This is a genomic window from Ureaplasma urealyticum serovar 8 str. ATCC 27618 (assembly GCF_000169535.1).
In the GTDB taxonomy this organism is placed as follows: domain Bacteria; phylum Bacillota_I; class Bacilli_A; order Mycoplasmatales; family Mycoplasmoidaceae; genus Ureaplasma; species Ureaplasma urealyticum.
Genome location: NZ_AAYN02000002.1, coordinates 692,054 through 749,724, shown reverse-complemented (window position 1 = coordinate 749,724; position 57,671 = coordinate 692,054). Strand labels below are relative to the sequence as shown.

At 26.7% G+C, this 57,671-nt stretch carries 45 protein-coding genes, 19 tRNA genes and 1 pseudogene (2 of these 65 running past the window's edge); 50 read left to right on the top strand and 15 right to left on the bottom strand.

Features of this window, described 5'->3' with window-relative positions; translation table 4 throughout:
* The 4 genes from UUR8_RS03115 to truA all read left to right on the top strand — a co-directional run.
* Positions 1–122, top strand: partial view of an energy-coupling factor transporter ATPase gene (locus UUR8_RS03115; RefSeq protein WP_004026062.1) — the end only. 763 nt of this gene lie to the left of the window's left edge; only the last 122 of its 885 coding nucleotides appear in the window; its start codon lies beyond the left edge, outside the window; it ends in the stop codon at positions 120–122.
* A complete protein-coding gene (locus tag UUR8_RS03110) occupies positions 110–1,411 on the top strand; it encodes an ATP-binding cassette domain-containing protein (RefSeq protein ID WP_004026176.1) in 1,302 nt (433 codons plus the stop codon). The genes UUR8_RS03115 and UUR8_RS03110 overlap by 13 nt, the downstream gene beginning before the upstream one ends.
* The gene (locus tag UUR8_RS03105; protein WP_004026080.1) at positions 1,412–2,728 is read left to right on the top strand and encodes an energy-coupling factor transporter transmembrane component T; all 1,317 of its coding nucleotides are present in this window, start codon (positions 1,412–1,414) and stop codon (positions 2,726–2,728) included.
* 61 nt (positions 2,729–2,789) lie between these two features.
* Positions 2,790–3,515, top strand: coding sequence for a tRNA pseudouridine(38-40) synthase TruA (gene truA, locus UUR8_RS03100; protein WP_004025904.1), 726 nt, complete (start codon positions 2,790–2,792; stop codon positions 3,513–3,515).
* Here the strand turns inward: truA and UUR8_RS03095 are convergent.
* The gene (locus UUR8_RS03095) at positions 3,512–4,408 is read right to left on the bottom strand and encodes a DegV family protein (RefSeq protein WP_004025770.1); all 897 of its coding nucleotides are present in this window, start codon (positions 4,406–4,408) and stop codon (positions 3,512–3,514) included. The two genes, truA and UUR8_RS03095, sit on opposite strands and share 4 nt — an antisense overlap.
* A 156-nt stretch (positions 4,409–4,564) precedes the next feature.
* Between UUR8_RS03095 and thrS the strand changes: the two genes are divergently transcribed.
* The 17 genes and pseudogenes from thrS to UUR8_RS03710 all read left to right on the top strand — a co-directional run bounded on the left by thrS (position 4,565) and on the right by UUR8_RS03710 (position 29,612).
* On the top strand, positions 4,565–6,307 hold the full coding sequence (gene thrS / locus UUR8_RS03090) for a threonine--tRNA ligase (protein WP_004025855.1): 1,743 nt from the start codon (positions 4,565–4,567) through the stop codon (positions 6,305–6,307).
* Between the two features lie 60 nt (positions 6,308–6,367).
* The gene (rpmG, locus tag UUR8_RS03085; protein ID WP_004025771.1) at positions 6,368–6,529 is read left to right on the top strand and encodes a 50S ribosomal protein L33; all 162 of its coding nucleotides are present in this window, start codon (positions 6,368–6,370) and stop codon (positions 6,527–6,529) included.
* 10 nt (positions 6,530–6,539) lie between these two features.
* Positions 6,540–7,613 (top strand): aminopeptidase P family protein, encoded by a 1,074-nt coding sequence (locus UUR8_RS03080; RefSeq protein ID WP_004025608.1) that lies wholly within the window; start codon positions 6,540–6,542, stop codon positions 7,611–7,613.
* Between the two features lie 12 nt (positions 7,614–7,625).
* A tRNA-Trp gene (locus UUR8_RS03075) sits at positions 7,626–7,701 on the top strand.
* A gap of 131 nt (positions 7,702–7,832) precedes the next feature.
* Positions 7,833–8,228, top strand: a complete 396-nt coding sequence (gene cdd, locus UUR8_RS03070; RefSeq protein WP_004025572.1) for a cytidine deaminase — start codon at positions 7,833–7,835, stop codon at positions 8,226–8,228.
* 30 nt (positions 8,229–8,258) lie between these two features.
* Positions 8,259–9,917: a phospho-sugar mutase gene (locus tag UUR8_RS03065; protein WP_004025712.1), complete on the top strand. Its 1,659-nt coding sequence runs from the start codon at positions 8,259–8,261 to the stop codon at positions 9,915–9,917.
* Between the two features lie 345 nt (positions 9,918–10,262).
* A pseudogene (locus tag UUR8_RS03920) lies at positions 10,263–12,449 on the top strand (DUF1410 domain-containing protein); the annotation flags it as partial.
* Between the two features lie 701 nt (positions 12,450–13,150).
* Positions 13,151–14,671: a 5'-nucleotidase, lipoprotein e(P4) family gene (locus UUR8_RS03040; RefSeq protein ID WP_004026224.1), complete on the top strand. Its 1,521-nt coding sequence runs from the start codon at positions 13,151–13,153 to the stop codon at positions 14,669–14,671.
* 183 nt (positions 14,672–14,854) lie between these two features.
* Positions 14,855–15,280, top strand: coding sequence for a 30S ribosomal protein S12 (rpsL, locus tag UUR8_RS03035; RefSeq protein ID WP_004026220.1), 426 nt, complete (start codon positions 14,855–14,857; stop codon positions 15,278–15,280).
* A 30-nt stretch (positions 15,281–15,310) separates the two neighbouring features.
* Positions 15,311–15,778, top strand: a complete 468-nt coding sequence (gene rpsG, locus UUR8_RS03030) for a 30S ribosomal protein S7 (RefSeq protein ID WP_004026103.1) — start codon at positions 15,311–15,313, stop codon at positions 15,776–15,778.
* Between the two features lie 26 nt (positions 15,779–15,804).
* On the top strand, positions 15,805–17,871 hold the full coding sequence (gene fusA, locus UUR8_RS03025; RefSeq protein ID WP_004025638.1) for an elongation factor G: 2,067 nt from the start codon (positions 15,805–15,807) through the stop codon (positions 17,869–17,871).
* Positions 17,872–18,007: 136 nt separating this feature from the next.
* Positions 18,008–19,192, top strand: coding sequence for an elongation factor Tu (gene tuf / locus UUR8_RS03020; RefSeq protein ID WP_004025523.1), 1,185 nt, complete (start codon positions 18,008–18,010; stop codon positions 19,190–19,192).
* Between the two features lie 96 nt (positions 19,193–19,288).
* A complete protein-coding gene (gene pepF / locus UUR8_RS03015; protein WP_004025902.1) occupies positions 19,289–21,115 on the top strand; it encodes an oligoendopeptidase F in 1,827 nt (608 codons plus the stop codon).
* 74 nt (positions 21,116–21,189) lie between these two features.
* Complete coding sequence (locus UUR8_RS03010) at positions 21,190–22,992, top strand: MATE family efflux transporter (protein WP_004025724.1); 1,803 nt, start codon at positions 21,190–21,192, stop codon at positions 22,990–22,992.
* 97 nt (positions 22,993–23,089) lie between these two features.
* Entirely contained in the window at positions 23,090–24,877 is a 1,788-nt protein-coding gene (locus UUR8_RS03005) for a hypothetical protein (protein ID WP_004025709.1), read from the top strand.
* A gap of 246 nt (positions 24,878–25,123) precedes the next feature.
* Positions 25,124–28,582, top strand: coding sequence for a DUF1410 domain-containing protein (locus tag UUR8_RS03000; protein WP_004025613.1), 3,459 nt, complete (start codon positions 25,124–25,126; stop codon positions 28,580–28,582).
* A gap of 862 nt (positions 28,583–29,444) precedes the next feature.
* On the top strand, positions 29,445–29,612 hold the full coding sequence (locus UUR8_RS03710) for a hypothetical protein (RefSeq protein WP_004026198.1): 168 nt from the start codon (positions 29,445–29,447) through the stop codon (positions 29,610–29,612).
* 111 nt (positions 29,613–29,723) lie between these two features.
* Here the strand turns inward: UUR8_RS03710 and UUR8_RS02995 are convergent, their stop codons facing one another.
* The 4 genes from UUR8_RS02995 to UUR8_RS02980 form a co-directional block, all read right to left on the bottom strand.
* Positions 29,724–29,942 carry a DUF2188 domain-containing protein gene (locus tag UUR8_RS02995; RefSeq protein ID WP_004026139.1) on the bottom strand — a complete coding sequence of 73 codons (219 nt, stop codon included), beginning with the start codon at positions 29,940–29,942 and terminating at the stop codon, positions 29,724–29,726.
* A gap of 81 nt (positions 29,943–30,023) precedes the next feature.
* On the bottom strand, positions 30,024–31,646 hold the full coding sequence (locus UUR8_RS02990; protein ID WP_004026137.1) for a DUF31 family protein: 1,623 nt from the start codon (positions 31,644–31,646) through the stop codon (positions 30,024–30,026).
* Between the two features lie 39 nt (positions 31,647–31,685).
* A complete protein-coding gene (locus UUR8_RS02985; protein WP_004026039.1) occupies positions 31,686–32,711 on the bottom strand; it encodes an iron ABC transporter permease in 1,026 nt (341 codons plus the stop codon).
* Between the two features lies 1 nt (position 32,712).
* Positions 32,713–33,771, bottom strand: coding sequence for an iron ABC transporter permease (locus tag UUR8_RS02980; RefSeq protein ID WP_004025970.1), 1,059 nt, complete (start codon positions 33,769–33,771; stop codon positions 32,713–32,715).
* Positions 33,772–33,974: 203 nt separating this feature from the next.
* Between UUR8_RS02980 and UUR8_RS02975 the strand changes: the two genes are divergently transcribed.
* The 10 genes from UUR8_RS02975 to UUR8_RS02930 all read left to right on the top strand — a co-directional run bounded on the left by UUR8_RS02975 (position 33,975) and on the right by UUR8_RS02930 (position 38,103).
* Positions 33,975–34,049, top strand: a tRNA-Asn gene (locus UUR8_RS02975).
* A gap of 1 nt (position 34,050) precedes the next feature.
* Positions 34,051–34,127, top strand: a tRNA-Glu gene (locus tag UUR8_RS02970).
* Positions 34,128–34,173: 46 nt separating this feature from the next.
* Positions 34,174–34,249, top strand: a tRNA-Val gene (locus tag UUR8_RS02965).
* A gap of 1 nt (position 34,250) precedes the next feature.
* Positions 34,251–34,326, top strand: a tRNA-Thr gene (locus tag UUR8_RS02960).
* A 70-nt stretch (positions 34,327–34,396) separates the two neighbouring features.
* Positions 34,397–34,472 (top strand) — tRNA-Lys (locus UUR8_RS02955).
* A 4-nt stretch (positions 34,473–34,476) separates the two neighbouring features.
* Positions 34,477–34,560 (top strand) — tRNA-Leu (locus tag UUR8_RS02950).
* A gap of 144 nt (positions 34,561–34,704) precedes the next feature.
* A complete protein-coding gene (gene tsf / locus UUR8_RS02945) occupies positions 34,705–35,580 on the top strand; it encodes a translation elongation factor Ts (RefSeq protein ID WP_004025668.1) in 876 nt (291 codons plus the stop codon).
* Positions 35,581–35,670: 90 nt separating this feature from the next.
* Positions 35,671–36,378, top strand: coding sequence for a UMP kinase (pyrH, locus tag UUR8_RS02940; protein WP_004025986.1), 708 nt, complete (start codon positions 35,671–35,673; stop codon positions 36,376–36,378).
* 17 nt (positions 36,379–36,395) lie between these two features.
* Positions 36,396–36,947, top strand: coding sequence for a ribosome recycling factor (gene frr / locus UUR8_RS02935; RefSeq protein WP_004026222.1), 552 nt, complete (start codon positions 36,396–36,398; stop codon positions 36,945–36,947).
* 10 nt (positions 36,948–36,957) lie between these two features.
* Positions 36,958–38,103 carry a phosphatidate cytidylyltransferase gene (locus tag UUR8_RS02930; protein ID WP_004026051.1) on the top strand — a complete coding sequence of 382 codons (1,146 nt, stop codon included), beginning with the start codon at positions 36,958–36,960 and terminating at the stop codon, positions 38,101–38,103.
* Here the strand turns inward: UUR8_RS02930 and UUR8_RS02925 are convergent.
* On the bottom strand, positions 38,093–38,449 hold the full coding sequence (locus tag UUR8_RS02925; RefSeq protein ID WP_004026288.1) for a hypothetical protein: 357 nt from the start codon (positions 38,447–38,449) through the stop codon (positions 38,093–38,095). The genes UUR8_RS02930 and UUR8_RS02925 overlap by 11 nt on opposite strands.
* Positions 38,433–40,403 carry a cysteine peptidase family C39 domain-containing protein gene (locus tag UUR8_RS02920; protein ID WP_004025891.1) on the bottom strand — a complete coding sequence of 657 codons (1,971 nt, stop codon included), beginning with the start codon at positions 40,401–40,403 and terminating at the stop codon, positions 38,433–38,435. Before UUR8_RS02920 ends, UUR8_RS02925 begins: the two co-directional genes overlap by 17 nt.
* Before the next feature lie 144 nt (positions 40,404–40,547).
* Between UUR8_RS02920 and UUR8_RS02915 the strand changes: the two genes are divergently transcribed.
* From UUR8_RS02915 to UUR8_RS02900, 4 genes are all read left to right on the top strand, one after another.
* Positions 40,548–42,230 carry a ribonuclease J gene (locus tag UUR8_RS02915; RefSeq protein ID WP_004025801.1) on the top strand — a complete coding sequence of 561 codons (1,683 nt, stop codon included), beginning with the start codon at positions 40,548–40,550 and terminating at the stop codon, positions 42,228–42,230.
* A 19-nt stretch (positions 42,231–42,249) separates the two neighbouring features.
* Positions 42,250–44,580, top strand: coding sequence for an FtsK/SpoIIIE domain-containing protein (locus tag UUR8_RS02910; protein ID WP_004025811.1), 2,331 nt, complete (start codon positions 42,250–42,252; stop codon positions 44,578–44,580).
* Between the two features lie 96 nt (positions 44,581–44,676).
* Entirely contained in the window at positions 44,677–46,044 is a 1,368-nt protein-coding gene (locus UUR8_RS02905; protein ID WP_004025723.1) for a leucyl aminopeptidase, read from the top strand.
* A 497-nt stretch (positions 46,045–46,541) separates the two neighbouring features.
* Entirely contained in the window at positions 46,542–47,102 is a 561-nt protein-coding gene (locus UUR8_RS02900; protein ID WP_004025663.1) for a Bsp6I family type II restriction endonuclease, read from the top strand.
* Positions 47,103–47,133: 31 nt separating this feature from the next.
* Here UUR8_RS02900 and dcm read toward each other — a convergent pair whose 3' ends face one another.
* From dcm to UUR8_RS02865, 7 genes are all read right to left on the bottom strand, one after another.
* Positions 47,134–48,093, bottom strand: coding sequence for a DNA cytosine methyltransferase (gene dcm / locus UUR8_RS02895; RefSeq protein WP_004025576.1), 960 nt, complete (start codon positions 48,091–48,093; stop codon positions 47,134–47,136).
* Positions 48,075–48,299 carry a helix-turn-helix domain-containing protein gene (locus UUR8_RS02890; protein ID WP_016828953.1) on the bottom strand — a complete coding sequence of 75 codons (225 nt, stop codon included), beginning with the start codon at positions 48,297–48,299 and terminating at the stop codon, positions 48,075–48,077. Before UUR8_RS02890 ends, dcm begins: the two co-directional genes overlap by 19 nt.
* A 305-nt stretch (positions 48,300–48,604) precedes the next feature.
* Positions 48,605–48,679: transfer RNA gene (locus UUR8_RS02885), tRNA-Trp, on the bottom strand.
* A 71-nt stretch (positions 48,680–48,750) separates the two neighbouring features.
* A complete protein-coding gene (locus tag UUR8_RS02880; RefSeq protein ID WP_004025956.1) occupies positions 48,751–48,984 on the bottom strand; it encodes an acyl carrier protein in 234 nt (77 codons plus the stop codon).
* Positions 48,985–48,999: 15 nt separating this feature from the next.
* Positions 49,000–49,941: a DUF5452 domain-containing protein gene (locus tag UUR8_RS02875; protein ID WP_004025632.1), complete on the bottom strand. Its 942-nt coding sequence runs from the start codon at positions 49,939–49,941 to the stop codon at positions 49,000–49,002.
* Positions 49,942–49,963: 22 nt separating this feature from the next.
* Positions 49,964–51,103 carry a hypothetical protein gene (locus UUR8_RS02870; RefSeq protein ID WP_004026002.1) on the bottom strand — a complete coding sequence of 380 codons (1,140 nt, stop codon included), beginning with the start codon at positions 51,101–51,103 and terminating at the stop codon, positions 49,964–49,966.
* Entirely contained in the window at positions 51,093–51,296 is a 204-nt protein-coding gene (locus UUR8_RS02865) for a hypothetical protein (RefSeq protein ID WP_004026077.1), read from the bottom strand. The genes UUR8_RS02870 and UUR8_RS02865 overlap by 11 nt, the downstream gene beginning before the upstream one ends.
* A gap of 99 nt (positions 51,297–51,395) precedes the next feature.
* Here UUR8_RS02865 and UUR8_RS02860 point away from each other — a divergent pair.
* The 15 genes from UUR8_RS02860 to UUR8_RS02790 all read left to right on the top strand — a co-directional run bounded on the left by UUR8_RS02860 (position 51,396) and on the right by UUR8_RS02790 (position 57,568).
* Positions 51,396–51,472: transfer RNA gene (locus UUR8_RS02860), tRNA-Arg, on the top strand.
* A gap of 81 nt (positions 51,473–51,553) precedes the next feature.
* A tRNA-Arg gene (locus UUR8_RS02855) sits at positions 51,554–51,630 on the top strand.
* Positions 51,631–51,718: 88 nt separating this feature from the next.
* Positions 51,719–52,657 carry a glycosyltransferase family A protein gene (locus tag UUR8_RS02850; RefSeq protein ID WP_004025856.1) on the top strand — a complete coding sequence of 313 codons (939 nt, stop codon included), beginning with the start codon at positions 51,719–51,721 and terminating at the stop codon, positions 52,655–52,657.
* Positions 52,658–53,479: an RDD family protein gene (locus UUR8_RS02845; RefSeq protein WP_004026013.1), complete on the top strand. Its 822-nt coding sequence runs from the start codon at positions 52,658–52,660 to the stop codon at positions 53,477–53,479.
* A 24-nt stretch (positions 53,480–53,503) separates the two neighbouring features.
* Positions 53,504–55,735 (top strand): ATP-dependent helicase, encoded by a 2,232-nt coding sequence (locus tag UUR8_RS02840; RefSeq protein WP_004026165.1) that lies wholly within the window; start codon positions 53,504–53,506, stop codon positions 55,733–55,735.
* A 3-nt stretch (positions 55,736–55,738) separates the two neighbouring features.
* Positions 55,739–56,530: a TIGR00282 family metallophosphoesterase gene (locus tag UUR8_RS02835; RefSeq protein ID WP_004026074.1), complete on the top strand. Its 792-nt coding sequence runs from the start codon at positions 55,739–55,741 to the stop codon at positions 56,528–56,530.
* A gap of 147 nt (positions 56,531–56,677) precedes the next feature.
* Positions 56,678–56,752, top strand: a tRNA-Cys gene (locus UUR8_RS02830).
* A gap of 4 nt (positions 56,753–56,756) precedes the next feature.
* Positions 56,757–56,833, top strand: a tRNA-Arg gene (locus tag UUR8_RS02825).
* Between the two features lie 46 nt (positions 56,834–56,879).
* Positions 56,880–56,956: transfer RNA gene (locus UUR8_RS02820), tRNA-Pro, on the top strand.
* Between the two features lie 4 nt (positions 56,957–56,960).
* Positions 56,961–57,037 (top strand) — tRNA-Met (locus UUR8_RS02815).
* A gap of 2 nt (positions 57,038–57,039) precedes the next feature.
* Positions 57,040–57,117: transfer RNA gene (locus tag UUR8_RS02810), tRNA-Ile, on the top strand.
* Between the two features lie 68 nt (positions 57,118–57,185).
* A tRNA-Ser gene (locus UUR8_RS02805) sits at positions 57,186–57,278 on the top strand.
* Between the two features lie 58 nt (positions 57,279–57,336).
* Positions 57,337–57,413, top strand: a tRNA-Met gene (locus UUR8_RS02800).
* Between the two features lie 2 nt (positions 57,414–57,415).
* Positions 57,416–57,491: transfer RNA gene (locus UUR8_RS02795), tRNA-Asp, on the top strand.
* 1 nt (position 57,492) lies between these two features.
* A tRNA-Phe gene (locus UUR8_RS02790) sits at positions 57,493–57,568 on the top strand.
* Positions 57,569–57,643: 75 nt separating this feature from the next.
* On the opposite strand, the gene UUR8_RS02785 is transcribed toward UUR8_RS02790, so the two are convergent.
* On the bottom strand, positions 57,644–57,671 hold the 3' end of the coding sequence (locus tag UUR8_RS02785; RefSeq protein ID WP_004025589.1) for a hypothetical protein. It continues 1,664 nt past the right edge of the window; the window shows 28 of its 1,692 coding nt (coding positions 1,665–1,692); its start codon lies beyond the right edge, outside the window; the stop codon is at positions 57,644–57,646.

The window sequence follows — 57,671 nt, the reverse complement described above, 5'->3', positions numbered from 1 at the left end:
TAAAAATGCAATTAGACATTCCATTTACACTACGATTGGCAAAAACACTAAAAGATAAAGGATTAAAAATCGATTTAACTTTAAACAACGAGGAGTTAATTGAAAAAATATGCAAAAATTAATGGATACTTTTTTCAAAAAAAAGCTTAAGGTTCCGCGTCCAATATCTGATGACATTAGTGTTCGTGTTAAGAATTTATATGCCATTTATGATGAAAAGCAAGAAAACGAATTAGTTGCTTTAAATAATATTTCATATGATTTTAAAAAAAATAAAATCTATTTCATTATTGGTAATTCAGGGTCTGGTAAATCTACATTGGTTACTCACTTTAACGGATTAATGATTTCACGTTATGGTTTTGTTCAAGTTGGTGATATTGTCTCTGGTGATCATTATGATCTCGAACACCAATTATTAGGGGTTATTGATTCATATGATAAAAAGATCATTAATTTATTATGAAAAAACCAATTAGATCAATGAACTTTTTTAGTTTTATATTCTAATGAAGTAAATGTGCAACAAGCACGAATTTTATTTGAAGCGAATTTTAAACAAAAACCAGTTAGTTTAAAATTTATTAAAACAAAAAATAATCATGAATTAATAACTAATCCTTATGTAAGAGAAAATACTAAAATTGCTGTTGTTCGTGTTGACAAAAATGTTTTTTTAGAAATTAATGATAAGATGGATTATGATGAACTTCAACGTTTTGAGTTTATTAAAAAAGAAATTAAAACTAACTATCATTTATCTAAAAAACTAAAACGTTTTAAAGAATTGCGAAGACGAGTAGGGTTTGTTTTTCAATTTCCTGAGTATCAATTATTTAAAGATACAATTGAAAAAGATATTATGTTTGGTCCAATTAACTTAGGTGTTAAAAAAAGTGAGGCTAAAAAACGTGCTAAGTTTTATTTAAATAAGTTAGGCTTAGGTGATGATTATTTAGAACGTTCACCATTTGGACTATCTGGTGGTCAAAAACGACGGGTAGCAATTGCTGGAATCTTAGCAATTGAAAATGATATTTTAGTTTTTGATGAGCCAACTGCTGGTTTAGACCCTGCTGGTGAGCATGAAATGATGCAAATTATTTTAGATGCTAAAGCAAATAATAAAACGATTTTTGTGATTACTCATACTATGGAACATGTACTTGAAGTTGCTGATGAAGTGGTTGTAATGGATGAAGGCGAAATCATTAAAACAGGTACACCTTATGAAATCTTTTTTGATGAACACATTATTAATTCAACTTCAATTCAAGTTCCTCGTGTTATTGCAGTAATCAATGAATTAATTAAAAAAGATTCTAAATATGAAGTTTTAAAACAAAAGCAACCACGCACAATTGAAGAGTTGGCTGATGCTATTGTTGAGTTTAAAAAGGGAGGTAAATAAATGAGTGCTAATGCTTATGTATTCCGGCGTTCGCCAATTCATCGTTTAAATCCAGCGATTAAATTTATCTCTTTTATTTTATTAATTGCTATGATCTTTTTACCACTTGGTTTTTTTGCACAAATGATTATTGGAGTTTTTATTTTAATTATCTTCTTTGTTGCTAAATTACCTAAAAAAACATTATGAAATGTTTTTAAGTCGGTTATTATGTTGTTTGTCATTTTATTACTTATTAATTGAATGACCTATAAAGATCCAATTGCGATTTATAATATTACAGATCAAGCGAAAGTAATTTTAGGTGATAAAGATTGAATTAATGGTCCAATTAATAAAAACTTATCATTTAGTTTAATTTATAATGATATTTCATCAACGCATGTGCAAAATTTAGTTTCAAATATTTGGGGTGGGGAAATTAAAAACTACATTAGTCCCGAAATCATTAAAAAACTTATTGACAAACCAGATTATAATGTTGCTAAATTTTTAAGCGAAAACAATATAACTGTTAAAAAACTAGCAAGTACTTTTAATGCGTTAAATCAAGATGTTCGTTTAAATAATTATTATCCAATATATGGCGATGCTGTTTTAAGATCAGGTAAAGTTGAAGTTCCGTTAAGCCATTTATCATATTATATGTCAACTAATTTATGAAAAATTGAAGGCGTAAAATATCAAGGATTAATTTTATCTGGCGTTGGTGATCAATTAGGTAAAGCAGAAACAGCCTTATTTTATACAAGAAGTCCATTTGCTTTAAGCCCAGTGGCTATTCAATTAGCTATATATATTTCAATTAAAATTTTTTTAATGATAACTTTATCATCAATTTTAACTGCAACAACATCATCAATTGAGTTAACAAACGGTTTAGAAGATTTATTAAGCCCTTTTAAAATTCTACGATTACCAGTTGCTGAAGCTTCAATGATGATTTCAATTGCATTACGTTTTATTCCTTCTTTATTAGATGAATCAAAACGAATTTTAAATGCCCAAGCTTCGCGGGGAGTTGATTTTAATAATGGAGGAATGCTTCAAAAATTAAAATCATTAATCTCATTAGTTGTGCCATTATTCTCAATTGCTTTTAAAAAAGCTGAAGATTTAGCCAATGCTATGGAAGCACGTTCTTACAATCCACGTTATGCAAGAACTCGTTATCGTGCCTTCCCACTAAACTTAACTGACTATGTTTTATTTGGTATTTTGTGTATTCTCGTTGGTTTTTTAATATCATTAGCAGTGATTAAATTTTATTTTACTCCATTCGGCGCTTTTGAAGCGAGTGCGCTATTTGCTAAATAGATTTGATAAAATAACTTGTTGAGCAAGTTATTTTTTTATTATTAGATAAGGATTAATAGTCATGAATTATAAAATTAGTATTCGTTATGATGGAAGTTTATTTTATGGATGAGCTAAACAACCACAAAAAAGAACCGTGCAAGAACATTTAGAAACTGTTTTTAAAACTATTTTTAAAATTAATGATATTAAAATCATTGGCTCTGGACGCACTGATAGGGGCGTACATGCTTATGAACAAGTTTTTAGTGTTAATCATCATCAACTAAATTATGAACCACAAGTTATTTATCAAGCGCTTTGTTCACAAATTGATCCTGATGTTCAAATTTTAAAAGTTCAAAGTGTTCATGATACATTCCATGCACAACATGATGCGATTTCAAAAACATATCAATATATTATTAATGATTATGAATTTGATTTATTCAAACACAATTATGAATATTTTATTCATCAAAAAATTAATGATCAAAAACTATTAGAAGCCTTAGAATTATTTGTTGGTGAGTATGATTTTAAATCATTTTCAACAAGTGAATTACCACTAACAACACGAAAAATTAATTGAGTTAAAATTACAAGAAATACTCGTTTAGAAATTTATATTAATGGCAATGGCTTTTTAAAAAATATGGTACGAATGATCATTAGTGCTTGTATTGATTATGTTTTTAATAAAATTAGTTTAACTCAAATAAAAACATTATTAACTAATCCTAAAAAAGGTGCTAGCGTTAAACTAGCACCTCCTTGTGGTTTATATTTATATAAAGTTTATTATTAATGTTTTTTTTCAACATGTTTTTTAGGAATATTGGCCATTACTTGAATACCAAGCGCTCCTTTTCAAACATATACTAAAAAGATTGGTGGACCAGAACGAACAACAATTTTTTCTTCATTAATATGAAAATGATCAATTACAGCTTTTTTTAATTCTTCAATACGTTCGTTTGATAAACCTGCTTGTAAAATACATACTTTTTCAATTGTTTGATCGTTTAATTGATCATCAAAAACATGACTAATTCCTTCAAGAATTTTGTGGGGTGCAGAGCGAATATTTAATGCCATTCCCGCACGATGGTTTTTTCACTCAGCTTTAATAATTGGAGTTACTTTACTTAGTTTTAACATAGTTCCAATGATTTTAGGAATTCGACCAGAACGTACAAGGCCAGTGATATTTTCACATGCTAAAAAACTACTAGTATAATTGTGGTGTTCATCAATCATTTTGATTACACTATCAAAACTAATATTATTTGCTAACATTGATTTAATTTTGTAAACTAAATCTTCTAGTGAATAACCAAAATCTTCTGTATCAACGGCAAATAATCGATTCTCATATTCTTTTTCTAGATTTTTTGCGTTATTAAATTGACTACTAAAACCACTTGAGATACCAATGAAAATAATTTTTTCATATTCTTGTAACTTTTGTTCAATCGCTTCAATTAAAACACCATATGGAGTACAACTTGTTTGGAAACTATACCCATTATCAATGTCTTGATAAATTCGTTCTGGTTTTGATTCAATACCATCATCTACAATTAAAGTATGATCGCTTCGTAGAATAGAAAGTGGCAAAATCATAACATCATTATTTTTGGCTCATTCACGATCTAAGGTTGTTGATGAATCTGTCATGATTAAAAATGATTTTTTCATAACTTTCTCCTTACTTAATTATTTCAATATTAAAGTTTAAAAACTCATTATATTTTAGCAAAATATGGATTTTATAGACTTATTATCTTTATGTAAAGTTATATAATATATTAATGAAAGAAAATAATTATTTAAAAATATTTTATCGAGGTATTTATGTATAAGTTTGATCCAAAACTAAATCATAGTGCTGCGCATGTTTTAGCAATGGCACTAACAAAATTTTATCCTAACTTAAGTCTTGCAATTGGTCCAGCTATTGATGAGGGCTTTTATTATGATTTTAATTTAAATGATCCAAATACCTCAATCACCCCTATCGATTTATTGAAAATTGAAAAAGAAATGAAAAAAATTGCTGCTCAAGCATTAACTTTTGACTATGAACAAGTTAGCTATGAACAAGCAAAAGATTTATTTAAAAATAACAAATACAAATTAGACATTATTGAAGAAAATAAGAATAAACCACTTTCAATTTATCATTCAGGTAAATGATTTGATTTGTGTAAAGGTCCTCATGTTGAAAATACAAAAGAAATTAAAGCAATTAAGTTATTAAATATTGCTGGTTCATATTGACGAGGCGATGCAAATAATGATCAACTAATTCGTATTTATGGTGTTGCTTTTAATGACCAAGCCCAATTAGATGCTTATTTAGTTGATTTACAAGAACGTAAAGAACGTGATCATCGTAAAATTGGTAAAGATTTAAATTTATTTACTTTTAATAATTTAGCTGGTCAAGGTTTACCAATCTGATTACCAAATGGAACAATTATTAAAAGTCAAGTTCAAAAATTTATTAATGAAGTTGAATTTCAATTTAATTTTGACACTGTTATTACGCCAATATTAGGAAGTATTGATTTATATAAAACAAGTGGTCATTGAGATCATTATAAAGACAATATTTTTTCACCAGTTCAAATTGATAATGAAGTATTAATACTTCGTCCAATGACATGTCCCCATCATACATTAGTTTATTCTAATGAACTACGTTCATATCGTAGTTTACCAATTCGTTTAAGTGAACATTCAATTTTACATCGTTATGAATCATCTGGTGGATTAACTGGTTTTGAACGAGTGCGTGAAATGATTTTAGAAGATTGCCATGTATTCTGTCGTCCTGATCAGATTGAACATGAAGTAATTAATGCTTTTAAAATGATTCAAGAAGCACAAGAAGGATTAGGTATTAAAACATTTGAAATTCATTTATCTTTAAATGATCCAAATGATAAAGAAAAATACTATGATGATCCTCAAATGTGAGAACATTCACAAAATACATTACGTAAAATGTTAAAAGATCATAAAATTCCTTACAAAGAAATGGTCGGCGAAGCAGCATTTTATGGGCCAAAAATTGATTTCCAAGTTAAAACAGTTTTAAATCGAATCATTACAGTTTCAACTATTCAATTAGACTTTTTATTACCAAATCGTTTTAATTTAAGTTATATTAATGAAAACAATGAACAAAGCACACCAGTAATGATTCATATTGGAATCATAGGTACTTATGAACGTTTATTAGCGATCTTATTAGAACAAACTAAAGGTGTTTTACCACTTTGATTATCACCTGTTCAAGTAGTTATTATTCCTGTTAATGAAAATTTACATGCTGATTATGCAAAAGAATTAAATGCAAAATTACGAAAACACTTAGTACGTAGTAGTTTAGATTTACGTAATGAACGTTTATCAAAGAAAATTCGTGAGGCACAAATTCAAAAAATTCCATATCAAATTGTTGTTGGAGATGAAGAAATTAAAAACGATAAAATGGTAACTTATCGTCGTTATGGTAGTGAAGAAACAACAACAGTTTCTGTGGATGATTTTATAAAGGTGTTAGAAAACGACATCAGATCAAAAAAATAAATTAAATAATGTTATTTTTAATATAATTAATAGATTATTGTTCGAAGAGGTGAATATATAATGGCGATTAAACGAGGCGTTCGATTGCAATGCAATGAGAGTAAGAGTATTAACTACATTACTACAAAAAATGCAAAAAATAATCCAGACAAACTTTCTTTAAACAAATTTTGTCCTAAATGTCGTAAAGTAACAACTCACGTTGAAATTAAGAAGAAATAGGTATTAGATTATGAGTGATTTTAAGTTACAACAAGTTTTAAAAACAATTAAAGAACATGAAGCACAAGGCGTAGATGGCATGATTTTATTTTGCCCTTATAACCGTTATTGATTTTTAGAGTTTGCTTCAAGTGATGGTTTTGTATTTATTAACAAAGATGGTAAAGCAATTTATCTAGTTGATGCTCGTTATTATACAGCAGCATCTGAAGCTGTAAAAAATGCTAAGGTAATTTTATTAGCTCGTACACCACAAAAATCAACTTTTGATCTTTTAAAAGATGCAATGGTTGAATTAAATATTACTAATGCACTAGTAGAAGCAGATTATGTAACATTAAACGTACATGAAATGTTACAAAAATTAGTTAGAAAAACTACTCTTTTTACATCGGCTGCATTACGTGCTATTAAAACAGAAAAAGAACTTGAATATTTACAAAAAGCCGCTGATATTGCTGCTTTAACATGTAATTGAATTCGAGAACAAGATATTATTGGTCGAACAGAACTTGAAGTTGCAATGCTAGTTTCAAAACACATGTTAGAATTAGGTGGCGAACTAAATTCATTTGATCCGATTATTGCCTCAGGACCAAATGGAGGTTCACCACACCACCATCCAGGCAATCGTGTAATTGAAGATGGTGATATGGTAACAGTTGACATTGGTTGCACTTACAAAGGTTATTGTTCTGATATTACAAGATCTTTCATTGTTGGTAATAAAGCAAATCCCCAAATGCAAGAAATTTATGATAAAGTACTTGAATCGCAAACAGCTGGAATTGATTTAGTAAGCACAAAAGTAACTGGTCAAGAAGTTGATAAGTTATGTCGTGATATTATTGATAATTCTAAATTTAACGGCTATTTCACACATGGAACAGGACATGGTGTTGGATTAGAAGTTCATGAATTACCAAATACTAATGCTGGTAACCCTAATAAATTACCATTAAATGCTGTTGTTACTGTTGAACCAGGGATTTACATTCCAAATGTTGGTGGCGTAAGAATTGAAGATACAGTTGTAGTAAAAGATGGTCAAGCTTTAGTTTTAACAAGATTAGCTTATAAATAAAATTTAATAAAAAAGGGTATAGTTCAATTGGTAGAACAGCAGACTCCAAATCTGCGTGTTGCGGGTTCGAGTCCTGTTACCCTTGCCATTAAAAATAAAATGAAAACCATCATTCTTGATGGTTTTTTCTTATTTTTGCTTTTTATTAAAGGTTTAACCTTTTTTCAAAATGTTATAATATAGTGTTAAATGCTTATAATATTTGGAGTTATTAAAAATATGAAATATAATGATATTTATAAAGGATTAATAGAACTATTAAAGAAAAGTTATAGTCCTTATTCAAACTATCCAGTAGCAGCTTATGTTGATACTGATATCGGACTTATTCCTGGTGTGAATGTGGAAAATGGATCATTAGGATTAACTTCTTGTGCTGAAAGAAATGCGATTTTTAATGCAATTACAAATGGGGCAAAAGTATTTAAAACAGTTTATGTAATCACAAAAAATAATGGCGATATTGGCAGTCCTTGTGGCGCATGTCGTCAAGTAGTTTCTGAGTTTTTAAAAAAAGATGCAAAAGTTGTTGTTTTTAATAACGATGGAACTTATAAGGAGTATAGTGTCGAACAATTATTACCATTTGGATGAGATCCAAATGTATCTCTATAATTATTTACAATAAGAAGGGAGATAAAAATTATGGAAAATACAAACAAACTTTTTAATTGTTGATTAAATTCACCAAAAATTTCTCAAACAATTAAAGAAGAGTATAAAAATAAAACACAAGAAGAAATTGATCATATTTTTGATGAGAATTATCGTTTTAAATTTGGGACTTCGGGGGTACGCTGTATCTATCAAGAAGGAGCTCGTTATTTAAATGTGATAACTTACACTCAATTAGCATTAGGATTTATTAAATATTTAGAAACAAAAAAAAGTCCTAATAAAATTATTGTTATTGGTCGTGATAACCGCTTTGGATCACGTGAAAATTTAAAGTTAATTGCTGAAATTTTTAGTAGTTTTGATTATACTGTTTATGTAAATGAAGACTATGGCATGTTATCAACGCCAATCACTTCGTTTTTAGTAAATGAACTACAAGCGAGTGCTGGAATCATGATTACAGCTTCACATAATCCTAAAAACTATAATGGTTTTAAAGTTTATAATGCGAATGGTGCTCAACCATTAGTTGATGATACTAATACTATTGAGTCATTAATGCCATCATATATTGAAGCACTAAATTTTAGTTTTGAACCAAAGCAAGATAGTATTAAATTTTTAACACAACAACATCTTCAAACTTATTTTGATGCAGTTAAAGCTCAATTAATTCATACTAACCTAAATACTAAAAAACCATTTAAAGTTGTTTTTAGTGGTCATCATGGAACAACAACAAATGACATGATTCCTTTTTTAGAATCACTTGGTTATGACATGGTTAGTGTTAAAGAACAAAACTTTGAAGATCCTAATTTTAGTGATGATCCAAGTTCTAACCCAGAAGAACAACGTTCATTTGATTTAAGTATTGAATACGCTGATAATGCCAATGCTGATGTTATGATTGCATCAGATCCAGATGGTGATCGAATGGCTATTGCTGTGCGTCATCAAAATTATTGAAAATTTTTAACTGGCAATCAAACAGGTGTATTAATTGCTCATTATTTATTACATCATAAAAAATTCACTAAACCACCATATATTATTTCAACATTTATTTCAACACGTTATCCAGAATTATTTGCCAAAGATTTTAATTGTGATGTTTTATATGTTGATGTTGGTTTTAAAAATCATGGTAATTTAGTTGCTAATCGTAAAAAAACACACGACTTAGTTGTAGGTTTTGAAGAAGCAATTGGTTCATTGTCATCTGATATTAATAATGATAAAGACTCATATCAAGCAGCGTCTATTTTATTAGAAATGGTTAATTACTATCATGAACAAAATCTTGATTTATTCACTGTTCTAAAAAAAGAAATTTTTGCAAAATATGGCAATTGATATAGTAAAACTGCACAATTTGTAATTGATGGTGAAAATTGAAAACAAAAAGCACTTGCTATTTTAAATAATTTAAAAAATTTTGAGTTTAAAACAATTACACAATATACTATTCAAAACATTATTTTTCATGAACAAGGTTCTTATCTTGAATGAAAATTAGATGAATATTCAACAATTAAATTTAGATTATCAGGAACAGAACCTAAATTTAAAGTTTATATTGATTTATATGATTTTACTAAAGATCAAAATCGTGATTTTTATCAAGAATTAAAAGTTAAAGTCGAAGATATTTTAGATTTTTTAAAAAATTATTTAGATCTTTAAAATACTAATATAAACAAAACGACCCTTTTTTTGGGTCGTTTTTTATTATATTTATATATTTTTATATAAATAACATTTGTATATAATCATGTCAGTATGATTAAATTTACACAAAAGTAAATCAAGTGTTAAAATAATCATGTAAATTACTTTTAATTTATATTTAATAAATTCTTATAAAATATCGAACAAGATGGTATATAAGGAAAACATTTTATGGATTCGAGTTTAAAACGTCAAAAAAGAAGAAATAGAATGATTATTAGCTTAATTTTTGCTAATATTGCTTGAATTGGAATTATTACAGCTATTGTATTATGTTTAAAAAATAAAGAAAAAAATCATAAAAATTTTGTTGAAGAAGATCATAAAATTAGTCATCCAAGTTGAGAATACGATAAGGATGGTAATTTAAAATTCATACTAAATTAGCAGAAGATTTAAATAAAGACTTAAGACAAAAAGCTCAAAAAAATGGTAATGTAAAAACAGTTGTTGTTGATCAAGATGGTAATGAATATGAAATAGATACAAATGTTGGTCAAGACGGTAAAGTGGTTATTAAAACAAAGAATTTATCAAGTGGAGATTCTACAAAACCTAAAACATATACACTTAAAAAAGTTATTTTAAAACAAAATGATCAAGGAAATAAAGATTTAATCAATGAAAAACAGTTAAGTGGAGATAATTATACTTCATTCAAGAAGCCAACCGTTGTTGCTAAAATTAAGAAAAACAACGATTATGAAATTAGTTTTTCAAATCCTAATTTAATTAACAAAAAAAGTTAAATTAACTTTTAAAGTAGATAATAAAGATCATAATCTAAAAACAATTGAAGCGTTTGTTGATTCAAATAGTAAGGCTAATTTTATCACAAGTGATGATACAACTTTTGCGCCAAATCATAAATACACATTAACAAAAATAGCAATAAATGATCAAAAAATTGCAAATATTGATGAAATTCCATTACAAGATCGAGTTATTAATAAACAAAGAAACATTGTACTAAATGAACTACAAGTAGCAAATAATTCGATTGCGTGAAATGATAATGATAAAAAAGCTGACCAATTAATTACAGCAAAAATTTTAAACGTTAATAGTGATTATAATAATCGTAATGCTAAATTAATTTATGAATACAATTATCGTGGAACAATAAAAGAAGTTGAATCATCAATTTTTAAATTAGAGCAAAACAAGACAACTTATGATGATATTGTTTTGTCAGCAAATGTTCCTAATCGAAAATATACTTTTAAAAAAATTAAAGTTCAGGACGCTAAGAACCCCTTAGTTTATACTGATTTGAATATGAAAGATAATTTAGTAAATACATTTATTGTTCAACCATCAAAAACATGAATTGATTGAGTTCCACCAACTGATGAACAAGTATCAAACTATTATTTAAAAAATTTTAGTATTAAAATAAAATCAGATGATAAGGCTTTTGAAAATAATAAACGGGTACGTATTTCATTTAAATCACAATATGATAGTGATAAACGCAAAATCGAATACACTGGTAAATTATCACGTACTAGTGAAAATGGAGATGAAACAACAATTGAAAATATTCAAACAAAAGATCTTCTAGGTAACCGTAAGTATTATATTGAAAAAATTGAATTATTAGATGAGTTATCATATGCGAATAAAACAAATAAAATTATTTATCAATGCGGATCAAAAGCAAAATACTCATTTGATGTAAAAAAAGATTTTTATAAATTAGAAGGTGATGATAGATGATGAATACGTCCTTGATATGATTCAGTAAAAAATCAAGCGCATTTTAAATATTATGTTTATTCAACTAATTGATGTAAGAATGGATTTAAAAACATTAATGCTAAATTTAAAGTTGTTTTTCACAGAAATGATGGCACATCAACTGATGATGAATTAGTAGCTTCTAATTTAAGTTTGATTAAAGACGAGGAAAAAAATCAATATTATATAGAAGGAATATTAAATAATATAATAATAAAAAACCACTATCGTATAAAAAATATTTATGTTTCTAATCCTACAAGTGATAATTTGTTTGATGAAAACAATAACGAAAGAGTTAGTTTAGATGGTCAATACAACTCGGGATTTTCAAGTTATGAAATTGAATCGCAAAGTTCGTTTTTTGGTAGTAACGAAGGTTCTAGTATACATGATCAATATGTAATAAAAACTGATCAAGATAGTAAAAAATATTATTTAAGTTTAAGAATAGATCACAGATATCACGATAAGTACCTAAGGGCTGTTTTTGAATATTATGATTCTAAAACCAATAAGTATGAGTATTTATATACCACTCCTATTAAACTAGATTTTTTTAATAAAAATAATAATGGCTATAGTGTAGATTTTGAAAAGTCTAAAAATATAGCTGTTTGAAAGGGTCCAGAACGTATATTCAAATTTAAAGGATTTGAATATAGCGAAGATTTAAATAGTAATAACTGAAAAACATTTAAATGTAAAATGAATGCTAATAATTTGGGAATATTAACAATTAAATAAAAACAATTAGTGTAATCTACTTTTAGTGTAAGACTGGAGTAGATTTTTTTGTAACAAAATGTTTGATGAAAAAGTTAGTGATATGAATTTAGCTTTTTTAATGATACGTAAATAAAAATAATGATATAGATTTTTATTTATTGATTAATACTTAGAATCAAAAAACAAATTTAATAATTGAACATGTGTATTCGCAATTATTAAAAGATGAAAAACTATCACATAAAAACGTATCTGGTATTTAAATATTTTAAATATACAAAGTATTGAATGAGGAAGAAACAACAAAACTTTATAATGAATTCACAGAAATAAATGGAAAATCAAGATCTAATAAAATTTATATTAATGAAGATGTGTTTAAGGAAGCTTTCGCAAGTTTAAAATTAAGTGATAAAGAAGATCTTTACCCATAACAAATGAAAAAATGCATATAATCTCTTAAATTTTGTTGATTGCTTTATTTAATGTAAGATTAAGACGTACAATAAGATTTATAATAATAAAAATATGTTATATTTGTATATACAAATATAAATTATATAACAATATATATTGCTTGAGTTAATAAATTTATTAAAAAATCAAATAACTTTTGATATTAATAATTTTAACCTTTAATTCATCTTTAAACAATAATTTCATACTATAATTTTGGTGTTAAAAATTAAAAAGTGATGTTTTTTGTTTTAAGGAGTTTTATGAAATTATTAAAAAGTAAGAAATTTTGAGCAATATCATTAAGTTCTATATTAGTAGGAGCAAGTGTTGTTGCAGCTGCTACTGCATGTACTAATTCTAGTATTGAATCTCGTGTAAGCACAACTTTTGCTAAAACTCAAAGTGGTATTTACGCAATCTATGAAATTACAAATTGATCTAAATTAGATGCAAATGAAAAGAAATCATTAGAAAGTCTTAAATTTACAGCTTCTGTTATTGATAAAGATGGTAAAGCTGAATTTACAGCATCTACTGGTATTTTAAAAGAAGATAAAGTTTATGTAAAATTACCACGTGAACCAAAAGCAGATGATCGTGTAGTTGTTAAACCTGATAATGCTAATTTAAAAATTGGTGCTGTTTATGTAACAACATTAAATGTAAGTAGTGTTGAATTAAATGATGGTTCAAAAATTGATAATAATACTAATCAAAAAGATGAATCAAAACCATACAATAGTGTTGAATCAATCATTTATAATCAACGTTGATTAGCTAATGTTTGAAATACATTAAGTGCAGAAAAAGATGGTATGTTATTAACTGCATACAATAGTGCAAAACACCAATTTGACGCTATGGTTAAACAAGACGCTTTTGATACAAACAAAGTAAAAGTAGAAAAAGATGCTAGTGGTAACATCACAAAAGTAACAGTTTCAAATCCAGATAGTGGTAAAGCTATTCCAGTAGTATTTATGGATATTGATGAAACAATTTTGAATAATTATGCTAACCAAAATTATCAATTATTAAATAACAAAGCTTATAGTCCAAGAGATTGAGATTTATTTGTTGCTGATAAAGCTTCAAAACGATTAGCAGGTGCATTTGAATTTATTAAATATGTTTGAGAACATGGTGGAGTTGTTATGTTTAACTCAAACCGTGAACAATCATCACATATTGAACCAACAGTTGAGAATTTAGTATCTGAAGGATTAGATCGTGCATTATTACCAAAATGAGTTTTCTGAATGCAAGGAATAGATTTTGCAAGTGATAAACCATGAGATAACGTTAAAAAAGATGCTAAAGGAAAACGTGTAAAATCTACTAAAGAAGATCGTATGAATACTATGAATGAACGTACTCAAGGTTATGATTTAAGTGCGTTTGGAAGTGGCAATGCAGTTGTTTTAAAAACTGTAATGCGTGTTGGTGATAACTTTGATGACTTTAATGATAATGCTTCAAAAGGTAAAACAAACGCTGAACGTGTTGCTTTATTAAAAGAATATGGTAAATTATTTGGTAACTTTGATACAAAAAATACTAAAGGTATTAAATACAAAAAAGATGCTACTAGTGGTAAAATTGTTAAATCAGATGAAACATGATCAGAATCATATGTAATGATTGGTGGTAATTCATCTTATGGTGGTTTCGAATCAGGAATTGCTAAAGGCTATTTTGGATTAAGTAAAGAAGATCAAGTTAAAGCATTAAGAGAATACGTAAAACAATTATATTGAGAGCCAAAAAATCAAAATAAATAATTTAAAGTTTTTTAGTTTGGATTACAAAAAGAGTTAAAAGCACAAACTTTTGCTCTTTTTTATTTACTTTTAAATCATTTTCGTTTATAATTCTTAACGTGTTTTATCAATCGCAATTTTAGTGTTTTGATACGCACGGAGTCGTTGTCTATAAATATTAAGTTAAAATGAAAGGAAATTTACATGCCTACAATTGCGCAATTAATTCGTAATAAACGAGCGCCAAAAGTGAAAAAAACTAAATCACCTGCTCTTTTATTTACATACAACTCATTACATAAAAAAACAACAAAAAATCCATCACCTTTAAAATCAGGTGTATGTACCAGAGTTGGTACAATGACACCTAAAAAACCTAACTCAGCTTTACGTAAATATGCTAAAGTTCGTTTAAGTAATGGTTTTGAAGTTTTAGCTTACATTCCAGGAGAAGGACACAACTTACAAGAACACAGTGTTGTAGTTATTCGTGGGGGAAGAGTTAAAGACTTACCAGGGGTTCGTTATCATATCGTTCGTGGTGCTGGTGATGCATCAGGTGTTGAAAAACGTCGTCAACAACGTTCATTATATGGTGCTAAACGTCCTAAGAAAGAAGCATCTAAATAATTTAATTTTAGTTAGGAGATCGAAAATAAAATGAGAAAATTAAAACCACAAAAAAGACAAGTTTTAGCTGATCCAGTTTACAACTCTCGTCTTGTAACTAAACTAATCAATGCCATTATGTATGATGGTAAAAAAGGATTAGCACAATCTATTATTTATTCAGCTTTTGAAATTGTTGAACAAAAAACTGGCAAACCAGCTTTAGAAGTTTTCAATAAAGCGATTGATAACGTAATGCCAATTATTGAACTTAAAGTAAGACGTGTTGGTGGTTCAAACTTCCAAGTACCAACTGAAGTAACACCAGAACGTCGTCAAACTTTAGGATTAAGATGAATCACATTATATGCACGTTTAAGACACGAACATACAATGATTGAAAAATTAGCACACGAAATTATTGATGCTTCAAACAACGTAGGAGCAGCAATTAAGAAAAAAGAAGATACTCATAAAATGGCAGAAGCAAATAAAGCCTTTGCACACTTACGTTGATAAAATTTGTTTAAGGAAATTGTTAATATATGTCTAAAGAATTAAAATTATTTCGTAACTTTGGAATCATGGCACACATTGATGCTGGTAAAACAACAACTTCTGAACGGATCTTATACCATACAGGAAAGAACCATAAGATTGGGGAAACTCATGATGGTGCAGCGACAATGGATTGAATGGCACAAGAAAAAGAACGTGGAATTACAATTACATCTGCTGCAACTTATGCTAAATGAAAAGGTCATAGTTTAAACTTGATTGATACACCAGGGCACGTTGATTTCACTGTTGAAGTTGAACGTTCATTACGTGTTTTAGATGGGGCTGTTGCTGTTTTAGATGGCCAAAATGGGGTTGAACCACAGACTGAAACAGTTTGAAGACAAGCAACTAAGTATAATGTTCCAAGAATTGTGTTTGTTAATAAAATGGATAAAACAGGTGCTGACTTCTACTACTCAATTGAAACAATGAAAAATCGTTTAGGTGTTAAAGCAACAGCTATTCAAATTCCAATTGGTGCAGAAGCTGATTTTGTTGGAAGTATTGATTTAATTGAAATGAAAGCTTACATTTATGATGGTCAAGCTGATGAAGAATATAAAATTGAAGATATCCCAGCTGATTATGTAACAAAAGCACAAGTGATGCGTTCACAAATGATTGATGATGTAGCTATCTTTGATGATGAAGTAATGGAAAAATACTTATCTGGTGAAGAATTAAGTCATGAAGATATCAAAAAATGTATTCGTAAGGGTGTAATTTCAACTGAATTATATCCAGTATTATGTGGTACAGCCTTTAAAAATAAAGGTGTTAAAAAATTATTGGACGCAGTTGTTGATTTCTTACCTTCACCAATTGATGTTCCACCAATTAAAGGTGTTGATGATCATGGTAATCCAATTGAATACCACAATGATCCAAGTGAACCATTTGCAGCTCTTGCTTTTAAAGTAGCAACCGATCCTTTTGTTGGTCGTTTAACATACATTCGTGTATATAGTGGTAAACTTGACAAAGGTACTTACGTTTATAATGCAACAAAAGATAAAAAAGAAAGAATTTCGCGTCTTGTAAAGATGCATTCAAACAATCGTGATGAAATTGATTCAATTAGTGCTGGTGATATTTGTGCTGTAATTGGATTAAAAGATACTACAACTGGAGATACAATTTGTGATGAGAAAAAACCAGTTATCTTAGAACAAATGGTGTTTGCAGAACCTGTTATTTCTTTATCTGTTGAACCAAAAACAAAAGCTGACCAAGAAAAAATGAGTCTTGCTTTATCTAAACTAGCTGAAGAAGACCCAACTTTTAGAACATATACAAATGAAGAAACTGGTCAAACTATTATTGCTGGAATGGGTGAATTACACTTAGACGTACTAGTTGATCGTATGCGTCGTGAATTCAATGTTCAAGTTAATGTAGGTGCTCCACAAGTTAGTTATCGTGAAACATTTACTGAAATTGCTGATGCTGAAGGTAAATATATTAAACAATCCGGTGGTCGTGGTCAATATGGACACGTTTGAATTAAATTTGAACCTAACCACGATAAAGGATTTGAATTCGTTGACAACATTGTTGGTGGTAAAGTGCCAAAAGAATATATTAAAGAAGTTGAAAACGGATTAATTGAAGCATTAACATCAGGACCAATTGCTGGTTATCAAACAATTGATGTTAAAGCAACAATCTTTGATGGTTCATACCATGATGTTGACTCATCTGGAATGGCTTATAAAATTGCTGCATCTCTTGCTTTTAAAGAAGCTGCAAAAGTATGTAAACCAGTTTTATTAGAACCAATTATGTCAGTTGACGTAACAACACCAGATGATTATTTTGGAACTGTTATGGGAGATATCTCAAAACGTCGTGGTGTAATTGAAGGACAAGAACAACGTGGTAATGCACAAGCAATTAAAGCTAAAGTTCCATTATCAGAAATGTTTGGATATGCAACAGATTTACGTTCAAATACACAAGGACGTGGTCAATATATTATGCAATTCAGTCACTATGCACAAGCACCTAAATCTGTTACTGAAGAAGTAATGGCAGCACGTGCAAAAAAATAATTATTTTGACAATTAAAAATAAAGAATTTAATTAATAATCTAAAAAGTTAAAATGTTATAATTTTAAGGTATAATACCTTTATTATGTATTCAAAAATTATTTAGAAAAATAAATTAATTTTCAAGGAGAATTAAAATGGCTAAAGCTAAATTTGAAAGAACAAAACCTCACGTTAACATTGGTACTATTGGCCACGTTGACCATGGTAAAACTACTTTAACAGCTGCAATTAGTACAGTACTTGCTAAAAAAGGACAAGCTATTGCACAATCATATGCTGATGTTGATAAAACACCAGAAGAAAGAGAACGTGGTATTACAATTAACGCTTCTCACGTTGAATATGAAACAAAAACTCGTCACTATGCACACGTTGACTGCCCAGGACACGCCGACTACGTTAAGAATATGATTACAGGTGCAGCACAAATGGATGGTGCAATCTTAGTTATTGCTGCATCTGATGGGGTTATGGCTCAAACTAAAGAACACATCCTATTAGCGCGTCAAGTTGGTGTTCCAAAAATCGTTGTATTCTTAAATAAATGTGATTTCATGACAGATCCAGATATGCAAGATCTTGTTGAAATGGAAGTTCGTGAATTATTAACTAAATATGGATTTGATGGCGATAACACGCCAGTTATCCGTGGTTCAGGTCTTAAAGCTTTAGAGGGCGACCCAGTATGAGAAGCTAAAATTGATGAATTAATGGATGCAGTTGACTCATGAATTCCATTACCAGAACGTAGTACTGACAAACCATTCTTATTAGCAATTGAAGACGTATTTACAATTTCAGGACGTGGTACAGTTGTAACTGGACGTGTTGAACGTGGTACATTAAAAGTTAATGATGAAGTTGAAATCGTTGGTTTAAAAGACACTCAAAAAACTGTTGTTACAGGAATTGAAATGTTTAGAAAATCATTAGATCAAGCTGAAGCTGGAGATAATGCTGGTATTTTATTACGTGGTATTAAAAAAGAAGACGTTGAACGTGGACAAGTACTTGTAAAACCAGGTTCAATTAAACCTCACCGTACATTTACTGCTAAAGTTTATATTCTTAAAAAAGAAGAAGGTGGACGTCACACACCTATCGTTTCAGGATACCGTCCACAATTCTACTTTAGAACAACAGACGTAACAGGTGCTATTTCATTACCAGCTGGTGTTGACTTAGTAATGCCTGGTGATGACGTTGAAATGACTGTAGAATTAATTGCCCCAGTTGCGATTGAAGATGGATCTAAGTTCTCAATCCGTGAAGGTGGTAAAACTGTAGGTCATGGTAGCGTAATTAAAACAAGCAACTAATTTTAATAGTTTGCAATAATTAAAAATTAAAAAATGACTAAGTGTATTAGACTTGGTCATTTTTTGTATAAATTCATAAAGGAAATTTTATTTTACATGAATAATATTGATAATAAAAAATATGATTGGGATTTAGATTCGTTACTTAATAATCAAAGTCTAAATACTTTATTTAATGAATTTGTTAATTCAAATAATGAGGTAATATTAGCATTTAATAGTTGGATAAATAGTTTGAATGATTTTATTCATTTTCATGAAGTATCAGAAAAGAATTTAATAATTAACAATCGCATTAATAATTATGTTTCTAATAAACTTCAAGAAAATTTAATTGATGATGAAATGATTAGTTGATCACAAAAACTTGAGCACGAACACTATCGTGTAGCAAAAGCGTTTGTTAATTTTGATAATATTGTTATTAAAAATAAAGATTTAATTAATATATATTTAAAAGATCCACGATTAACTAAGTATCAATTAGAATATGATGAACTATGACGTTTTGAAAATCATACTTTAAATGAAGAACAACAAAAGATTTTAACAAGTGTTGGTCGTTTTAGTGGTGGATTTGGAGACATTTTTGATACATTATTAGATTCTGATATGAAATATCAAGATGGATTAAACCATAAAAATCAAAAAGTTTGTTTTAAAAACCAAGTTGATATTTATGTTGCTTTAAAAGCAAAAGATCGTGTTTTACGAAAATCAGCTTATGAATCCCATTTTAAAGCAATATATGATTTAAGAAATACTTTTACTAAAACATTATATTATGAATATGCTAAACAAAATGAATTAGCAAAAATTCATCATTTTAAAGATTATATAGAAGCTGATGCTTTTAGTGATGAAGTTAGCAAGGATTTTATTGAGCATGTTTATACGCAGACCAAAAAATTTGCTAAAGGAATTAAAAAGTATGCTCACTATCGTGCACTTTTTTTAAAACAACAATATAAATTAAAAAAACTTGAACCATGAGATAAAAATTTAGATTTAATTAATAAAAAGAACAAGTTTTCTATTGAAGAAGCAAAACAACTAAGCCTAGAAGCGTTGGCATTGTTGGGTGATGAGTATTTAAATGTTGTTAAAAAAGCGTTTGATGAACGATGAATTTCATGATTGCCAACTAAAAATAAAATTTCTGGTGCTTATTCAATCGGGGATACTAAAGGGTTAGATAAATTTTTTATTTTAATGAATTATGATGAAACTTATAATTCTGTTTTAACCTTAGTTCATGAACTAGGACATTCAGTTCATACTTATTTTGCAAATCAAGCACAAGAAGTATACAATGAGTACAAAACTTTTTATGCTGAAATTGCTTCAATTTCTAATGAAGTTTTAATGAATTATTATTTACTACAAAAATATAAAGAGAATAATTTAATTCGTCTTTATATTTTAGATGAAATGATAAATGGCTTCATTGCGACAACAACACGTCAAGCTATTTTTTCAAATTTTGAATGAATAGCTAACCAATGAGTTAATGAAGGACAAGAATTTAGTTGAAATAAAATAGCTTTAACTTATTTAACAATAAACCAAGAATATACTGGTTATAAATTTAATAAAAATAAAATTAGCAAACATGATGAAGCAAATGCTTTAATTGCTATTAATGTTCCCCATTTTTATGCTGGAAATTTTTATGTATACAAATATGTTGTGGGTCAAATTTGTGGATTAATTAATGCTGAAAGAATTTTTAATAATACTCCTAATGCTAAAGAAAAGTTTTTTGCATTTTTTAAATCAGGTGGTAGTTTATCTGCACTTGACACCATTAAAATTTTAGATATTAAGATTGATGAAAGTGGTGTATGAGATGAAGCTAATAATATTTTTAATGGTTGAATAAATGATTATGCAACATTAATTAATAAACTATTGAATAAATAAAAAATATAATTTTTATTATATTTTATGTTATAATTTATAAGGGTATTTTTATACGCAAAAGGGGGAGATTGGATTTGGTAGAACATAAACAAAAAAAGACATTAAAAAGATGTAGTTCCCACTTTAGGAAAAATCTTACCATTTTTAGAACACTTATAGAACTTATAAAAGAAAGTTCGCCTTTTATTGCAGCAAGTGTTTTCACAGGACTATCATTAATTTTAATTGTTGTAATTGTTGCACATCATAAAGATATTGGTGCTTATGCGGCAACTAGTGTAAGTTATTTAACAATTTTTCAATTAAGTTTTTTACAATTGGGAACAACATTTGGAATTGTTTTCTCGGTTTGATCGAAACGATCGTTTAAGGATGGAAAATATAAATTTGAACCAACCAATGATACAGCAAATGCTGCTAGCTTTTATTCATTTATTTTTGGATTGGTTGTTTTGTTAATTTATTTCACAACGTCATATATTTACAATCATTTTGCTAATGATCATCAAAATACATTAATAAACCAAAATATTGGTAGCGCTTATATTATTTCAGGATTAGCTGTTGTTGGTTTAGCACCACTACGTAATTATTTATTAATGTTAATTCGATCAAACAAATCAATTAATATTTTATTAGCAATTGTTTTAGATTTTTGCACTTGAACAACAGCTTTAATTGCTGCTTTTTTATTGGGAAGTTATAGTTCTTTAGGTTATTGGGGCTATGGACTTGGAATGTCAATTGGTTTTATTTTTTGAACTATTATTATAGGGATGACAGCAATTGAAAAAGCGCAGATTGTCTTACGTCCGTTGTATATATCAAAAAAACTATTTGTTTTAAGTATTAAATTATTATGAATTCAAACAATTTTATCATCACTAAAATCTGTTGGTAAAATGTTTATTTTGTTAATTACATTCGTTGTAATTAACGAACGTGTTGTTGGTTCTTCTTTATTAGATTTTCAATCATCACGGATTTTGATGTATCAATCAATGATTTTTATACAAATGTTAAATTTAGGTTTGTCAGATTTTTTGTTTTATTTATATCAAAAACAAGAAGTCAGGGATCGCAGATACCACTCACGCCAATTATTTGCTTGAATTTTCATATTTGGAATTTTATTTGCCTTAGTTGGTTCAATTATTTTTGGTTTTTCTATAAAACAATTAGTAGAATTGTATACAAGAGAACAAAGTCCATCATATATCTTTTTAGAAAAACAAGTTCCTGAACATTTTTATCAATCATTAAGAAAAATTTTAATAAATGATGACGAATTATTAAATATTATCGTTAATCACACAAATATAAACAAAGACGAAATTATTAATGCACTATCATCAAATGATAAAAATATTTGATTACCTATGGCAAAAAAAGTTATTGATCCAATTTGAAAATTAGGTGATAAATTTGAAACAATATATCATATGAAAAATCCTTTTACTCATAGATATGTAGATATTTCAGAAAATAATGTGTATAAATATTTGATTAAAAATAATGCTTATATTTTGTTAACATTTTTTTGCACTTTCTTCTCGTTTTCATCTATTTTAGGCCGTTATGGCGGATTAATCGCTCGACGTCAACGCGTACCTTATGTGATGATAGTTATTCAATTAGTGATGGTGGCGTTTACTTCGGGATTTGGATTAACACACCAAACAGACCCACATTTTATTGGTTTAATGGCTTGATCATTTCCATTATTTATTTCAAGTATTTTTATTTTAGGATATAGTGCTTACAAGATTTTACGTGGTTATTTAAATTACTTAAAAAAACATAGATATAATGATCAAAAAACATCAATTATGTCAGAAAAACCACAAGAACAACAAATCAAAGTACGTCAAAATTAATTTTTATAACGAATGTGTTCAATGTGATCAACACTAGTTTTATATTAATGGTATAATACTTAAATATAATTATTAAATTTAAAAAAGGGAGAAACTTATGGCAACGTTAATTGAAAAATCGCCTTTTATTGTAAGGCGTTATATTTTCAAAAAACGGTATTGCGTTTTTACTACACTATGAGAAGTTATAAAAGATAGTTCATCATTTATAACTTCAAGTTTGTTTTCGTCACTTGCTTTATTACTAATAACAGTGATTATTGCGCTACATAAATTTAATGGTGCATTTGCAGCTACAAGTATTAGTTATATTACAATTTTCCAATTTAGTTTTATTCAATTAGGCGGAAATTTAGGTGTAGTTTTAGCTTTATGAGCAAAAAGATTGTATGATGGAAGTAAACATAAATTTGTTCCAGCTCATCAAACAGTAAATTTAGCGAGCTTCTATGCTTTTACTTTTGGTTTAGTAATGTCAGGTGTTTATTTAGCATCTGCTTATACATACAACCTTTATGCTAATATTCACCAAAATACATTATTTGCACAATTGTTTGGTGAACAATATTTATGATCAAGTTTAGCACTTGTTGTTTTAGCACCAGTTCATAATTACTTTTTAATTTCAATTTGATCAAATGATCGTCGTAAAATCTTATTTACTATTATTTTAGATTTTGCCACATGGACAACTTGTTTAGTTACAAGTTTCTTATTAGGAAAATATAGTGTATTAGCTTATAATGGATATGGTCTTGGACTATCAATCGGTTATATTGCTTGAACTATTATCATTAGTTTTATTAAATTCCATAAAGAATGAAAAATAAATAATTTTGGTTTATCTTTAAATTTATTAAAAATTACAATTAAACAAATTTGAAGTCAAACTGTACTTTCAGTTTTTGCATCAGTTGCAAAAATGTTTGTTTTATTAGCTTTATATCATTTAATTAATCAAAAAATGGTTGGTTCAGTACCATTAAACTTACAAAGTAGTCGAATTCTATGATATCAATCAATGCTATTTATTCAAGGTTTTGGCTTTGGTTTTGCTGATTACTTATTCTACGTTTTCCAAAAACAAATGATTCGTGATCGTCGTTATCATTCACGTCAATTATTTATTTGCATTTTTTCATTGTTATTTATTTATTCAATGATTGCAGCTATTATCTTTGGTTTTTCAATTAAACCACTTTCAGCTGTTTATGCAAAAGAACAAAACCAGGCTTATATTCATTTAGAATCAAAAATTCCAGAACATTTTTATGCATCAATTCGTTTAAAAATGTTAGAAAATCCTAAACTAGTTTACTTACTAGGTCAAAAAGCACACATTAATCCTAAACTGATTTTGGCTCATTTAGCAAGTAATGATCCTAAAGTATGAAAAATTGTAATTGAACAACTTATAACACCAATTTGAAGAGCGGGTCCCAACTTCCAATATTTATATGGTATTCCAAACCCAATCACAAAATCATTTGTATCAATTTCTGCAGAAGGTATTGAAAAATTATTAACAGGTGATAATACTTATATTCATTTAGCTATTTTTGGAATTTTCTATTCATTATCTTCATCACTAATGCGTTATTACAATTTAATTACTCGAAGATTAGATTTACCATTTGTATCTTTAATATTCCAAATTCTAGTAATTGCTTTCGTTGTTGGTTTTGGGGTTGATTACCAAAGTGGTACTAAATTTGCAGGGTTATTAGCATGATCTATGCCAATGTCAATTTCTAGTGCTGTAATCTTAATCTTCTCTTTATTTATATTTACAACAACATATTCTAAATTCTTAAGCACATATAGTTATAAAGATAATAATTTTGAGAATCCTTACCCATTTAAATGGATTCGTCATATTTTATAAAGAAGAATTAATCATTTAATTATTAGAATCTATTAGTTGCATTTAATGATGTTGCTAATAGATTTTTTATTGTTATAAAGATTAGATAAATAAATATAAAAATAAAGTCTTTTTATGATAAGAAAATAATTTACACAAAACTAATAAAAGAATTATAATGATAGTATAAATTTATTTTTATTTGTATCAATTATAAAATTTTTATTCTATACAAATATTAATCTAAAAATATAAAGGAAAATTTTTATGGACTCCAAGTTTAATTCTAAAAAAAGAAGAAATAAAATGATTATTAGTTTAGTAGTAGCTAATATTGTATGATTTGGTGTAATTACAGCCATTGTATTATCTTTAAAAAATAAAAAACAACTATCAATAGATAATAATCATTTTAATTTTGATGAAAATGGTGGTTTGATCATTAAAGGAAAATTGCCTAATATATATAACAAAAAGCCAATTTATGGTATTTTCATTGATGAAAATAATCAAGAACATAAAATTAAAGCAATTGTTAATGACAAAGGTGAATATGAGTTTAACACAAAAGAATTGGATTCAAATCACACCTATAAATTAAAACATATTGTCGATGGTCAAGATTTGAATAAAACTTTAGTTAAAAATGAAGAACTTAACATTGATCAAAAAGTTACATTTAGCAAACCAACAAAAGCACAAGTAAAATTTGTAAATAACAAAAAAGTGTATGAAGTACAATTAGTTGCGTCGCTAAAAAATACTTTAGTTGAACTTACTTTAAAAGATTTAAATAATAGACTTCACAAAATTAGAGCCAAAACAAATCAAGCAGGAATTGTTGTTTTTGATGTTTCGACACTAAATGAAAATAATGCATATGAAGTAATTAGTATTAAAAATATGAATAAAGTTAATATTGCCAACGTTTTAGATATTCCTTATTATAAAAAAACAATTAATAATTTAAATACAAATATTTTAAATGCACCATATCAATATACAAAAGATGGTGATATTAATTTAGTAGCAAAAGTTTTACCACACTATGCTAATCAAAATGTTTTTGGTATTTTTAAAGACCAAAACAATCAAGAACATCAAATTTTGGCCAAAGTTAAAAACGATGGAACTATTGAGTTTGATACAAAAAATCTAAGAAAAATAAATCAATATACTTTAGATAGAATTGTGAGTGTTTTAGATAAGCAAGTTGAATTAGCTTATAATTTTGATCTTACAAATAAACAAAAACAATCAATTAACAAACCAGCAGGTATTCCAAGTATTAACAAAGATAAACATCAATTAATATCTCATTTAAATAGCGATTTAGTAAAACAAAAATTAATTGCTACTTTTGTTGATAACAACAATCAAGAACATAAAATTGAAGCAGTTGTTAGTTCACAAAATCAAGTTGATTTTGACACATCATCTTTACCAAAAGGTTATATATATACTTTAAACAAAGTTGTAAACATAAAATCAAATAAGGTTTTAAATGTTAATGATTTTGAATTATCACAAATAAGTATTGATAAGCGATTCAGTGAAGAAGATCATAGAATTAGTCGACCAAATTGAGAATATGATAACGATGGTAACTTAGAAATTCACATTAAACTAGCAGAAGATTTAAATAAGGATTTGAAACAAAAAGCGCAAAAAAATGGTAGTGTAAAAACAATCGTTGTTGATCAAGATGGCAATGAACATGAAATTGATACGAGCGTTAACCAAGATGGAAAAGTAGTTATTAAAACAAAAAATCTACCAAGCGGTAATTCAATAAAATCTAAAACATATACAATTAAAAAAGTTATTTTAAAACAAGATGGTCAAGCAAATAAAGATTTAATTGACGAAAAACAATTAAGCGGGGATAATCATACTTCATTTAAAAAGCCAACTATTATTGCTAAAGTTAAAGATAATAATGATTATGAAATTAGTTTTTCAAATCCTAATTTAGTTAATAAAAAAGTAAAATTAACTTTTAGAGTAGATAATAAAGATAACAATTTAAAAATAATCGAAGCTATTGTTGGTTTAAATGGTAAAGCAAATTTTATAACAAGTGATGACTTAGATTTCGCACCAAATCATAAATACACATTAACAAAAATAACAATTGATGATAAAAAAATTGCAAACATTGATGAAATTCCATTGCAAGATCGTGTTATTAATAAGCAAAGAAATGTTATATTGAATGAACTACAAGTAGCTAATGATTCGATTACATGAGATGCTAATACTAATAAGGCTGATCAATTAATTACAGCGAAAATTTTAAATGTTAATAGTGATTATAATAATCGTAATGCTAAATTAATTTATGAATATAATTATCGTGGCACAATGGTAGAAGTTGAATCATCAATTTTTAAATTAGAAGAAAACAAAACAATTTATGAAAATATTGTTTTATCAACAAATGTACCTAATCGTAAATACATTTTTAAAAAAATTGTTATCCAAAATCCTAGCGATCCTTTAGTTTATACTAATTTAGACATGAAGAATAGTTTGGCAAATACATTTGTTGTTCAACCAGGAAAAACATGAATCGATTGAGTTCCTCCAACTGATGAACAAATAACAAATTATTACTTAAAAAACTTTAATATTAAAATTAAATCTGAAGATAAAGCGTTTGAAAATAATAAACGCGTTCATATTTTGTTTAAAACACTTAGGGGTGATAATATAGAATATGAATGCACTGCAAAACTAACTAATATTAGTGCTAATGGAGACGAAGCTATTATTGAAAATGTTCACTCAAATAAAGATTTTTTTGGTGATTATGAAATTTATATTGCTAAAATAGAATTATTAGATGATCTAGCATATGCAAATAAGACCAATAAAATCATTTATTCATGTGATTCAAAAAAAGAAAGTCAATATAAGTTTAAAACTAAACCATATATTTATCAATTGGTTCCAACTCAAAAAATAGATCCTTGATATGATTCAGTAAATAATAAAGGACATTTTAGATACTATATTAGTCATACTTACTCTGGTGGTGGCTATTGAACTCCATTAAGAAATTTAAATTCTAAATTTAAAGTTGTTTTCCGAGATCGAAACGAACCAAACGAAAGTGATAAAGTTTTAGTAGCTTCTAATTTAAGTTTAATTAAAGATAATAGCGAAGAAAACTTATATTATATTGAAGGTGTTTTTGATAAAAACGTAGAAAGAAAACATCATTATTATATAAAAGCTATCTATATTTCTCATCCAACAAGTGATAATTTATTTGACGAAGATAATAATAGTAAAGTTGATTTGGGTAATAACTATAATTCAAGTTTTTCAAGCTATGAAATTAAATCAAAATCTTCGTATTTTGGTGATGGATCAGGTTCAGGTAATGAGATAATAAATGAGAGTGAAAACAAAAAAACATACGATTTAAACTTAGAGATGGATTATAGATACCACAATAAATATTTAAGAGCTGTTTATGAGTATTATGACGCTACAACTAATAAATATGAATATTTATACAGCACTCCTATTAAATTAGATTTTTTTGACAAATATGAATATAAAATTGATTTTGAAAAAACCAAAAATACTGAAGTTTGAAAAAAACCACGTGTATTTAATTTTAAAAAATTAGAATATAGTGATGATTCAAACAATAATTGAAAAACATTTGAATGTCAAATGGATGCTAATCGATTAGAAAAAATAAGATTTAAATAAAAAATTTATTGTAATCTACTTTAGTTTAAACTAGAGTAGCCCTAAATTGAAATATTAAGTGCAACACCTATTTAGTTAAAATTTAACTAGTAGGTATGTACTTAATATTTTTTATTATAGAGTATTCTATGAAATACGCACATTTAAACGAAAATGAGAGATTTGCAATCGATTTATATTTTAACTATGAAAATAAATCTATAATCTCACATCGCAAGAATTTTGAATCGTAACAAATCAACAACTGGCAGAGAATTAAAAAGAAATTTAAATAAATTTGGAAAATATAACTACAAAATCTCACATTATAAATATCGTTATCGATTAGAATATAAGTTTTATTTTTCGTTTTTAAAGTATGATGAATTTAGCAAATTTTTAAATTTAAATTTGATAAAAATTTTATTGAATTAAAGCAACAAATAAAAATATATTCAACAAAAAGTCAAAAACGCAAAATAGGCATGTTTAGTAAATTTAAAAATACACGTGTATTTTCGATTTAAATGAGACCTAAATATATAGATTTAAGATTAGAAATTTGGTCATTGAGAATCTGATTTAATTATTGGTAAAAAAAGAAAATGACTACGCAAATCTATTAACCTTAGTTGAAAGAACAACAAGACTTATATTTATTAAAAAAGTCTTTAACAAAAACTCTATGAAAATAAATTCCATAATTTATATACTAATCAAAGAAAATAATTTAAATGTTAAAAATTACCATTGATAATGGAATTGAATTTTAAAAAATAAGAATTTTAAGAAATTGAATAAATAGAAAAATTTATTTTTGTGAGCCTTATGTTTCATACTAAAGATATACCAATGAAAATTTAAATGGTTTAATTCTTAGATAATGAAAAAAGGTATTGATTTTAATGGAATTTTAGATGAAGAAATTTTAGAAATACAAAACAAGATTAACAACATTCCACGCGAAATGTTTAATTGAAAATCAAGTTATGAAATGTATTTAATTCATATTTTTTTAAAAAAAATTAACAAAATAAAAATGGCCATTTAGCCATTTGTTAATTAAATTGTTAAAATTAAGATGTTGCACTTATGATTGCAATTAGGGATAAGTTAATTCGTATGAGCTTAATTTTAATTTATATTGGTTTTATATAATTATTTATTTTTCACGATAGTTACGAACGTCTTGGAATTTGCCATCTTTTGTTTGAATATAAACAACTGCGTTTTGATTACGTCCTAAAGTCTTAATATATTCTAAAGCTTCTTTTTTAGTACTAAAAAGCTTTGTAGCTCGTTCGCCACCTTTTTTAAAAATTTTTCAACCTTTATCTTCATTAGGTGATAAATAATAAACTACTTTATCATCTGTTGCCATAATAGATAAATCCTTTCTTTTAAAATAAATCTAAAATAATTGTTTTATTTACTTATATTTTACAAAATTTAATCCTTTAAATTAGAATAATTGATCGATTAAATTATCATTTTCATTTGGTTGTTTAATTTCTTTGAAAAAAGTAAAACTTGTATTAAAGTTAACAATATGATTAACATTAAAATTCAATGGTTTTTTAGTTACAAATGTAATTCGTAAATCAATATTTTTTTTACGATTTCATTCAACTTTAACATCAATTATATCTTCTAATTTCAAACTTTTATGTGTATATTTTTCATTAAATGATGGTGAATTAATATCATTAAAAATGAAATTGTATAAGGTTTTAATTAAATCTTGTTTACCTTTTGAATAACCATCAACTGTTTTTAGTGATAAAGTATTTTTATCACCATATTTACTATCACTTAAGAATTGTTTTTCAAGATATTCAACAAATTCATCATAAATTGCTTTGTTTTCTTTTGAAAGAGCTGAATAACGTAAATTAGTATTAAAATTAGTATCTAAATAAGTTGTTTCATTTGAGGTGTATGCTAAATAATAAGCTAATAAATCTTGTGATAATCCATTTTCTTTATTGTTAACAAACAAAGGACTAAAGTTACCATAAAATGTTGTTCTTAATCCTTCTTGGATTTTAAAACCACCTCAATAAATTCCGACATAGTTATTATTATCATCAATTATTGGACTTCCAGAAGCGCCTGAGTGCAAATCAAAATCTTTTGTTGCATAATCATAAGCTTCATATTTAGTTGGGCTATTTTTACCAATTGTATTACGATTATTAACGGTCATATATGCTTCGTTATAACTAAAATTTATTGGATTATCTTTTCGATAATTTGATGTTGTAAATGAATTAAATAATTGGTTAGGTTGATTTGAATATTGGTTTCAACGACTATATTTTTCATCGTGTGGATATCCAGCTGCATAAAATCTTTGGTGATGGCTAATAGTATTTCCAAAACCAATTCCTACTTCTTTATCAAAATTACGCAAAGCATCAATATTATTTTTTTGTAAGATATCAGGTGTGATTTTTACAATTGCTAAATCAACAGCGCTTGTTAAATTATTTAAAGAAGCTAAAGCGGTTGGGTTTTGCACGCCATAATTTTTTAATTGGTTTTTTAACCCAACTGGTAAAATTGAAAAAGTTCCCACACGATTATGGTTTACATAATTTTGTGGATTATCAGTTTTTTTAGCTGATTTAAACGATAAACTTTCATTAAAAAATGCTCTTGTATCTTGGGATTGTGATGCTAAATCATATTGACCAAGCGCTAAAGAAACATTTTGCTTTGCTGCTGAGATTAAATTAATAACGTGAATATTAGTTGCTAAATAGTAAGTTTTAATATTTTCTGTAATAGGATCTTCTTGAAAATCAAAAATTCATCCTGTACCAAAAATATTAATAGCTTGATTATTATTTAATGGAATTGTGAATTTTAAAGCAATAGAACGTTTGTTTAAATAAGCAGTACTAACATTGTAATCAAGATTTGATTTTAATTTACCATGCGTAAATTCTTCTTGCTTATAACTATTACTACTTTTATTTCCTTTGAATAAATCGACTAATGAACAACTTGTTGCTATTACTGGTATGCTAATTCCTGCGACAAGAATTAAACCTGAAGTTCAAAGTAGTTTTGAATTTTTCATACATCACCCATTAATTGTTTTTATATTTTGTATATTTTACTATAAATCCGATTTATTTTTTTTAACAATAATATAAATGAAGTATGGTGAAATTAATAAAGGAATGGCTAAATTTAATCATTGACTATCAAAATTTAGAATTTTAATAAATAATAAAAATGATAGCATATAGATTAATGCTCCACAGCTTCCAGAGCTAATTGCCGCTGATTTAAAACGATTATTACTAATCACAGAACCCATGTTTCCAGCCATTAATCCAATAAATATTAAATTACCATTTAAACTATATGATGCTCCCACCATTAAACAAATTGCTACTAAAAGAAGACCAGAAATTAATTTGACATTAATTCCTAATTGATTAGCTAAATCTTGATTAGAAGAAACAATTTGGATTTTTTTAAAATTAAACATAATAATTAAAAAACCAATTATGATTAAAACTAGTGCAATAAAAAAAGATTCTTGTTGGGGTTCAATACTACCATATGTGTATCGTGAGATATAAGCATTAGCTAGTTTTGGTAAATTTTTAGCAATACTTGATCCTAAAGCAACACTTAAGAAGTTAACAATAACCCCTGAAATTAACATTTTTTTATAATTAAAATTACTTTCTTCTTTACATGTAAAATAATAAATTGAACATAAGATAATGGGTGCTATAAAAAAGATTAGTGGTTCAGTGCGTTGTAGTGTTGTTAGTTTATCAATACTAAAATTATTAAAATCAACTTGAAAAGCAATAATAATTACTCCCAAAATGTTAACACTACTAATTCCCATGATAGAAGTATCACCAAAGCGATTTTTCGTTAGTTTCTGAATAAAATAGGCGCAAAATCCTAAAACAAAACCAGATAGAAAAATTTGCATAACAATATAAACTAAAGCAATATTGTTTTGTTTGAAATTGAAATCATAAGTTCAAGCTAAAGTGATAATGAAAACAATAATACTTATAGCAACTGTGATTATTGTTTTTAAGTATGCAAGTTTATTTTGATACTTCAAGGGATTTTTAAAAGAATAAGTTTTATTTCAAGTACTTAAATTAATCATTTTATTTTACAAAACCCTTTCTTTTACTTAAAATATAGGCAAATACTGGCACTGCGAAAATACAAATAATCATTTCACGAGCACTTGGAATATATTCGTTAATATAACTTGAGAATGATAAAATTCCACTACCAAAAAGTCCAGCTAGTACCATAAGCAATAAAGCATGTGTTTTTTTAAAAATTGTTTGTGTAATAATTCCAACAATTACTCCTAATAAAGCAATTATCCCTAATAAAATCGATGATGATATAGTAATAATTACTACACAAATAGCAACTAATCAATAAATTAGATTAACTTTAATTCCTAATGATTTTGCTAGTAAATAATCTTTTTTAATAATATTTAAATAAGGTGATAAAAATAGCAAAATAATAGTAGATATAACCATTAAAACACTTGAAACAATCATCCGATAATTATTTATCAAAGTATTATTAATAGCAATAAAACGTCATCAACCAACAATTTTTAAATTATCATGTGTTGCAATTAAAACAATATTAATTCCAGTTACTAATGCACCAATTCCAAATGCAACTAAAATTGGTTTGAAGTTATTTTCTAAAAAATTACTTCTTACTAATATAAAATTAACTCCTATTACAACAAATGAGAAAATTAAACCTAAACAATAAACTAAAACCGTTGAAAAAACACCACTTGAAGTAATGATAAATGAGATTGTAGAGGCTAATATTGTCATTGGCGTAAAACCAAGTGTTGACGGTCCAGATAAAATATTTTTAGAAGTTATTTGAATCGAAATTGATCCAACTCCCAAACTAAATCCTGCAATTATATTGGCGACAGGAACAAAAATATATGTCGAGTTTGAAAGTGAACTATTTTCAAACATTCTTTTAACATCATTTAAGTGATTACCCGTAAAAAACAAATCAATTAAAAAAAATGATGAGCAAAATAGTATCAAGAAAACAATAAAAACAATTTGTTTTGTTTTCAATCGATGCCCTTTTTTACTAAAAGTCTTAAGATTATGCATTTTTTTAAAACGCAAAAATAAGTGCTTTTCATTATTTTTTATTTTATTCATAATTCTCTCTCCTAATTTATGTTTTATTAAAAAATAATTTTCAAATCCTTTAAAGCTTATAAAATTTATAGCACATATAATATATAGATAGGGTTTTGATGTATCAAAAAATTAAAAAATAAAAAATATAAAAAAAGATTGACATTTATTAAAAAAATAACTATAATTTTATAGTGTTTTTAAAATCACATTATTAATTACATGGCTACATAGCTCAGCGGTAGAGCAACCGGCTGTTAACCGGTTGGTCGTAGGTTCGATCCCTACTGTAGCCGCCATGGCCTGTTGGTGAAGTGACTGAACACACACGCCTTTCACGCGTGCATTCACGGGTTTGAATCCCGTACAGGTCACCATTTATAAAAACACGAAGTAATACTTAATTTTTTAAGTATTATTTATGGAGTGCTAGCTCAGTTGGGAGAGCATTTGCCTTACAAGCAAAGGGTCAGGGGTTCGAGTCCCTTGCACTCCACCATGCCGACTTAGCTCAATAGGTAGAGCAACTGACTTGTAATCAGTAGGTTGTGGGTTCAATTCCTATAGTCGGCACCATTTTATATTCAACCTACTTATTAGTGGGATTTAGTTAAACCCCTATCTACTTGGGTAGGTAGGGGTTTATGCTCTGTTAGCTCAGTCGGTAGAGCAACTGACTCTTAATCAGTGGGTCGCGGGTTCGAACCCCTCACAGAGCACCAGTATGCGCTTGTGGCGGAATGGCAGACGCGCTAGACTTAGGATCTAGTACTTTATGGTGTAAGAGTTCAAGTCTCTTCAAGCGCACCATTAAATTATTAAAAAGCACTTCTCGTAAGTGCTTTTTTTGTTCTATTTATATTGATTAACACAAGATATATAAGAAAATGATAAATAAATTTTATATAATATATAGATATGTTGAAAACATAATTTTAATAAAGGTGAATATAAATGACAAAAGCTGAATTAGTTAAAGAATTAAGAACAAGAACACAAGCTAGTATGAGTGAGTGTATTAAAGCTTTAGATGCATCAGAAAATGACATTGAAAAAGCGATTGTATGATTACGTGAAAATGGAGCTATCAAAGCTGCTAATAAATTAAAAAACGCAGCTACAGATGGTGTAACATTAGCTAAAAAAGTAGGTAATAAAGCAATTCTTATCGAAGTTAATTGCCAAACAGATTTTGTTGCTAAAAACGAAAATTTCTTGGCATATGCTAACCAAATTTTAGAAGAAGCATTAGCTAAAGTTGAAAGTAAAGAAGATTTTGATAAATTAATTATTAATGGAAAACCAATTGCTGAATCTGGATTAGATTTAACAGCATATATTGGTGAAAAAATCGTTTTTAGACGTGGAGAAATTTTAAAAGCTAATGACCAACAAACTTTAGGTGTTTATACTCACAATAATAATAGAGTTGCTGCCATTATTTTAGTTGATGGTAAAGTTGAAGACGAAGTTGTTCGAAATGTAGCAATGCATGCTGCTGCAATGCGTCCACGTTATTTAAATGAACAAGTTGTAGACCAAGTATGATTAGCAAAAGAACGTGAAATTATTGTTAATCAATTAGAACACGAAGGTAAACCAGCAGCATTTGCTGCAAAAATTATTGAAGGTCGTTTAAATAAAATTTTAAAAGAAAATTGTTTAGTAGATCAATCATACTTCAAACAACCTGAATTAACAATTGAAAAATATTTAAAAAACAATAATGCTGTTGCTGTAGGTTATTACTCATATGAAGTAGGTGAAGGAATTGAAAAAGCACCTCAAATGAGTTTTGCTGATGAAGTAGCTGCTCAAATGAAAAAATAATTTCTTTGGACTATAATAATAGAAGGAAACTTAGTTTCTTTCTATTTTTATAGTGTGATTAAATGGTTTAGTAAAAACGAAAGGAATTATATGTCAAAACAACGAATTGTAATTAAGATTTCTGGTGCTTGTTTAAGACAAGATGATAATTCGATAATTGATGTTAATAAAATTAATGATTTAGCGAAACAAATTAAAGAAATTTCTAAAAAATATATTGTATCAATTGTTTTAGGTGGTGGCAATATTTGACGTGGTCATATTGCTAAAGAATTAGGAATGAACCGTAATTTAGCTGATAATATGGGTATGATGGCAACCATTATTAATGGATTAGCATTAGAAAATGCCTTAAATAACTATAATGTAGATGCTATTGTTTTATCAGCAATTAAATGTGATAAATTAGTCTATGAATCATCAGCTAATAATATTAAAAAAGCAATTGAAAAAGAACAAGTAATGATCTTTGTTGGTGGAACAGGTTTTCCATACTTTACAACTGATTCATGTGCAGCAATTAAAGCAGCTGAAACAGAATCTAGTATAATTTTAATGGGTAAAAATGGTGTTGATGGAGTTTATGATAGTGATCCAAAAACTAATCCTAATGCGCAATTTTATCAACATATTACATTTAATATGGCCCTTACTAAAAATCTAAAAGTTATGGATGCAACAGCATTAGCTTTGTGTCAAGAAAACGATATCAACTTATTAGTTTTTAATATTGATAAACCAAATGCAATTGTGGATGTTTTAGAAAAAAAGATTAAACACACAATTGTTTCAAAATAATTTTTTAAGGAGATTGTATGAATTTTAAAATTTATGAAACTAAAATCAGAGAAGAATTTGAATTAGTTTTAAAATGAATGCATAATGAATTTATTAAATTAAGAACTGGAAGAGCTACACCAGCTATTTTAGATGGTATTTTAGTTGATTACTATGGATCTATGACACCAATTAATCAATTAGCAAATATTTCAGTTCCAGAACCACGTGTTTTAGCTATTAAACCTTATGATAGAAGTAGTATTAAAGATGTTGCTTCTGCAATTAATGCTTCAAATTTAGGTGTTAATCCACAAGTTGATGTTGATATTATTCGTTTAACATTTGCAGCACCAACAGAAGAAGTGAGAAAAAATTTAGCTAAAAAAGCAAAACAAGTTGGCGAAGAAGCAAAAATTCGTGTTCGTCATATTCGACAAGAAGCACAAGATTTATTTAAAAAAGATTCATCAACTGTTGAAGATGACAAAAAGTTTTTTCAAACAGAATTAGATAATCTAACAAAAGAATTAAATAAGGAAATTGAAGCAGTTGTAAGTCATAAAGAAAAAGACATAATGACTGTTTAATTATTTAAAAATGATTAGTGTTAATAAAATCAATGAAAAAACAAAAACCACTTTTTTTAAGCGGTTTTATTCATCGATTTTTATTTTTTTGTATTTATTAATTTATTTTGTTTTAGCATTATTATCAGATCGTAATTATAGTTGAACACCTTTAATTGATCATTTATATATTCAACAAGCAATCGCAATTGTTTTATTAGTATGATTATTACCATTAGTATGGATTGCCTCGTATGAAATGAACAAAGTTATTTTTGATAATCATAAAATAACAAGAATAACCTTAACAATTATTTTCAATATTTGTGTTTATGCACCAACAATTTCTTATTTTATTTATCAGTATGAATTTTTAGATGTTAATTATTTAATGACTATAAATTATCATTACATGATTAAATTGTTTGGTACATGTTTGGGTTGTTCGTATTTTGTTGCTTTAGTTATTTTGTTTTTCCTTTTAGCATTTTTAAAAAAAGTTAATTTTAAAAACTGCTTATATACTATTTTAATTTTCACTTTCTTAATTGGTTTTTTTATAGGGTTACTTTACTTTACGTTCATTAGAAGTTGAATTACTTCATTACTGCTAATGTTGATTGTTTTTTTAAGTGATACATTTGCTTATGTTGGTGGTGTTTTATTTGGCAAAACTAAATTAGCACCAAAAACAAGTCCTAACAAAACAGTTGAAGGTTTAATTTTTGGTTTAGTGATTGCAACAATTGTTATTATGTTAATAATTTTTGGTTTATCATATGTGCCAATCAAACCAAAAAATGACATGATATTAAAATCACAAAACGTGCTATATAATATTTTCGGTTTAGATTTTTCTAATTCAAATAAAACAAATTTAACACTTCATAAACAAGTATTATGATGAATATGTACAACAGTTGCTTTTTTATTTTTAAGTTTAATAAGCACTATTGGTGATCTAGTATTTAGTGCGACAAAACGTAATTATGATACCAAAGATTATAGTAATTTAATTCCAGGTCATGGTGGATTATTAGATCGAATTGATTCGCATTCTTTTGTAATAACAATTATGTTCATTTTCACACTAGTTATTACAGGTAGTTTACAAGATGAAAACTTATTTCCAAGCATTCAAAAAGTTTTCGTTGAGATTAGTAGTTCTATAGTTTAAAATTATTAATTATTGATTTGATTAATGGTTGTGTGTTAGTGTATATACTAATACCAATCATTTTTTCATTTGTTTTTAAATTAAGAAAAATTTTAATTACACAATAATCATTAACTTGTTTTATAAATTTAAATTTAGCATAATAAACTATATTATCAATTTTAAGTTCTAATTGTTTTCTTTTTTTAATTTTTTCATAATCAACTTTATTAATCATGGTTAATTTGGTTTTAAAATTTAGTGATGTTTTGAAATATTTTTTATTTTTAAAACCAAATGCTACACCGATTGCAATAAACAATGATAATAAAAATCCTAAAAAGGCGATACTAATTCATTTTTTCATCATTCAAATTAATTATTTGATCAAAATAGTTTTTTAGATAATGATCATGCGAAACATAAATAACAAAATTATTTTTAAGTACTAATGGCAATATTGAATCTAAAATTATTTTTTTATTATCAGTGTCAACGTGGGCTAATGGTTCATCAAGTAGTAATAATTTATTTTTATATTTTAAAAGATTTAAAAAAGCTAAAATTTGTTGTTGGCCTGTTGATAAATTAATGTTTTGCTCAAAATTACTATTTAATGACCAATCAATTTTAGCTGTAGCAATCACTATTTTTAAAGCATTAGTTATTTCTTGATTTTGATTAACAAACCAATTAATATTAAAATCATTAATTAAAGCATTTGTTGGATGATAAATAATTAATTCTTTTAGTTGTTTTAAATTTAAACTACTTATATTTAAATCATTAAAAAATAGATTTTTATTATTAAAATCTAAAAAATTTTTTAATAATGTTGTTTTTCCAATTCCACTTTTACCGATGATTAAACATGATTTTTGAAATTCAAATGTTTTTTGATCTTTAATAATTTTGCATGCCAATACTTTATTAATTTCTATACCATCATGTTTTTCACAATTATTAACATATAAAATTTTTTCAATTATTTGCTTACTATTTTTAAAATTTAATAATTCATTAAAAAAATTAAAAATTCCAAAAGATAAATTATTAAGATTTTGATGTAAAAAGACAATATAAGTAATGATGCTAACGATTTTATATTGATAATTAGCATTAATAATTAAACAAACTAATAAAACTAATAGCCCTATATTGTTAATAATTGATAAATAAAAATTGATATTTGATTTAAAGATAGTAATTTTGTTTCTAAAAATTATTGATTCATCTAATTGTTCTTTATAAGAATGAATATAATTGTTATATTTATCAGTGTTATGTTCAAAATTAATTAGTTTGATTAAATTTTGGTATTTAATAAATAGTGAATTTTCAATATTAATCATTTTTAAGCTTTGATTTTTAAAATATTTTCAATTCATTAAACCTATAAGAAGGCTTAGTAAACCAAATGTTAAACTTACTAATAATAAAATTCAATTTTGCAATCCTAATAAGCAAATAATACAAATTCCAAATAAAACATTAACCAATAATTTAATACGACTAACTAATAAAAAATGAATGACATTATTTAAGTGAATTTGAATTGAACTTAATTCACCTAAGTTAGTCTTATTAAAAAATTGAATTAATTTATTAGTCAAATTTGTAATTAATTCATTATTAATGCTACAAAAAATACGATTACTAATTTTATTTACGTACACTGTTATTAGCAAATCTTTAAAAGCACTACTAATATAAAACAAACTAAAGATAATGAATAAATATGTTAGATTTTTAACTTGTTCATTTATTAAAACTAAGTCAATTAACAAATTAACAGTTTTGCTTAAAAAAATACTTAAAGGGATATTTAATAATTCTAAAAGCAAAATTATAATTAACGATGATGCTTTGATGTATTTTAAATAAGGTTCTTTAAAAATAGGAAAATTTAAAATTTTATGATTTTTGCAAACACGTATAATAACATTTAAAAATAAATGTTCAAATTGCTCATTATTTAACTCATATATTTGATTAGCTGGATCATAAATACGAAAAAATCCTTTGTTAAAATATTTAACAATTACAAAATGATTCAAACCATTTCTGTTAATTAAAGCAATAAAATAATCATTAATTTTTTCATCTATTAATTCTTGAAAACTACATTGAAATGATTGAGCATCTAAACTAAATTCATTTGCTAAATTTTCAAGGTCTTGTAAATTTAAACCATTTTTTGTTAAATTAGCTTTTTGTAATACAAGGTTTTTATCGATTGTTTTATTATGATAATAATTTGCTAACATATTAATAACACATACTCCACATTCATTATCAGAAGTTTGCTGAACAATCTTCATTACCATCACCCCTTTAATAAATAATTAGTAAAAAAATAGCAATCTCTTTAAAAATTTATATTTATATCAATAAGATATAATGGAGTATAATTAAAAGATTAAAACACATATTATTTAAACATTTTTTATATATAAAGGAGCTTTATGGCTAAAATTAATTTTTTATCGTTAGGAGGACAAGATGAAAGAGGTAAATCTTGCTTTGTTCTTGAAGTTAACGATGATATTTTTATCTTTAATGCTGGTGCAAAAATTCCAACAAGCGATGTTTTTGGCGTAAACATGATTGTTTGTGATTATTCATATTTAGAAAAAAATGCCAAACGTGTTAAAGGAATTTTTATTGGAACACCAACATTTAATAATGTTATGGGAATTAAATTACTACTAGCACAAGTTGGTTATAAAATTCCAATTTATACAAGCCCAATAGGAGCAATTGTTGTTAAGAAGATTTTTGAACAAAAAGTTAACAATAAAAAAATTGAACCAAATATTATTGAATTAGATCCAATTTCAGATAAAAAAATTGGATCAATTTATGTAACAGCATTTAAGGTTTCAAACTCAATGCCTCATTCATATGGTTTTGTACTAAAAACAAGCGATGGTGCGATTGTTTATATTGATGAATTTATTATTTCAAATGATAAAAACAAAACTTTTGATTCACAAATTAATGCTTTAAACAATATTACTAAAAACAATACTTTAGCATTAATTGTTGGAATGGGTCAGGCAGGCAATCCTTGTTTTACTGCACCAAATCATAAAAATAAAGGTTTTTATGAATCAATTTTACAAAATACAAAAAACCGTTTAATTGTTGGATGTTATAGTAATGATGCTTATAGTATTTTTACATTAGCAACTATTGCTAAACAACAAAATCGTCCATTCATAGTTTATAGTAATAATTTCATTAACACTTTTGTAGGTGTACTAAAATTAAAACTATTTAATAGTAAAAATTTAATTTCATTACCAGTTTCTGAAATTAATAATTCAAAAAACGCAATTATTGTGGTTATTGAAAACCAAGACACTCTTTTTCCAAGATTAAATAAAATTTTACATAATGAAGATAAACATATTACTTTAACCTCTGAAGATCAATTAGTACTAGGTGTTGTTATAACACCAGGATTTGAAATGTTAGCAGCTCAATTAAGTGACGAAGTTGGACGTTTAGATATTCCTTATAAAGCCTTACCAAAAACGGTTTTACCAATGACTCAATCAGATGAAGATTTAAAACACTTAATTAATTTCTTACAACCAAAATATTTAATACCTATTAATGGATTATATAAAACAGAAGTTAAATTTACATCTACTGTTACAACTTCATGAATTAAAAGTGATCAAATTATTAGTATTTCAAATGGCGAATTATTTAGTATAGAAGATAAAGTTTTAAACCCTAAACCACAAGTTATTGAATTAGAAGATAAATACATTTCTTCATTTGATGCTTTAGATGTTGGTGCTAATATTTTATTTGAAAGAGCACAAATGGGTGAAAATGGAGTAATTAATTTAATTGTTATTTTTGATAAACAATTTCAAAAATTATTTAATTATGTTGAATTTGATTATTGTGGTGTTGTTAATGATGATCCACAAGTACGTGCTCAAGTTAAAGAAATTGAAGAAACATTTAAAAAACGTATGGGCGAATGTTTAGTTTATGATGATCGTAAACGTTTAGTTTTAAAAGATACAAAAGCAAGTTTAAAACGTTTATTAACTAAATTGTTTGAAAAGAAATTTAACAAACGACCTTTAGTTTTACCAACTGTAGTTGATTGCTATAAAACAAAATAATTTTTTAGAGGTAAATACTATGGCTAATGACAACAAAAACAGTACACCAAATAAAGAGACGATTAGTTTTTATAGTTATGATGATCAACTAGATGAATCAAAAAAAGAATCTAATGATTTAACAAGCGAAAATAAAACACAAGATAAAAGTTCAAAACCAAAACCAAAGAAAACTAAATTTTCAAAGCTTGATTTTAATAATAAAAAAAAGATTATAGGGATTTGTGTTTTTGCTTTAAGTTTTTTGATTTTATTATTTGCGATTTTTAAAGTTCCATACACTGGAGCAATTTTAGATAATGTTTTAGAATTCTTTTTCGGATGAGTTAAATACTATATTTATGCAATTTTATTATTATTTTTAATTGTTTTTTACATTAAAAAAGCAAGAAAACGCTTATTTAGTAAATGGATGATTGTTTTTTATGTTGTTACAATAATCTTATTTACTTTAATTATTGGCGCAGTTGGTTATGGTGTTATTACTCATTCATTAATTTATAAATTTATTGTTAATACAAATCAACAAACAATTGATCAAAAAGTCCTTGATTCATACAAGAATAATTATGAATATATTGCATTAGTTAATTTACATGCAAAAAAATTACATTTAAGTGAATGATGAGCAGCTAATTGATCACAAGATTTTTTAAAAGCAATTGATAAAAACCATTATTACTACACTAGCATTTTTGCTTATGGCGGGATTGTAGGATATGCTAATTTAGATATTTATCGTGCTAATGCTTGAATCTTTACAATCGTGATTATGTCAATAATATTAGGAATTATTTGTTTTATTTTAATCACATTTGGCACAAGAAGTCGTTTAGGATTAAAGTTTAAAAAATGGTTTATTAATAAAATAATTGCAAATATTAATACTTATCATAAAAAAGATTATCAATTAAATGAACGTAATTATTTTGAAGAAAAACTTGGTACAGATCACCATGGAACTAATCAACAATTTAGCGCAAAACAAATTGTTGAGCAACAAAATATTCAAACAAAAATTACTAATAGCGAACCACCTATTAATTCACCAACATCAAAAAATAAAAAGATTGAAGAAATAGTTTCAAACCCAATAGTTGATAATACTAATCAAGTTGTAGATAATACACCTATAACTAAAAATAGTAAATATGAGTTTTATCCTCGAATTAGTATTATTGATGGAAAAAGCCAAGATTATTTACATGAACTTAAATCAATTGGTGAAAATTTAAAATTAGTTATTGATCAATTTTTAGAAAGTAATCAATTAGAATGTCAATTTAATACAATCAATACTTATTTTTCAAATGTAGAAATCATTTATCAATTTAGTCGTTTATCATTAAGCAACTTCATTAAAAATTATTTAAATTTAATGAAACAAACAATTTGTGACACTAATGAGTATGAAATTAGTATTTATAATGATAATGAGCTTTTAGTTGTCCAAGCTAAAGCTAAGAATTTAAACGCTCAAATTAATATTAAAGATATTTTAAATGATCTTGAATACAATGATAAATTATGTTTAGGAATTGGTAAGCTAAAAGAACGAAGTGTTGTATGATTAGAAGATAATCAAGTTGGTAGTATTTTAGTTCATGGTAGTCAACAAGCATCAGGAAGATCGATGTTAATTTCTAATATCATTATTAGTGCTTTATATACTAAATCACCAAATGAACTAGAATTATTTATTGTTAATAATGGATCAAAACCACTAAAAGAATTTGCTAAACTAAAACATACAATAAATTGTGTTGATCATGATGATTTTGAAAATGTTATTAATCTATTAAAAACAATTGTTAATAATATTAATAATGAAAATACTTTATTTACAAATAATGGCGTTGATAATTTAGATGATTATAATGCAAAGAACCAAAATCAAAAATTAGCAAAAAAATTAATTATTATTTCAGAATATGCCGAAATAATAAATAGTGAATTTAAAACACGATTTGATACTTTAATTCGCAATATTGCAAGCGTTGCTAAAAAACATGGAATTATTTTAATCCTTTCATCAAGTATAACTAATGAAAACACAGTTTCATTTAAAAATGTGTTTGATTATACAATCGCATTAAAACTAAATAATCCATACGAAAGCATTTTATTAACTGATCGTAATTGATGTAATAATTTAAGTGGATTTGGGGATATGCTATTAATTCGTAATTTTGATAATTTGCCTTTACGAGTACAAACAGCTAAGGTTTCAAATGATCAATTTGCCAATATTATTAATGAAATCAATAGTGCTGATTATGATATTAACGAATATCGTCATGAGACAAAACTAACATCAAAGACCCAAAATTTCTTTAATAAACAATCATAATTATGTATCTTAAAATTAACGTCGTACATAATTTGAATAAAAGCATTATAATATAAGAATATTAAAACTATAAATATCAAAGAAGGAACGGAATTTATGACATTAAACGAAAAAAAAGAATTTGTTTATGAACTAAAAGCTGTTAAAAAAGATCACAACCTAAAAGGTTTTGAAAAAAATACAGCTGAACACGTTGTTTTTGGTGAAGTATATCAAAAACAACATTACCTAATTCTAACACCAGATTTTGATTCAAACGAACTATCAAGATCATTAGTTAGCTTTTTAGAAAAATCACCTAAACCAGTTAGTGTTGATTTAAACTCATTTTTAGATCTTGTGCCAGAATCAAGACATGCATCTTTATTAAATGTTGTTGTTAGTGCATTAGAATATGTTGAAGTAACACCTTTTTCACTAAAATCTAAAGTTGAACCTAAAAACATTCATAATTTAGTAGTTGATGCAAAATATCATGATTTAATTGCTAAGTTACAAGTAATTGCTCAATCTCAGACAATTACAAGAACGCTACAAGATACACCAGCAAACTTAATGACTCCAGGTGATTTTGAAGAACGTATTAAAGAATTGTTTAAAGATTTACCAGAAGTTAAAGTAAGTGTTTTATACCGTAAAGACTTAGAAGCAAAAGGTATGAACGCTCACGTTGGAGTAGGTAAAGCTGCTGTAAGTGATAAAGCACAACCTCGTTTAGTTGTTGTTGAATACAATAATAATCCAGATACAGATGAAAAATATGCTTTTGTTGGTAAAGGTGTATGCTTTGACTCAGGTGGATATAATGTAAAAACTGGATCACACATGCGTTGAATGAAGTTTGATATGTCAGGTTCTGCTATTGTAAGTATGACAGTAAGAGCTTTAGCTTTAAATAAAGAAAAAGTAAACGTTGTTGCTGTTTGTCCATTAGTATTAAACTTACTAGCACCAGAAGGTCAAAAACCAGATGATATCATTAAATCATATAATGGTAAAACAATTGAATTAGATAACACTGATGCTGAAGGTCGTTTAATTTTAGCTGATGCATTGACATATGCTGTTCGTGATTTAAAAGCATCTAAATTATTTGATATCGCAACATTAACTGGAGCAATGATTTTTGCTTTAGGTGATACATACTCAGGTGTATGAGCAACAAATAATGATATTTGAAACGAAGTAGTTGTTGCCGCAGATTACGCTGGTGAATTAGTTTGAAGATTACCATTCCACAACGATTTCTTAAAAATGTTAAATTCAAATGTAGCTGATATTGCTAACTCAGTAACAGACCCACGTGGTGGTTCTTCACGTGCTGCATGTTTCTTAAAAGAATTTACTGAAGGTGTTCCATATGCACACTTTGATATTGCAATTACTGCAGATGTTGGTCATAAAGGAACAGGTGTAATGTTAAGAACATTCTACCGTATTGCTCAAAACCAAAAGTTTAATTAATTTAAATTTTATTGAATTAGATAAAGAAAAAGAAGCGAATTAAACTCGCTTCTTTTTTGTTTTAAAAGGTTCTCATCAAAGAATTTAAAAAAATTCATTAATAGATATTTCATTGTTTTGTTTATTTTTGATATATTATAGGACTATATTAATTATATTTAAAAGATTGATGTTCAAAGACTAGTATTAAGTAAATAAATTAATAGGAAATAAACATTTTTGTAATATATAAATCGTTACTTTAAAGCGGGATTTTACATTCTAAAATTAGTTTTTTATAATTGAGTGTTTTGTGAAATTTTTTTCGTTTGTGTTATAATTTGCGCGTATCTATGTAAATTTTGTAAAAGAAGAGGTTACGATATCATTTTTGTACAATAAGCTTTAGAAGCCTTTGATTGATCACAAGATGTTAAAAAACCTAATTAAATAAAAAGCACAAATGTTTTATCATTATTTTGAATATTGAAAAAAAGTAAAACATTGAGGATAATAGCATGAAACAAGAAACAATTAAATTAAAAGATGGTAGTATCGTTATTGGTGACACTTTTGATAAAAACGACTTTGAGATATTAAGAGAAATTTTTAAAGAATGACTAATAATGAACAAAAAGTTAAAGAGTCTTGGTGGAAGAGGTTTGAATGTCCCTGATGTGTTTAGTGAAGCTTTGTTTTGTTTAGCGTTTAATGCAGTAAGAACAAATGGTACAGCATATTCATATGATTGTGTTATAAGAGACACCGGTGAAGGTGTTCAAGTAAAATCGGCTTCAATTCCAAATGATTGTACTTCTTTTGGCCCAACTTCAACTTGAGACTTATTATACTTTGCTGACTTTGCTCCAAATGGTAAAGTTGATGGGTTAGTTAAATTTTATAAGATTGAAGATGATGATGTTTACAATTTAGTTTTAAACGCTAAGAAAGGCGAAACATTCAAAGATCAACAAGCACAAGGAAGAAGGCCTAGATTTTCCATACAATCAGCAATTATTAGATCAAAGAGGCTATTACCTATTAAAACCATAAATATAATAACTGGCGAAGGTCTATAAATTAAGGTTATATTAAATACTACTTCTTATATTATTCTTCGTCAGCTTTCAATGCTTCCAATAGTTTTTCAACTACTCGTCTTACGACAGGAACTGATACAGAATTTCCTGATTGTTTATATTTGGCTGCATTAGAAATATCGATTGGGAATTGAAATTCTGAAGGAAAACCTTGAAATGCCACACATTCTTCTGGTGTCAATTTTCTTATATCATAATTATCCTTTATTAATGGAACGTTATGTCCTCCAGTTCCCATATTTGCAGTTAATGTTGGACAAACATTACTCTTATTTTCTCTACAATAAACTCTTCTTCATTGATAAATGGTATCTTGCTTAGTCATAATAGGTTTTAGTAAAGAATAATATTTAGAGTTATTGTAATAATATTTTTCTAATTTTTTATCATTAAAATCTATTACATCACGAATAGTGTTAGTTAATGTAATTGGACAAGGATATTTAAAAGCTTCATAAGCTTTTTTAGATAAGAATCCAACAATATAAATTCTTTCTCTATTTTGAGGAACGTTACCATAATCCATTGTATTTAATACTTTATGATGGACATGATAGCCTAATTTTTCTAACTCGTTTTTTATAACTTTGAATGTATTACCATTATCGTGTGTTTCAAGATTTTTTACGTTTTCTAAAAGGATTGCACGAGGTTTTTTAACTTTAATAATACGAACTATTTCAAAGAATAAGTTCCCTCTTTCATCATTAAAACCTTTTTGATAACCTGCTATCGAAAATGCTTGACAAGGAAATCCACCATTTAAAATATCTATATCAGGAATATCGTTTGGTCCTATGTTTTTAATGTCGCCTTCAACTAAATAAGAATCTCCGAAATTATATCGATAAGTTTTACATGCATCTCTATCAATTTCATTTGCTCACACAATTTTTGCCCCAGCTTGTTTAAAACCATAACAAATTCCTCCGATACCAGCAAACAAACTAGCTACTTTAATATCTTTCATTGATTACTCTCCTTTAGTTCGACAATGTCTTCAATATCACATTTTAATGCGATACAAATTCTTTCTAACACTTCTGTGTTTATATTCTCTCCTTTAGATAGTTTTGCAATAGTTGATTTGCTAAGTCCTGTAAGTTTAGCAAGATCGGTTTTATTAATTTCTTTATCAATAAGAAGTTTCCATAATTTATTATAAGATAGTGCCATATCACGCTTTTCCTTTTTTATAAAATTTTACCACAACAAATTATTATTTGTAATAATTTTAGTTTATCATCGCAAACTTTTATACCACTTTTTCAGACTTAATTGCTATGATATTTGGCTTTTGTTTTAGAGTGAAGTCTATATTTTAGTAAAGATAACCATGTATATACATAGAAAGTAAAAAAATAAATCACTTATTAAAGTAATTTATAAGTATAACTTATGAAACTAATAAATGAAAAAAACTTTCTATTTTTACAAATAAAAAGGATTGACACTTTTTTGTATCAATCCTATTGTTTTAATGGCAGGGGTAGCAGGACTCGAACCCACAACACGCGGATTTGAAGTCCGCAGTTCTACCATTGAACTATACCCCTCTGGCTAGATGCATTAATCTATCAATTAATACATTTATATATTATACTAAATTCATGCAATGAATATTTAATTATTTTAATGCATCTTCAAAAGCCATGATTAAATCACCTAAATTTTTGATTTTTAATAATTTTTCATCTACTAATTGAACACCTATTTTGTCTTCAATTTTCATGATTAAACTCATGGCACTTAATGAATCAATTCCTAATGATTTTAATTCAACATCCAAATTGTTCATGTTTAAATTAATCTTATTTTCTTTAGCAACTTTTATAATAATATCTTTAACATTAACAACCATATAATCATCTCTCTTTTAATTAATGCTCAAAACAAATTCCTCGTAATATCTTGTTTCGCTCTTAATATTATAATTGTCAAACAATCAATTAACAATAACAATTATATTTTTTGCATCTTTATCAAATTTATATTTAATATCAATTTTAATATATTGCATTATATTATGGAATTCTTGAAAACTACTTATTGCAGACTCAATGATTTTGTACATATTTTTAATGAATAATTCTTCATTAAATTTAATATCATTACTATTATTTTCATTTGAAAAATAATATTTAAAATCTAATAATTCATATAGTTTTTTATTTTTAGCAATTGCGTTAATGATATTAAAGCGTTTTAATTTAATTGGATCTTCCTCATTAATTATTTCGTTATTTTTTTCAATTTGATCATTATTCACAACTTTATTATTATTTTCTAACTTAGTTAGATCTTGTTTGTTATTTTCGTCATCATTTTTTGTATTTAAATCATCTGATTTTGTTAATTCTTTATCATTGTTTGCTTTGTTTTCTAAAGGTTTTTTCTCATTTTCTTTTATACTTAAATGATTGTTTTGATCATTAGTTTTGTTAATATGATTATTATTTAAATCGCTTTGTTCTTTATTGTTAATAGTTGGTTTTGTATTATTTTGATTATATTTTTTTGGTTTGCCCTTTAATTTTTCTTTATTTTTTAAATAATTATTTAAAATTTCTTTTTGCTTATCTGTTTGATTAATTTCTGTAATATCAACTTTTTTATTAATAATTTCACCTTTTTTATCAATAATTGCTACATCACCAACAATTTTATGTTGTTTTTGTTTTTGATTATTAATTGCTTCATTAATTTGGGTTAATGGTTCTTTTTTGTTAATTTTAGTTGATTCTTGATTTGATAATACAACTCCTAAAACAATTGCAATGATGACAATTAATAAACAAGCAATCGCCCCAATAATCATTTTTATTTTAGGATTGTGCCAATTAATTTTCGATTGTTTTAAAATCTTCATAGTTTTCAATTATTGCCTTTCGTACGCTAATTTTTCTTTTGTTATGTGGATTAAAATCGTTTTTGATTTCGATTAATTGTTCCATTTCATATTTTTGAGGTGTTAAATAATTGTTAATGAATGTAATTTTTAGTTTTGCTTTTTGTTTAGAAGGCAATCAAATACCACTAAAACCATGATTATTATCGACAATTAATTGATCATTACTAAAATCGTATAAAAACTTTGCTTTCATTGTTAGTAAAAAATCAATAGGTCTTTGATGAAGATCGTATGCAATATTAATACTTTCATAATCTTCATTTCATTCTATTTTTTTATTTTGATTAGCTAAATTTGTATATTCTAAGCAATATTTAATTGATTCAAAAGTTTCTTTTGTTGGACGATTAGTTCATGAATCTTTATCGTTTAATGTTAATTTTGTATTAAAAATATGCCGTTTATTATTAGCTATTGCAATTTGATTGTGAAAATCTTTTTGTTGAAGTCAAAATAAAGGAATTGTTTCTCAAAAATTTGTTGGATCAACTTTTTTATGGTTATTTAATAAAAAAGTATTTTTATAAAAATAATCAAAGTTAAGATTTTCAAATTCTTTTTGAACAGCTTCAAAGAACAAACTCTTTCCACAAGTGTAATCAATTTGTTCGTGAATTCTTTTATCATCATTAATACGAAGGAAAAAAGCAAAATTAATTTTTTTATTTAAAGTCGTTTTATTAACAAAACCAGCTTGATTAAGATTGATTTTTAAACTAGTTTTATAAGTGTATAAATCATAATTTGTTCCACCAATTTCATATGGTGAGTGTTTAGTTTCACGAACTTCTAAATTACGAAATTCCCCTATTTCACTTTTTATGTCCATGAAAAAATAATTAATAGGTAATTTAAAATCACCAGCAACTTCAAATTCAAAATCTAAATTTAAAACGTTTGATGCTAATGATGTATTTATCATTGTGTTTTCACGAATAAAAAGGGCGGGACGACCACGATAACGTGCAAATAATTCAATAGGTTTTTGTTTTTTGTTAACATAATAAGCATATTGAGGAACGTATTTTTTCTCTTGTAAATAATAGTTAATTTGTGGATTAACAAGCATTTTCATCACCTTCTTTTGTTTTATGATTTAAAGCTTTAATTTTATTAATGTTTCATTTATTAATAAAACGCAAATCTTCAATAACATCAGTTTTTAGATATTGCTTTTCATCTCAAACATCTAAGAATAAATATTGGATTCGAAATAATTTGCTTTTATATAAAAAAGCTTGTGTAATTTCTTTTGTATTCATAAATTACTACCTCCTATTCAAGAGTTAGTATAAAAGTAGTAAAAATGAAAATTAAGTTAAGTAATTTGTGATAATTTGAGATATAATAATCTAGTGTTTGCACCTGTAGCTCAGTTGGATAGAGCATACGCCTTCTAAGCGTACGGTCAGGGGTTCGAATCCCTTCAGGTGCGCCATTGATACATTAAAATCTGCATTGTGCAGATTTTTATTTTCTTTTGATAATAAAATAATATAAAATAATATGGTACAAATACGCACCCATAGTTCAATTGGTTAGAATATATGCCTTCGAAGCATAGGGTTAGGAGTTCGAGTCTCTTTGGGTGCGCCATTAATTTAAAAAGAAACTAGATGCATTTTACTTTGCTTCTAGTTTTATTTTTATATAATAGTATAATAATAAGATATGAGGTTAGATCATGTTATTAACAATCGCTTTTTACTTATCAAAAACAACACATTATTTAAAAAAGAATTTCAATTATTTTTTAGACTTATTAAATCAGAATAAAAAGCATATTGAATTAATTATTATTGATGATGCTAGTGATTATAATTTGTTTAAAACACTTAAACCATTAATTGAAAATACTAATTCGAAAATTAAATATTTTTATTTAAATGAAACACAAGGTAATGCTTATGCGTACAATTTAGCGACAAAATATGCTCATGGCAAATATATTTGATATTTAGGAGGGCATACTGAACTAAATTTAGATGCAAGCTCATTATTATTTTCAGTTTTAGAAAAAGATTATGATGTGATTAGTTTTAATTTAAATGATAATGTTAACCAAAATCCATCATTAGTTTTTGATAGTTTAAATAAAGAAGTTTTAGTTGGATTATGAGAGTCAATTTCTAATAAAATTATTGCTTTAGATTTTATTAAAAAACACCAATTAGCTTTTTATAACGATAAATGATATCCTGCCTTATTTATTTATGATCTTTTTACTAAATTTAGTTCATGAAGAAATGTTAATGTTAACTTCATCAGTAATAATAGTGGTGAAGTTGGTTATAATGTTTATGATTTACTACAACAAATCAATGAATTATATGCAAAATTTAGTAATGATGGTTTACTAGAAATTTATAAAGATGAATTATGTTATTGAATTACAGGGATTTGCATTCACTCTTTTTTAAAAAAGATTTATGAACTATATACAATTAATATTAATTCGAAAAAACAAATTAAAGAACGTACAATGATTATTAGTCATGCATTATCAAACGCTAAAAAATATTTAGAAACTTATTTTGCTAATTTTGAGAATAATCCATATGTACGTAAGTATAAAACTAACATTTTAAAATATTATTTAAAATCTAAACAAGGATTAAATTAAATGAGTGATAAAACAACCTTAAAACAAGAAAATACTATTGAATATCCTGTTGTTAGCGCACTAAGGCGTGCTGGCGCTGGTGTTTTAGATTATATTTTTGTTTCAATTCTTGCTTTTTTACTATCATTGCTAGTTTTTATTAATAGTAATTTTAAAATTAGTGATGTTTTTGTTAATAATGATGAACTTGCTCCTGAACCTTGACGTTTATTTTTAATGGCAATAATTGCTTTTTTTGTTTATTGCACATACTACATTATCATTCCTGTATTTTGCAAATCTTATACTTTATTTCGATGAGCATTTTCAATTAGAATGATTAGTTTAGTCAAACAAAATGATAAAAAAATTTTATTTGTTGCTTTAATTAAACATAGCTTATTAACTTGATTAATTTTTATCATGATTAATCTATTAGCGATGGGATTTTGTTTTGCTTTTGCTGATGCAAGTTTTAAATCAATTGAGGCGATGAATGAGATTGAGCTAAAAGAACATTATCGTCAAATTAAGGATTTAAAAGCTTATGTGCAATCAATTTTATCTTTAAAAATTAATGATAATTTCACTAGTACTACAACTATGGCTATTTTAAGTATTTTAGTCAAAAGTCTATATTCAATTATGGGATTAATTAGTTGTATTATTGTAATTCACATGTTTATGAATTCAAAAAAACGTACTTTACATGATCAAGTAGCAAAAGTTGTTTTATTATGAATGCATTATGAGAAACCAAAACAAGCACCAAAACATAAAACAAAACGTGAAGTTGAGATTCAAAAAATCGATAACTTAATTCAAGAACTAGATAAAATATAAAATGAAAAACAAGGAGAAGTTTTTATGGGAGTAGGAATTGATTATTCACGCTTAAATCAAGAACAAAAAGAAGCAGTTACAGCAGATTTAGGACCACAATTAGTAATTGCAGGGGCAGGAACAGGAAAAACATCTGTTTTAACTTTACGTATTGCTCATTTAATTACTGAAAAACACATTCATCCATCACGAATTTTAGGTTTTACTTTTACTAACAAAGCTGCTGATGAAATGAAAGAGCGTGTTGGAAAAACAATCGGTGTTTCTATTCCTTATTTAAGTACTTTCCATTCAATGTGTGTAAAGATTTTACAACAAGATATTCATTATTTAAATTATCATAATAATATTAAAATCATTGATGCAGATGATCAAGAAGTTTTACTTAAAGAAATTTTTGATCAATTAAGTATCGAAAAAAAATCGCCAATCATTAAAAAAACGATTAAAATGATCAGTAAAGTTAAAAATAAATTTTTTGATCAAAGCGACATCATGAATGAAAAAAATCGTAAGTATTTAGAAATAGTTGATAGAAATGATGCGCAAAAATTAGCTGATATTTACACAATTTATTGTGATCGTTGTTTTAAATTAAATTATGTTGATTTTGACGATTTAATTAATTTAACTTATAAATTATTTGCTGAGTTTCCAGAAGTTTTAGAAAAATGACAAAATAAATTTGATTATATTCTTGTTGATGAATTTCAAGATACTAATAAAATTCAATATGATTTAATTAGTTTATTAGCAGCTAAACACCAAAATTTATTTGTGGTTGGTGATCCAGATCAAATGATTTATTCATTTAGAGGCGCTGAACAATGAATCATTAATAATTTTAATCAAAATTTTAAAAATACAAAAGTAACAATTTTAAAAACAAATTATCGATCAACTCAACCAATTTTAGACACAGCCAATCGATTAATCGATGCTAATAATAACAGTTACAAAAAGAATTTAACTGCTTTTAACACTAATGATCATAACATACCAATTTATTTACGAGGTCAGAATCAAATTGATGAAGCTAATTGAATTGCTAGAACTGTTAAAGAATTATTAGAAGAAGGTACACCAGCTAACCAAATTGCTATTTTGTTTCGAAGCAATCACTATTCTCGTACAATTGAACAATCAATGATGCGCGAGAGTATTCCTTATACAATTCTTGGTAGTAAAAAGTTTTATGAACGTGCTGAAATCAAGGACATGATTGCTTATTTAAAAGTAGTTAATGATTTAGATGAACTATCTTTTTTAAGAATTATTAATACACCACGTCGTGCGATTGGTCCAACTACGTTTGAACACGTTAAACATTATGCCATAAACAATAATTTATTTTTATTTGAAGCATTAGCTGAGGTTGAAAAAAACCATTTAATAAATAACACACAAAAAAAGAATATTTTAAATTTTGTTAATTTAATTAAAGAAATTCGTGATGAAATGGAAGATTTAAAACTTCATGAAGTTTTAGAATTAATTTATAAAAAAGTTAACTATGAAGCTTATTTATTAGAAAATGAAAGAGCAGAAGATAAAATTGATAATGTTTCTGAATTAAAACGTGCTATGAAGATGTATGTTGATCGTCACCCAGATGATACAATTAATGATTATTTAAATTCAATTGCCTTATATTTAAATAAGGATAGCAAAGATAGTAAAGAAAATGTTTTATTAATGACAGTTCATAATTCTAAGGGTTTAGAATACGAAAACGTTTTTGTTGTTGGTATGAATGAAGGTCATCTTCCCTCTGATCGAGCAATTGATGATGATCCAATTAAAGGGGTTGAAGAAGAGCGAAGAATTGCTTATGTAGCACTAACACGAGCGAAAAAAAATCTTTATATTTCATCTGCTTGTTGTTATGATCCATTAGCAAGAAGACAAGTATTTGAAAGTCGTTTTATTAATGAAATTGGTTTTAATAATTTAAAAATTATAAATAGTAGTTTTAAAAATAATAAACCAGAGGATATGCCATTAAAATCGTTTTTAAAACAACAAGAAGAACGTTCATGATTTGATTCACAACAAAAACAAAAAGAAGCTGAAGATAATTTTTATCAAACAATGAAAAACGATTTTGAAATTGGCGAAAGAATTGTGCACACAAGTTTTGGTAATGGTGTTATTATTGGAATTGATGGTGATATTTTAACAATTGCTTTTAGCAAATATCGTCAACCAAAACAAATTAGTTTTAATCATAAAACAATCGTAAGAAGAATGGGTTAAAAAATGAAAATTTTAGCTATTGGAGATATTTTTTCAAAACAAGGAAGAAAAGCAGTGGCCAATGAATTGCCTAAGCTAAAACAAGAGCATCAAATTGATTTTGTAATTGCTAATGCTGAAAATACAACACATGGTCGTGGTTTGTGTTGAAAACATTATGAAGAATTAGTAGGTTATGGAATTGATTGTATTACTATGGGTAATCATACTTGAGACCATCCTGATATTTTTGAAATACTAACAACAAAAACAAATATTATTCGTCCATACAATATTATTAATACGCATCAATACCACTTAGTAGGTTCTGGTTCACGAGTTTTTTATTGCAATAAAAAAATGATTCGTGTAACCAATTTATTAGGTAATTCTATTGATATGAAAGGTTTGCAAACTAATCCTTTTGAATCCTTAGATAAAATTATTGCATGTAATGAAGCACCAATTCATATTGTAGATTTTCATGCTGAAACGACAAGCGAAAAGAACGCCCTTTTTTTAGATTTTAAAGGCAAATTATCTTTAGTTTATGGAACTCATACACACATTCCAACAAATGATGCTAGAATCGTTGATCGCACCGCTTTTCAAACCGATTTAGGAATGTGTGGTGCTGCTAATAGTGTGATTGGTGCAAATCCAAGTAGTATTATTCAACGATTTCGTGATCCAAACAAACGTTTCATACTAGAACCAAGTGATGAAAAATATGTTTTTTGTGCTAGTTTAGTTGAAATTGATGATGAGACAAATCAACCCATTAAAATTACTCCTATTGTAATTTATGAAAAATAAAAAAAGATTGACTTTTAAATTTAATTTTGCTATTATTTTATATGTGTTTTTTAAAATGTTTTGAAAACACAGAATTAATTTAAGGTTTATTTGGTTTAGTTCCATAAAACTTAATTTTATTAGCGTTAATAAAGTTATTTTGATCTTGGTGCCATAGCCAAGTGGTAAGGTCAGGAGCTGCAACCTCCTTATTCGTCAGTTCGAATCTGACTGGCACCTCCATATTGCATCCTTAGCTCAATTGGACAGAGCGTCTGGCTACGGACCAGAAGGTTAAGGGTTCGACTCCTTTAGGGTGCGCCATTAAATTCTTAATTAAGATAGTATTAAGTTATTATCTTAAACTATTCGGGAAGTAGCACAGCTTGGTAGTGCACTTGGTTTGGGACCAAGGGGTCGCAGGTTCGAATCCTGTCTTCCCGACCATTTTGGCTGGATAGCTCAACTGGTTAGAGCGCTCGGTTCATACCCGGGAGGTTCAGAGTTCGAATCTCTGTCCAGCCACCATTGCTTCTATAGCTCAATTTGGTTAGAGCCCCCGACTCATAATCGGTTGGTTACAGGTTCAAGTCCTGTTAGAAGCACCAATAAAATATATAAAATTAATATATCAAATTATGCTATAATAAAAAGGTTATAGTTTGATATATATTATGGAGAAATACCCAAGTCCGGCTGAAGGGATCAGTCTTGAAAACTGAGAGGCGATGCAAGTCGCGCGGGGGTTCGAATCCCTCTTTCTCCGCCATTATATAAATATACAAATACTTTATAATTGTTTAACACACGCATTATAAAGTTATTATCGCGGGATAGAGCAGCTTGGTAGCTCGTCAGGCTCATAATCTGGAGGTCGGGGGTTCAAATCCCTCTCCCGCAACCAATGGTTCTGTGGTGTAGTGATTAACATGCCTCTCTGTCACAGAGGAGATCGCGGGTTTGACTCCCGTCAGGACCGCCATGGTTTCGTAGCTCAGTCGGTAGAGCAACGGACTGAAGATCCGTGTGTCGACAGTTCGATTCTGTCCGAAACCACCATTTAAATAAAATTAAAAATACTAGCAATTTAGCGCTAGTATTTTTTTATTATCTTTTAATATATTATTTTTAATATTAATTAAATTTCAAACGTTTTAAAGCA